The organism is Photorhabdus viridis, assembly GCF_040256935.1.
GTDB classification, from domain to species: domain Bacteria; phylum Pseudomonadota; class Gammaproteobacteria; order Enterobacterales; family Enterobacteriaceae; genus Photorhabdus; species Photorhabdus viridis.
This window is the reverse complement of record NZ_JBEJZY010000036.1, coordinates 1-57,671: the sequence shown is the minus strand read 5'-3', so window position 1 is coordinate 57,671 and position 57,671 is coordinate 1. Positions and strand designations below refer to the sequence as shown.

General features: G+C 43.9%; 50 protein-coding genes, 1 tRNA gene, 2 pseudogenes and 1 CRISPR repeat array (1 of these 54 running past the window's edge). Of the genes and pseudogenes, 33 read left to right on the top strand and 20 right to left on the bottom strand.

All coding sequences use genetic code 11. From position 1 onward, the window contains the following. The 3 genes from ABR397_RS15910 to ABR397_RS15900 form a co-directional block, all read right to left on the bottom strand. Nucleotides 1-1,847: part of a PAAR domain-containing protein coding region (locus ABR397_RS15910; protein ID WP_350306612.1), annotated on the bottom strand (this coding region is incomplete at its 3' end). The annotated region extends 392 nt beyond the left edge of the window; the window shows 1,847 of its 2,239 annotated nt. 21 nt (nucleotides 1,848-1,868) lie between these two features. Further along, nucleotides 1,869-2,315, bottom strand: coding sequence for a DcrB-related protein (locus ABR397_RS15905; RefSeq protein WP_350306611.1), 447 nt, complete (start codon nucleotides 2,313-2,315; stop codon nucleotides 1,869-1,871). A gap of 43 nt (nucleotides 2,316-2,358) precedes the next feature. Further along, nucleotides 2,359-4,281: a type VI secretion system Vgr family protein gene (locus tag ABR397_RS15900; RefSeq protein ID WP_350306610.1), complete on the bottom strand. Its 1,923-nt coding sequence runs from the start codon at nucleotides 4,279-4,281 to the stop codon at nucleotides 2,359-2,361. 465 nt (nucleotides 4,282-4,746) lie between these two features. Between ABR397_RS15900 and ABR397_RS15895 the strand changes: the two are divergent. Further along, nucleotides 4,747-5,243 (top strand): annotated as a pseudogene (locus tag ABR397_RS15895) (RNA-guided endonuclease TnpB family protein); the annotation flags it as partial. Between the two features lie 339 nt (nucleotides 5,244-5,582). Continuing rightward, nucleotides 5,583-5,798 (top strand): helix-turn-helix transcriptional regulator, encoded by a 216-nt coding sequence (locus ABR397_RS15890; protein ID WP_350306609.1) that lies wholly within the window; start codon nucleotides 5,583-5,585, stop codon nucleotides 5,796-5,798. A gap of 151 nt (nucleotides 5,799-5,949) precedes the next feature. Here ABR397_RS15890 and ABR397_RS15885 read toward each other — a convergent pair whose 3' ends face one another. The 5 genes from ABR397_RS15885 to ABR397_RS15865 form a co-directional block, all read right to left on the bottom strand. Continuing rightward, nucleotides 5,950-6,786 (bottom strand): siderophore-interacting protein, encoded by an 837-nt coding sequence (locus tag ABR397_RS15885; protein WP_350306608.1) that lies wholly within the window; start codon nucleotides 6,784-6,786, stop codon nucleotides 5,950-5,952. Between the two features lie 138 nt (nucleotides 6,787-6,924). Then, nucleotides 6,925-7,974: a histidine kinase gene (locus ABR397_RS15880; RefSeq protein ID WP_350306607.1), complete on the bottom strand. Its 1,050-nt coding sequence runs from the start codon at nucleotides 7,972-7,974 to the stop codon at nucleotides 6,925-6,927. A 247-nt stretch (nucleotides 7,975-8,221) separates the two neighbouring features. Further along, on the bottom strand, nucleotides 8,222-8,380 hold the full coding sequence (locus ABR397_RS15875; protein ID WP_350306606.1) for a DUF2474 domain-containing protein: 159 nt from the start codon (nucleotides 8,378-8,380) through the stop codon (nucleotides 8,222-8,224). After that, the gene (gene cydB / locus ABR397_RS15870) at nucleotides 8,361-9,368 is read right to left on the bottom strand and encodes a cytochrome d ubiquinol oxidase subunit II (RefSeq protein WP_350306605.1); all 1,008 of its coding nucleotides are present in this window, start codon (nucleotides 9,366-9,368) and stop codon (nucleotides 8,361-8,363) included. Before cydB ends, ABR397_RS15875 begins: the two co-directional genes overlap by 20 nt. Next, nucleotides 9,358-10,695 carry a cytochrome ubiquinol oxidase subunit I gene (locus ABR397_RS15865; RefSeq protein WP_350306604.1) on the bottom strand — a complete coding sequence of 446 codons (1,338 nt, stop codon included), beginning with the start codon at nucleotides 10,693-10,695 and terminating at the stop codon, nucleotides 9,358-9,360. Before ABR397_RS15865 ends, cydB begins: the two co-directional genes overlap by 11 nt. Before the next feature lie 131 nt (nucleotides 10,696-10,826). Here ABR397_RS15865 and ABR397_RS15860 point away from each other — a divergent pair, with 131 nt between their 5' ends. From ABR397_RS15860 to vapC, 3 genes are all read left to right on the top strand, one after another. Next, nucleotides 10,827-12,248 carry an aminotransferase-like domain-containing protein gene (locus tag ABR397_RS15860; RefSeq protein WP_350306603.1) on the top strand — a complete coding sequence of 474 codons (1,422 nt, stop codon included), beginning with the start codon at nucleotides 10,827-10,829 and terminating at the stop codon, nucleotides 12,246-12,248. A 66-nt stretch (nucleotides 12,249-12,314) separates the two neighbouring features. Next, nucleotides 12,315-12,545 (top strand): type II toxin-antitoxin system VapB family antitoxin, encoded by a 231-nt coding sequence (vapB, locus tag ABR397_RS15855; RefSeq protein ID WP_350306602.1) that lies wholly within the window; start codon nucleotides 12,315-12,317, stop codon nucleotides 12,543-12,545. Further along, nucleotides 12,545-12,946, top strand: coding sequence for a type II toxin-antitoxin system tRNA(fMet)-specific endonuclease VapC (gene vapC, locus ABR397_RS15850; protein ID WP_350306601.1), 402 nt, complete (start codon nucleotides 12,545-12,547; stop codon nucleotides 12,944-12,946). Before vapB ends, vapC begins: the two co-directional genes overlap by 1 nt. Before the next feature lie 143 nt (nucleotides 12,947-13,089). Here vapC and ABR397_RS15845 read toward each other — a convergent pair whose 3' ends face one another. Both ABR397_RS15845 and ABR397_RS15840 read right to left on the bottom strand, forming a co-directional pair. Continuing rightward, a complete protein-coding gene (locus ABR397_RS15845) occupies nucleotides 13,090-13,905 on the bottom strand; it encodes a hypothetical protein (RefSeq protein ID WP_350306600.1) in 816 nt (271 codons plus the stop codon). A gap of 124 nt (nucleotides 13,906-14,029) precedes the next feature. Beyond that, complete coding sequence (locus ABR397_RS15840) at nucleotides 14,030-14,836, bottom strand: hypothetical protein (protein WP_350306599.1); 807 nt, start codon at nucleotides 14,834-14,836, stop codon at nucleotides 14,030-14,032. A gap of 842 nt (nucleotides 14,837-15,678) precedes the next feature. Between ABR397_RS15840 and darT the strand changes: the two genes are divergently transcribed. Both darT and darG read left to right on the top strand, forming a co-directional pair. Further along, a complete protein-coding gene (darT, locus tag ABR397_RS15835; protein WP_350306598.1) occupies nucleotides 15,679-16,335 on the top strand; it encodes a type II toxin-antitoxin system toxin DNA ADP-ribosyl transferase DarT in 657 nt (218 codons plus the stop codon). After that, on the top strand, nucleotides 16,332-17,399 hold the full coding sequence (gene darG, locus ABR397_RS15830) for a type II toxin-antitoxin system antitoxin DNA ADP-ribosyl glycohydrolase DarG (RefSeq protein WP_350306597.1): 1,068 nt from the start codon (nucleotides 16,332-16,334) through the stop codon (nucleotides 17,397-17,399). The genes darT and darG overlap by 4 nt, the downstream gene beginning before the upstream one ends. A gap of 196 nt (nucleotides 17,400-17,595) precedes the next feature. Here the strand turns inward: darG and ychF are convergent, their stop codons facing one another. Both ychF and pth read right to left on the bottom strand, forming a co-directional pair. Beyond that, nucleotides 17,596-18,687 carry a redox-regulated ATPase YchF gene (gene ychF, locus ABR397_RS15825; protein ID WP_046976378.1) on the bottom strand — a complete coding sequence of 364 codons (1,092 nt, stop codon included), beginning with the start codon at nucleotides 18,685-18,687 and terminating at the stop codon, nucleotides 17,596-17,598. Nucleotides 18,688-18,824: 137 nt separating this feature from the next. Beyond that, nucleotides 18,825-19,415, bottom strand: a complete 591-nt coding sequence (gene pth, locus ABR397_RS15820) for an aminoacyl-tRNA hydrolase (protein ID WP_350306596.1) — start codon at nucleotides 19,413-19,415, stop codon at nucleotides 18,825-18,827. A 440-nt stretch (nucleotides 19,416-19,855) separates the two neighbouring features. Here pth and ABR397_RS15815 point away from each other — a divergent pair, with 440 nt between their 5' ends. Together ABR397_RS15815 and ychH are read left to right on the top strand one after the other, a co-directional pair. Continuing rightward, nucleotides 19,856-21,544, top strand: coding sequence for a phage tail protein (locus ABR397_RS15815; RefSeq protein ID WP_350306595.1), 1,689 nt, complete (start codon nucleotides 19,856-19,858; stop codon nucleotides 21,542-21,544). Between the two features lie 605 nt (nucleotides 21,545-22,149). Then, nucleotides 22,150-22,425 (top strand): stress-induced protein YchH, encoded by a 276-nt coding sequence (ychH, locus tag ABR397_RS15810; RefSeq protein ID WP_350306594.1) that lies wholly within the window; start codon nucleotides 22,150-22,152, stop codon nucleotides 22,423-22,425. A 124-nt stretch (nucleotides 22,426-22,549) separates the two neighbouring features. Here ychH and prs read toward each other — a convergent pair whose 3' ends face one another. The 3 genes from prs to lolB all read right to left on the bottom strand — a co-directional run bounded on the left by prs (nucleotide 22,550) and on the right by lolB (nucleotide 25,061). After that, a complete protein-coding gene (gene prs, locus ABR397_RS15805; RefSeq protein WP_021325123.1) occupies nucleotides 22,550-23,497 on the bottom strand; it encodes a ribose-phosphate diphosphokinase in 948 nt (315 codons plus the stop codon). Nucleotides 23,498-23,571: 74 nt separating this feature from the next. Further along, a complete protein-coding gene (gene ispE, locus ABR397_RS15800; protein WP_350306593.1) occupies nucleotides 23,572-24,438 on the bottom strand; it encodes a 4-(cytidine 5'-diphospho)-2-C-methyl-D-erythritol kinase in 867 nt (288 codons plus the stop codon). Continuing rightward, nucleotides 24,438-25,061: a lipoprotein insertase outer membrane protein LolB gene (lolB, locus tag ABR397_RS15795; RefSeq protein ID WP_350306592.1), complete on the bottom strand. Its 624-nt coding sequence runs from the start codon at nucleotides 25,059-25,061 to the stop codon at nucleotides 24,438-24,440. Before lolB ends, ispE begins: the two co-directional genes overlap by 1 nt. A gap of 242 nt (nucleotides 25,062-25,303) precedes the next feature. On the opposite strand from lolB, the gene hemA reads away from it, so the two are divergent. Genes hemA through kdsA form a run of 5 tightly spaced genes read left to right on the top strand, consistent with a single transcriptional unit; the run spans nucleotide 25,304 to nucleotide 30,234 of the window. Next, nucleotides 25,304-26,566 carry a glutamyl-tRNA reductase gene (gene hemA, locus ABR397_RS15790; RefSeq protein ID WP_350306591.1) on the top strand — a complete coding sequence of 421 codons (1,263 nt, stop codon included), beginning with the start codon at nucleotides 25,304-25,306 and terminating at the stop codon, nucleotides 26,564-26,566. A 31-nt stretch (nucleotides 26,567-26,597) separates the two neighbouring features. Next, nucleotides 26,598-27,680 carry a peptide chain release factor 1 gene (gene prfA / locus ABR397_RS15785; RefSeq protein ID WP_350306590.1) on the top strand — a complete coding sequence of 361 codons (1,083 nt, stop codon included), beginning with the start codon at nucleotides 26,598-26,600 and terminating at the stop codon, nucleotides 27,678-27,680. Beyond that, on the top strand, nucleotides 27,680-28,528 hold the full coding sequence (gene prmC, locus ABR397_RS15780; RefSeq protein WP_350306589.1) for a peptide chain release factor N(5)-glutamine methyltransferase: 849 nt from the start codon (nucleotides 27,680-27,682) through the stop codon (nucleotides 28,526-28,528). The genes prfA and prmC overlap by 1 nt, the downstream gene beginning before the upstream one ends. Then, nucleotides 28,512-29,321, top strand: coding sequence for an invasion regulator SirB1 (sirB1, locus tag ABR397_RS15775; protein WP_350306588.1), 810 nt, complete (start codon nucleotides 28,512-28,514; stop codon nucleotides 29,319-29,321). The genes prmC and sirB1 overlap by 17 nt, the downstream gene beginning before the upstream one ends. 58 nt (nucleotides 29,322-29,379) lie before the next feature. Then, a complete protein-coding gene (gene kdsA / locus ABR397_RS15770; protein ID WP_350306587.1) occupies nucleotides 29,380-30,234 on the top strand; it encodes a 3-deoxy-8-phosphooctulonate synthase in 855 nt (284 codons plus the stop codon). 87 nt (nucleotides 30,235-30,321) lie between these two features. Here the strand turns inward: kdsA and dauA are convergent, their stop codons facing one another. Further along, nucleotides 30,322-32,037, bottom strand: coding sequence for a C4-dicarboxylic acid transporter DauA (gene dauA / locus ABR397_RS15765; protein WP_350306586.1), 1,716 nt, complete (start codon nucleotides 32,035-32,037; stop codon nucleotides 30,322-30,324). A 495-nt stretch (nucleotides 32,038-32,532) separates the two neighbouring features. Here dauA and ABR397_RS15760 point away from each other — a divergent pair, with 495 nt between their 5' ends. The 9 genes from ABR397_RS15760 to luxE all read left to right on the top strand — a co-directional run bounded on the left by ABR397_RS15760 (nucleotide 32,533) and on the right by luxE (nucleotide 42,072). Then, a complete protein-coding gene (locus ABR397_RS15760; RefSeq protein WP_350306585.1) occupies nucleotides 32,533-34,221 on the top strand; it encodes an S-type pyocin domain-containing protein in 1,689 nt (562 codons plus the stop codon). Next, nucleotides 34,218-34,475 (top strand): bacteriocin immunity protein, encoded by a 258-nt coding sequence (locus tag ABR397_RS15755; RefSeq protein WP_350306584.1) that lies wholly within the window; start codon nucleotides 34,218-34,220, stop codon nucleotides 34,473-34,475. The genes ABR397_RS15760 and ABR397_RS15755 overlap by 4 nt, the downstream gene beginning before the upstream one ends. A gap of 85 nt (nucleotides 34,476-34,560) precedes the next feature. Further along, nucleotides 34,561-34,968 carry a hypothetical protein gene (locus ABR397_RS15750; RefSeq protein ID WP_350306583.1) on the top strand — a complete coding sequence of 136 codons (408 nt, stop codon included), beginning with the start codon at nucleotides 34,561-34,563 and terminating at the stop codon, nucleotides 34,966-34,968. Further along, nucleotides 34,965-35,432, top strand: a complete 468-nt coding sequence (locus tag ABR397_RS15745) for a DUF6392 family protein (RefSeq protein ID WP_350306582.1) — start codon at nucleotides 34,965-34,967, stop codon at nucleotides 35,430-35,432. The genes ABR397_RS15750 and ABR397_RS15745 overlap by 4 nt, the downstream gene beginning before the upstream one ends. A 955-nt stretch (nucleotides 35,433-36,387) precedes the next feature. Further along, nucleotides 36,388-37,830, top strand: a complete 1,443-nt coding sequence (gene luxC, locus ABR397_RS15740) for a long-chain-fatty-acyl-CoA reductase LuxC (protein WP_350306581.1) — start codon at nucleotides 36,388-36,390, stop codon at nucleotides 37,828-37,830. Between the two features lie 12 nt (nucleotides 37,831-37,842). Then, nucleotides 37,843-38,766, top strand: coding sequence for an acyl transferase (locus ABR397_RS15735; RefSeq protein ID WP_350306580.1), 924 nt, complete (start codon nucleotides 37,843-37,845; stop codon nucleotides 38,764-38,766). Between the two features lie 57 nt (nucleotides 38,767-38,823). Continuing rightward, a complete protein-coding gene (gene luxA / locus ABR397_RS15730) occupies nucleotides 38,824-39,906 on the top strand; it encodes a luciferase subunit alpha (protein ID WP_350306579.1) in 1,083 nt (360 codons plus the stop codon). Between the two features lie 14 nt (nucleotides 39,907-39,920). Then, nucleotides 39,921-40,895 carry a luciferase subunit beta gene (luxB, locus tag ABR397_RS15725; protein WP_350306578.1) on the top strand — a complete coding sequence of 325 codons (975 nt, stop codon included), beginning with the start codon at nucleotides 39,921-39,923 and terminating at the stop codon, nucleotides 40,893-40,895. Nucleotides 40,896-40,959: 64 nt separating this feature from the next. Continuing rightward, nucleotides 40,960-42,072, top strand: a complete 1,113-nt coding sequence (luxE, locus tag ABR397_RS15720; RefSeq protein ID WP_350306577.1) for a long-chain-fatty-acid--protein ligase LuxE — start codon at nucleotides 40,960-40,962, stop codon at nucleotides 42,070-42,072. A 297-nt stretch (nucleotides 42,073-42,369) separates the two neighbouring features. On the opposite strand, the gene ABR397_RS15715 is transcribed toward luxE, so the two are convergent. Further along, nucleotides 42,370-42,459: transfer RNA gene (locus tag ABR397_RS15715), tRNA-Ser, on the bottom strand. A 323-nt stretch (nucleotides 42,460-42,782) separates the two neighbouring features. Between ABR397_RS15715 and ghrA the strand changes: the two genes are divergently transcribed. Next, a complete protein-coding gene (gene ghrA, locus ABR397_RS15710) occupies nucleotides 42,783-43,724 on the top strand; it encodes a glyoxylate/hydroxypyruvate reductase GhrA (protein WP_350306576.1) in 942 nt (313 codons plus the stop codon). A 71-nt stretch (nucleotides 43,725-43,795) separates the two neighbouring features. After that, a complete protein-coding gene (locus tag ABR397_RS15705; RefSeq protein WP_350306575.1) occupies nucleotides 43,796-44,332 on the top strand; it encodes a TorD/DmsD family molecular chaperone in 537 nt (178 codons plus the stop codon). Nucleotides 44,333-44,398: 66 nt separating this feature from the next. Here the strand turns inward: ABR397_RS15705 and ABR397_RS15700 are convergent, their stop codons facing one another. Next, nucleotides 44,399-44,962 carry a lipoprotein gene (locus ABR397_RS15700; RefSeq protein WP_350306574.1) on the bottom strand — a complete coding sequence of 188 codons (564 nt, stop codon included), beginning with the start codon at nucleotides 44,960-44,962 and terminating at the stop codon, nucleotides 44,399-44,401. Nucleotides 44,963-44,999: 37 nt separating this feature from the next. Continuing rightward, nucleotides 45,000-46,205, bottom strand: a complete 1,206-nt coding sequence (gene mdtH, locus ABR397_RS15695) for a multidrug efflux MFS transporter MdtH (protein ID WP_350306573.1) — start codon at nucleotides 46,203-46,205, stop codon at nucleotides 45,000-45,002. A gap of 189 nt (nucleotides 46,206-46,394) precedes the next feature. Between mdtH and rimJ the strand changes: the two genes are divergently transcribed. The 4 genes from rimJ to ABR397_RS15675 all read left to right on the top strand — a co-directional run bounded on the left by rimJ (nucleotide 46,395) and on the right by ABR397_RS15675 (nucleotide 50,995). Then, entirely contained in the window at nucleotides 46,395-46,979 is a 585-nt protein-coding gene (gene rimJ, locus ABR397_RS15690) for a ribosomal protein S5-alanine N-acetyltransferase (RefSeq protein ID WP_350306572.1), read from the top strand. A gap of 230 nt (nucleotides 46,980-47,209) precedes the next feature. Continuing rightward, nucleotides 47,210-47,537: direct repeats of the CRISPR family, unit length 28 nt; unit sequence GTTCACTGCCGTACAGGCAGCTTAGAAA. A 183-nt stretch (nucleotides 47,538-47,720) separates the two neighbouring features. Beyond that, the gene (locus tag ABR397_RS15685; protein WP_350306571.1) at nucleotides 47,721-48,155 is read left to right on the top strand and encodes a DUF29 domain-containing protein; all 435 of its coding nucleotides are present in this window, start codon (nucleotides 47,721-47,723) and stop codon (nucleotides 48,153-48,155) included. An 83-nt stretch (nucleotides 48,156-48,238) separates the two neighbouring features. Beyond that, nucleotides 48,239-49,774 (top strand): murein biosynthesis integral membrane protein MurJ, encoded by a 1,536-nt coding sequence (murJ, locus tag ABR397_RS15680; RefSeq protein ID WP_350306570.1) that lies wholly within the window; start codon nucleotides 48,239-48,241, stop codon nucleotides 49,772-49,774. 453 nt (nucleotides 49,775-50,227) lie between these two features. Then, a complete protein-coding gene (locus ABR397_RS15675) occupies nucleotides 50,228-50,995 on the top strand; it encodes a thioesterase II family protein (protein ID WP_350306569.1) in 768 nt (255 codons plus the stop codon). Nucleotides 50,996-51,072: 77 nt separating this feature from the next. Here ABR397_RS15675 and argS read toward each other — a convergent pair whose 3' ends face one another. Beyond that, the gene (gene argS, locus ABR397_RS15670; protein ID WP_350306568.1) at nucleotides 51,073-52,803 is read right to left on the bottom strand and encodes an arginine--tRNA ligase; all 1,731 of its coding nucleotides are present in this window, start codon (nucleotides 52,801-52,803) and stop codon (nucleotides 51,073-51,075) included. A gap of 958 nt (nucleotides 52,804-53,761) precedes the next feature. Here argS and ABR397_RS15665 point away from each other — a divergent pair. The 4 genes and pseudogenes from ABR397_RS15665 to ABR397_RS15650 all read left to right on the top strand — a co-directional run. Further along, complete coding sequence (locus ABR397_RS15665; RefSeq protein WP_350306567.1) at nucleotides 53,762-55,645, top strand: lipase family protein; 1,884 nt, start codon at nucleotides 53,762-53,764, stop codon at nucleotides 55,643-55,645. Nucleotides 55,646-55,647: 2 nt separating this feature from the next. Then, nucleotides 55,648-56,379 (top strand): hypothetical protein, encoded by a 732-nt coding sequence (locus ABR397_RS15660; RefSeq protein WP_350306566.1) that lies wholly within the window; start codon nucleotides 55,648-55,650, stop codon nucleotides 56,377-56,379. A gap of 115 nt (nucleotides 56,380-56,494) precedes the next feature. Next, nucleotides 56,495-57,195, top strand: a pseudogene (locus ABR397_RS15655) (hypothetical protein). Nucleotides 57,196-57,255: 60 nt separating this feature from the next. Then, nucleotides 57,256-57,671 (top strand): contractile injection system protein, VgrG/Pvc8 family (locus ABR397_RS15650; protein WP_350306565.1); only part of this gene is annotated, 416 nt, incomplete at its 3' end.

The following is a 57,671-nucleotide window of genomic DNA, read 5'->3' as shown; positions in this document are numbered from 1 at the left end:
TGGGTCAGGGTTTCATGGCCGAGCGGGTTAATTTCCCGGGTGACCAGACCGTCGGCATTATATTCGTAGCGGGTACACCCGCCTTCGGCATCGAAATAGGTGGTTACCCGATGTTCGTCATCATAGTCAAAACGGTCCTGCCAGTAGCCTTGCGGGGTGGTGAGCGCAGTTATCCGGCCCCGGTTGTCATAATGCAGGGCGACATCGGTTTTATCGGTGTCATGCCAGCGGGTCATGTAGCCCGGCGGGCTGTATTCATGCCACAAATGATTAAACTGAAATGACTCACATTCTGCCAGGTAACCCTGGCTGTCATAGCGACAAGTGACCAGTCGCTGACGCTGCCCCTGATGCAGCCAGTCAATGGCGGTCAGTTGCCGGTGTTCATAGTGCAGCACCAGTTCAGCGCTGTCGGCATGGACGATATCCGCCAGGCGCCCGGTCTCATCGTAACGAAACACGGTCCGGTTGCCGTTGCGGTCTTCTGTCGCCGACAGGCAACGTTTGTCGCCCTGTCGCTGCGCAAAACTCAGGATGTGCTGAGTGCGGCGGTTAAACAGGCGCAGTTCACCGTTCAGGTGCCCGTACAGCAGATAATGACCGGCATACAGGTTGACCGAGAAAACGTGTTCTGTCGGGGTGTGGAAGGTGTAAATCACGCCTTCCGCGTCGGTGAAGTGGGTCTCCTCGCCGTCCCGTCTCAGGTGTTGTGACCAGTCGTCCGCCCATTTGAGGCCGAACAGCCCGGAAAAGTTTGCAGTCGAGCGATACACCCGGTTCAGCGCCAGCGGCAACAACCCCGGCAGGGCAAGCACCGGCCAGACTTGTAAGAAGTCGCCGGTCGCCACATCCACCGGGTCACTGGCGCTGGGCGTTGTCTCGGTTGCTTTGCCGGTTTTTTTCACCGAGGGGGTGGGTTCGGCGCCGGATTTGACTTTCTCGGCGTGGCCTTTTCGGCCAAGCGGTAGCGGCAGTGCGCCGGCAATGGCAATCAGCCAGCGCAGGTCTTTGTTGCTTTCGGTCAGGATAGTCAGGGCATTACCGGTTTCGGTGGTCACGGCAAGGGAGGCGGCGCCGCTGTTGATATTGGCGTCACAGGTGGTGCGGTGGCCTAAGCGGGCAATCGGTTTGCCGTTGGCAAATACGGTTTTTGCCCCTTCCGCAATCACGAGCGGGCCGGGGTGGTCGCTGCACACAATTTCGTCACCCTGACGGGCCACCGGCTGGCCGGCAAAAAAGACATTCGGTGAGCCCCCGATAATGGCGCCCTTATTGGCGCCGTACTGTCCGAGCGCCGCCCCCACACTGCTTATCACCCCGCCAACGTAGCCCCCGACAAGTCCCGCAGCCGCGCCGGCCACGACCGCTAACGCCAGCCCGCCGGTCGCCACCGTTAACGCACCGATTGCCACAGCGGCCAGCGCTCCTAGTAAAACCCCGCCCAGCGCGCCCCACAATGCGGCGCTTTTGTTCTGATGGGCAATCGCATCCCCTGTCCGGGCCGGCGCATAGCCTTCGGTGGCAACGGTGTGCTGGCCGAATAAGGACATGACTCCGTGGGTCACCGTCGTGCCGACTTCATTGCCAATTTGAGCGCCCAGTTTTCCGCCCGCCACTCCGGCTGCCAGCGGGAGTAAGGCGGGCGCACCGCCGATAGCGACGGTATACATGCCCGCCACCGCCAGCGAATGGTGTTGAAAATCCTCACTTTCCAGATAGTTGAGCACAGTATCGGCGGGCGAAGTGCCTTCTGTTGGCGGCGGGGCGTTGTCCTGTTTGCGGGCCCCGGCGTGGTGGGCGCGTTGCGCTGCTCCGGCCCCCAGCCAGGCCATCATCAATAAACTCATGGCGATTCACTCCGGCGGGGATTAGCTGTCATGGAGACGGGGCTGAAATGAGGTCATCATGGTCATCATCTGTTCCCGCTGGGCCTGCGTCATGGCGCCGGAGCAGGTGCCAGTCAGGATTAATATCTGTGCCGGCAGATGAAGCAGCCGCATCAGTTGATGAAGCGGGCCCTGCGGCGAAGTCCAGGTGAATTCGGCGGTGACGGTGGTCATGCCGTTCAGCTCCCCGGTTTCCTGAGCGATGGCCTGATAGTTTTTCAGTTTCTGGCTGAGTGAGCGGATTTCCCGTTCAGCAAACGGGATAAAATCGAGTCCCCAGGGCAGGGTATCGCGGGAGAGGGTGAAACTGCTGCCGTGGTGGTCATCGGGGCTATTGAGCACTAACAGGCTGACATCTTGCCAGTCGTGGGGCACGTTCACCGTGCCGGCATTGAAGTGAAACGGGATGAAGCGAGTTTCCTGGGTCATGATGGGGTCCTGATCATTATTTTAAGGTGTTTGGGTATTTGGGTTACTTGTTCATATTGATGTTGCCGCCCAGCACCATGACGCCGCTGGCGTTAATTTCAATACTGTTAGCCTCCCCGCCAAAGGAGAGTGTGAGGCTGTCTTGGGTCATCACGATTTTTCCCGCGCCGACCGTCAGCGTGATATTGTCGCTGGCTTCATACAGTTGAGTTCCGTCGCCCGCTTTACCGGCGCTGGCCTTGACCTGTACCTGATTGGCTTCGGTGCTGCGAAGCTGGCAGATGGTTTCCATCAGGTTACCTTGTTTAATGGCTGTTTTTTCATCGCCGGCCTGAACCGTAATCTCGCGGTCGTTGGTTTCTACGGTGAGTGTCTGGCGATGTTTCACCCGGGTATGCATATCCCGTTGCGCGTGCAGCGACAGCGCTTCACTGCCTTTGGCATCCTCAAAACGCAGTTCGTTATAGCCTTCGCCCTTGTGGGTTTTCGAGCGGAAGGCCATCTGGGTTTTGCTGCCCGGCAAGGTGCCCGGCGGGAGGTTGCTGGCGTGATACGTTCGCCCGATGACAATCGGCTGGTCTGGGTCGCCGTTGAGAAAATCCACCACCACCTCCTGACCGACCCGTGGGATAGCCAGCATGCCCCAGCCCTGGCCGGCCCACGGCTGTGTTACCCGTATCCAGCAGGAGCTGTGGTCGTCACTCTGGCCGTAACGGTCCCACAGGAATTGCAGCCGGATACGGCCGTATGAGTCGCAGAAGATTTCTTCGCCCGCCGGGCCAACCACTTTGGCTATTTGTGGGCCATCTATTACCGGTTTGAGCGCCGGCATCGGACGCCAGTGCTGATGCGCCGGGATAAAGGTGAACTGGTTGCTCATGACGGTGCCGGTCTCACCGGTGGTTTGCGCCAGCGCCTGCGGCTGGCTGCCGTTGTGGGAGACGCTGACCAGCTGCCAGAGCTGGTTGAGGTCATCGCGGGGATGGTCGGTGAGGGTGAACAGCACGCCCGGCTGCATCGCGGCGTGGTTACTTTCACCGGAGCCGGTCAGGGCGTCATTGCGCAGGGCTTCGAGCCGATAGCGGGTGAAATCGGCGCCGTGCTGTTCGTCTTTAAAGCGGCCGGGGAAATCGAAGTGTTCATAGCCGGTGTGCTGGAGGTTTTGTTCCCGCATATGGTGGCGAAACTCGGCGGCCCAGACTGGATTCTTGAAGGTGTAATCTTTGAGCTCCACGGTGGCCGGGCGCACCTGAGCCTGTCGGGTCAGGGTAGTGACGCATAATTGCTGGGCCTGGGCGGCCTCATCGGGGTGGTAGGGCAATACCGGGCCTGTGGCGAGGGCGCCCGCCACGTCGGCGAACACCAGGGTGTTTTTATTTTCGTTGAACTCAAAGAAATAAAACAGGCCTTCTTCGGCGGTCAGCCGGTGCAGAAAGTCAAAATCGGTTTCCCGGTACTGAACGCAGAATTCCCGTTCCGGGTGGGCGTAACGCAGGCGGAAGGCCACATCGCGGACGCCGCTCTCTTTGAGCAGGGTGGTGAGAATGGTTTTGATATCCTGCCGCTGAAAAATTCGTGAATTCTGGCGCAGGGTGGTGCGCCACATATCGGGGCGGAGGGTCATCTCATAGCGGGTCTGATGTTTGCCGGTGTTGCCCTGAACAAAGCGGGCGACCATGCCGGTGACGGTGCGCTCGATTTTGCCTGCGCGCAGGATGGTGAGGGTGGCGCGGTTATCGAGGACCGCGGCGAAATCAATGGCCGGGTCGGCACTGGCTAAACTGACCGCCAGATTAAATGGGGTGGACAGGGCTTCTTTGAGTGAAAAGCCGGCGACGACAAAGGTTTCAGGCGGTAATCCACCGGCCGTGAGGGTGAAGAGTAAGCCGCTGGCGCTTTGCGTCTTTAGCCGGTCGGCAAGGTGTTTGGCACCCGATGGCCTGGGTGGATTTTTCTGGAATGACATCACGTCCCCTTAATTTTTCATGAGGATATTCAACGCACAGACCTTCGGTCCGGCGCTTTTTTGCGTGTAGTCATTAATAATCAAGGGGTTAAAGAGACCGCCTTGAGGAAGAACATTTAAGACAATGAGGCTGCTAGCAGTCTGTTGCTGTTAGTCTTGTATTGATAACCTGCATTGAACAGGTAACCTGGGCTGTTATGCCATCGGTGACCTAAGAGAGAGTAAAATATAACAAAAAATTTACGGTGTCTCGTTTGTTTGGTTGGCTAATTTCCGATCAATCTTGAAAATGTGATATATGTCACGAATTTCTTTGTGCAGTGCAGCTGTAACGGGATCAGCGCTGTTTTGTTAAAAATGATCAAGTCCCTTACCGTGTTGCCATTTTTGCACTATTCCAATCCTGAAATGATTCAAGCTCTTTTAAATGTACGTCTTCACAACGACAGATCAACGTATCGGGTGAAAGCCTTATCCCGAAAGGAAAAAGGAAGTGCTAACCGGGCGAAAGCGCGGTTACAGGTAGCCAGGTGCCATGAACACGTAGTCAACGCCAGAGCCGATTTTCAGCATAAGCTTTCCCGTACGCTGATTGACGAAAACCAAGCGATCATTGTGGAGACGCTGAAAACGGCAAACATGATGAAAAATCACAGACTTGTCCGTGCTATTGGGGATGCAGGCTGGAATACAAAGCGGAACAAAAAGGCGTTTATGTGGTGAAACTCGATCAGTGGTATGCGAGTTCCAGAAGGTGTCATTGTTGTGGTGGCAAGATGTCGGAAATGCCGCTGCATAAACGGCACTGGCAATGCCCTGAATGCGCGGTAGAACATGACCGTGACATCAATGCGGCGATCAACATCCGGCAAAAAGGGATAGTTGAATGACAGGCGGCGGGACACGTCGTCTCTGCTCATGGAGGCCTGCGTAAATCCGTTGCACCAACGGTTGCGGCCTGAGAAGTGGGAAGCCTCGCCGTTTTTTACGGCGGGGAGCAGTCACCGCTAATGGAGCAATCAAAGGTATTTATCCAAATCTACGTCCACTATTAATCAAAATCAGTGTTGTAAAAACGGGGGTGATCATAGAGTTATGTTCTCCTTATTTCAGTTCCTACCGTTAATCCAAGCCAAATCAACATGATTTATAATGTTCTATTTATAGGACATTATAATCATAATAGCGCATAATATTCGATTAAAGTGACATTAAAAAATCATGTTACAGTTATGTTATAATGTGCTAATAAATATCCATTATAGCTATTAATAATTTTAATGTGCCATTTTGGGGATGTTATGATTTCACATGAAAGAACAGCTTCAGCAATTGCAGAAGAATTGGGAGGACGCTTGAAACAAGCTCGACTAAACAATGATCTGACTCAAGCTGAAGTTGCTGAACTTTTAGGCGTCACAAGAAAAACTGTACTGAATGCTGAAAAAGGGAAAGTCCAATTAGAGATTTTTGTTGCCATTATGGCCGCGTTAAACTTAACCGGACAATTTCATTGATTGACCTGATAGGTACAAATTTGAGATTAACTATCTAATATCCTAATGGTTGTAGATCATTCTCGTGATATAGATCACACCGTCAAGATTCCTGAAAAAATTTCCCGGCGTGATCTTCTGCCTATTATGACTGGCTGAAATTATGCGCTAATCATAGCGCAAAGCTATCCATCACTTCATGGCGCAGCTCGTGATAACCTTCCTCATTAAAGCCATGTCGCCAGTAAGGGATAGCATATAACTGGTGGCGTTCATAACCTTTTTCACGGCGAACGTAGCGACGAATCGCTTTTACCATCTTATCTTCACCGGCAAGCCAGAAAGTGACATCTTCTGTTGGTAATGACCAGGATTTGAACGTGGATACCATCTTGTCAGTCACTTCAACACCGCCGGTAATCCAGTGGATTGTTATTCCCTCTGGTTTTTTCAACTCCTGAATATCCTGTTCACTTTCGACGCGGATAATCACCTGCCCGGCAGCGTCTGGTTTTATTGTTTCCAATAGCGCCGCAATTGCAGGCAGGGAACTTGGGTCGCCAGCCATATAATAGTTGCTGGCTTTTGGCAGTAATGGATCAGGACCTCCAGGGTTAGTGATACCGATCCAGTCACCGATTTTGGCTCTGTGAGCAAATTCCACCGCTGGACCACCATGGTCATGCAGTGCGAACTCAATATCGATCTCTTTTTGTTCGGAACGCAGAGCCCGAACGGTGTAAGCACGGGTAACCGGGCGCAGCTCTTTTGTCGGCCATATTGGGCCTTCTGGGGATAAAGTGGGTAAGATCGGTTTGATCTGTCCCGGAAGAGGTAAGAATATTTTTACCAGCCCACCTTCGCATTCGGTGGGATAAGTGTCCAGGTTTTCACTTTCGAAAGTAATGCTGCGCATATTGGGGGTGACGTCGAAAATTTTTTTTACCTGAACAAGTCTCGGTGGTGCAGGGCGGTAAATATTTTTCTCTTCAATTGTTTTATTAGCCACGTAAAATTCCTCTGGAAAATTTATCGAAGGTAATGATCTGATAAAGCAAAATGCAGTGTAACAGTAATTAACACAAATGCTAATCATTATCATTCAATAAGTTGCTCTGATGCCAGTAATTTGATTTATCTGTCTTTTTCAGTCCGGTGATAATTGAATTTCTATTTCTGTACCACCATTTTTACGGTTTTTTATCTGTAATTGTCCACCGATGAGCTTGACTCTGTCTTGCATAATAGCCAGTCCAAATCTGTTTTTATCAATTGCATTTAGATTGATGCCCCGACCATTGTCACTGACAACAGCAATGATTTTGTCATCAATAGGATAGATACGGATACTGATCCAGTTTGCATTGGAATGCTTGTAGCAATTGTTTAGACACTCCCGGATGATTTGTATTAAATGTTTACAGTAACTGTCAGGGATGTGCTGATGTGTCAGACGGTAATTGAATTCAATATTGAAGCCCAGACGGTGGTTAAACTCATTAACCAACATCTGTAAAGATTCTTGCAGATTACATTGAGGCTGCTCGTTCCTAAAAGTTGCCAATAATTCTCTTAGCTGGCGGTAAGCGATATTCAACTCATCTTTAATCATATTGAGCGAAGTTAAACTTTGCTTGGATAAGTTATCACTACTGATATACAGGCAATTAACCTGAATTTTAAGGAAAGAGAGCGATTGGGCAATTGAATCATGGAGTTCACGGGAAATAGCTGCCCTTTCTGCTGCTAAAATACTTTGATGGCGGCACTGGATTTGGTTTTCCCCTAACAGTTTATTCGTCATTAAGGCAACCACATTCTGAACCAGGCTTTTTTCATCGGGGGTTAAGTCACTATTTCTGTGTGTTTTTATCCAGAGTGTCCCATAGTTATCAATATTATCATTCAGATTCCATCTCATAATCAGAGGCATATCGAAATAGGGGCATTGGTGGGGATTGCGGAAGCAATATTCTTGTTGTGATGGATAAAAGATGATTTTGGCTTCACAGAAAGGGATCAGGCGATTGAGATGAGAAAAAATCTCCTGTAGTTTTTCAGGAAGAAGTTTACAGTTTTGTAGTTTGAAATGGCTTTGACAGAGGAAATCCAAATAGCTATTTTTTTGTTTCAGTGCGTTAATCTCTGCTTTGTATCTTGAGTGTTGCCACTCTTTGACAGGAACAGAGTTATGCACTACTTTTATCAGGAAATATATATTTGTAATGCTTAACATTATCAGCAACGGTAGAATTAAATCTTGAATAGACGGTTTATTGATCAATAACAGTATAAGAAGTAAAAATAAATTTATAATAGAGTTGATTACAAACAACTTTTGGTTTGTGAAGAGAGAGTTATTTGAACTTGTTTTCATCAGGTTAAGATTCCGTTCTACAATACTGATGAAAACTTTAGCTCAATTTATTAAATAGTGTTAATAATTACTTTAATTTCATTCCTGCTGCTGTCATTAGAAGGCGAAATAGTGTGGAGACAGCAAAAAGAGCCATCACACTGCAAAGCCAGATTCCCGCCATCCAGCCTATCCGTTTCCATACGGAAGGGCGTTGGATATTTTGATCAGTGGTAGCCTTGTTCATGGTTCACTTTCCCCCGGAAAACGTAGTAGCTCCAATAGGTATAAACTAGGATCACTGGGATGATCAGCAGAGCGCCGACCAGCATAAAACCTAAACTTTGTGGTGGTGCTGCGGCTGCTTCATAACTGATAGCCGGTGGGATCAGGTTAGGCCAGATACTGATACCTAATCCACTGTAGCCAAGGAAAACCAGCAATAGCGCTAACAGAAACGGTGTGTAATGGGTTTTGCGTTTGATGGAACGCAATAGTTTCCAGCCCGACCATGCCACTAACAGTGGTACAGGAAGGAAGAACCATAAATTAGGTAAACTGAACCAACGTTCCGCAATTGCCGGATGGATTAATGGTGTCCACAAACTGATAATGACGATGATAGCCAGCATCAGAAGAATGAGTGGGCGGGCTACACGGTACATTGTCTGTTGCAGATGGCCTTCGGTTTTCATAATCAGCCAGCCACAGCCTAACAAGGCGTAAGCAACGACAAGCCCAAAGCCACAGAACAGCGGGAAAGGTGAGAACCAATCAAAATAGCCACCCGCATAAGCCCGGTTTTCAACAGGGAACCCCTGAATAAAGGCGCCGACCACCACCCCCTGAACGAATGTGGCAATCACAGAACCGCCGATAAAGGCTTTGTCCCAGATATGACGATGTTCAGGCGCGGATTTGAAACGAAACTCAAAAGCGACGCCACGGAATATCAGGCCAAATAACATTAATGTCAGGGGGATCGTCAGTGCATCAAGTATAACGGCATAAGCCAGAGGAAAGGCACCGAATAAACCTGCGCCTCCAAGCACTAGCCAGGTTTCGTTACCATCCCAGACGGGGGCGACACTGTTCATCATTAAATCACGGTCGCTGTCGCTTTTAATCGTGGGATAGAGCAGCCCAATCCCCAGATCAAAACCATCCATGACAATGTACATCATGGTGCTGAATACAATGATGATGAACCAGATTAACGGCAGATCAATACCCATTTTTTAACTCCTTTTTGGGGCCTTTACGGATAAGTTTCATCATATAGGCGTAACCCACGCCAAATACCGAGCCATAAACCACGATAAACAGCAACAGGCTGAGGCTCATATGTATCTCACCGTGTGCGGATACAGCATCTTTGGTGCGTAACAGACCGTAAACCACCCACGGTTGACGGCCTATCTCGGTGGTAAACCAGCCGGCAAGAATGGCGATCAGGCCGGAAGGCGCCATCAAGAACATAAAACGCAGGAAGGGTTTTGATTGGTAAAGCTGTTGCTTATAGCGTAGCCAGAGTCCCCAGCAGCCGGCAATTATCATCAGCATACCCAAGCCAACCATCACTCGGAATGACCAGAAAACCATCAGGGCATTTGGTCTATCTTCCGGTGGAAACTCTTTAAGAGCAGGAACCTGTTTATCGATGCTGTGCGTCAAAATTAGACTGGCGAGATAAGGAATCTCCACGGCATAACGCGTCTCTTCCCGTTCCATATCAGGAATACCAAACAGGATTAGCGGAGTTGCTTCGCCGGGACGATTTTCCCAATGGCCTTCCATTGCCGCGATTTTGGCGGGTTGATGCTTGAGTGTGTTAAGACCGTGGGCATCACCAATCAACGCCTGTAAAGGCGCAATAATCAGGATCATCCACATCGACATGGATAGCATTTTTTTCATTGCTGTCGAGTCATTGCCTTTTAATAAATGCCATGCCGCTGAAGCTGCAACAAAGAATGCTGAGGCAAGGAATGCCGCAGTACACATATGAGCCAGGCGGTATGGAAAGGAGGGATTAAATATAACTGCCAGCCAGTCGATGGGAACGACCTGATTATTGATAATTTCATGGCCTTGTGGGGTTTGCATCCAGCTATTTGAGGCCAATATCCAAAAGGTGGATATCAGAGTACCCAGCGCAACCATACAGGTGGCGAAAAAATGTAACTTTTCACCCACACGGCTCCAGCCAAATAACATCACGCCAAGAAAGCCCGCTTCAAGAAAGAACGCGGTCAGCACTTCGTAAGTCAGCAAGGAGCCGGTGATCGAACCGGCAAACTCGGAGAAAAAACTCCAGTTGGTGCCGAACTGATAAGCCATAACCAGGCCGGAAACCACGCCCATGCCGAAGTTAACTGCAAAAATTTTCGACCAGAAGTGATATAACTCTTTGTAATCGGTATGACGGGTTTTCAGCCATAATCCTTCCAGTACCGCTAAAAAACTTGCCAGCCCAATCGTGATTGCTGGAAAGATAATGTGAAAGGAGACAGTAAAAGCGAACTGAATTCTAGCCAGTTCCAGAGCACTTAAGCCAAACATAGTGACCTCTTATTTTTAGTTTGAACAAAGGCAGGAAATGTGTGTGGGTAAGTAGAGCATGAAAAAAATAACTATAATAGTGACAATTTTCTGTATATTGACTATAACAGTTTTCACGGAGGTCTGAACTTATGAAGCGTTATGAACAATTTGCCAAGCAAATTCTGCAACATATTGAAGATGGTACCTGGCTGGTAGGAGATAGACTACCTTCTTTGAGAGAGTCAGTGAAATTATCGGGTTTGAGTTTGATGACAGTTGTTCAGTCGTATCAGTTATTGGAAAGTCAGGGATGGATCACTTCCCGGCCTCAGTCTGGTTATTATGTCACCAAGCGTTTACAACCATTTGCGGCGGCGAAAGGGGGAAAGCGATTACATCTGAGCGAAAGCGTGGAAATAAGCGCTTCTATTTTTGATGTATTACAAGCGTGCAAAGATCCTTCGATTATTCCTTTTGGTTCAGCATTCCCGGATCCATCCTTATTGATTCAGCCTAAACTTACCAAAGCGTTAGCGGCAGTCGCCAGGCGAATAGCGCCACACAGCGCTTTAGCCAACTTACCTCCGGGTAACGATAAGTTACGCCGTAACATATCGCGCCGCTATGCGATGCATGGTATTCATGTTTCTCCTGATGAAATTGTGATTACCGCCGGTGCGATGGAATCATTGAGTTTCAGTTTGCAGTCAGTGACTGAGCCGGGTGATTGGGTGGTTATTGAATCGCCGGCTTTCTATGGTGCTTTGCAGGCAATTGAGCGTTTACGCTTAAAAGCGGTGGCAATAAAAACCGATCCGCAAAACGGTATTGATTTAGATGCGTTGGAGGAGGTGCTGCAAAAATATCCGGTAAAAGCCTGCTGGTTAATGACTCACTTCCAGAATCCATTAGGCGGAACGATGTCCGCCGAAAATAAATCACGGTTGGTGAATATCCTTAGCAGTAACCAAGTGGTACTGATTGAAGATGATGTGTATGGTGAACTCTACTTCGATCAGCAACGGCCTGTACCGGCGAAAGCGCTGGACAGTGAAAGCAACTTTATGCACTGTGCTTCATTTTCCAAATGCCTGGCGCCGGGGTTCCGGGTGGGTTGGGTCGCGGCAGGAAAGCACGCCAGAAAAATCCAGCAGTTACAAATGATGAGTACCGTTTCTGCCAGCATACCGACGCAGCTGGCTATTGCCGATTATCTTGCTGAAGGGGGATACGATAAACATTTACGCCGTCTTCGCCGTATATTGGAGCAACGTCAACATCAAATGCTACGGGCGATTGGTGACTATATGCCTGAGTCAGTCAAAGTGAATCGCCCGAAAGGCGGATATTTCCTCTGGCTGGAATTTGAGCCGCTGTTCAATGCCGAGCGGCTTTATCAACTGGCATTAGCGGAAGGGATCAGTATTGCGCCTGGCAGTATGTTTTGTACCAGCGAACAGTTTAATCATGCTTTTCGTCTTAATATCTCTTTTGATTGGAATGAGGAAATGGAACGTGCTATGCAGACTTTAGGTCATCTTTGCCATACTTTATTGGCTGAATGTGGGTAATAACGATAACGTATTGGCCGGATGGCTAGGGTGAAATTTAGTTCGAGCCCTATAGAGGAGAATCTTATGGAGCAAACAACCGTATTTAAAAGTAACCGTTCTCAAGCAGTCAGACTTCCCAAAGCTGTAGCCTTGCCGGAAGAAGTGAAACGCGTTGATGTGATCGCCGTGGGTCGTACTCGTATCATTACACCCGCGGGTGAGTCTTGGAATAGCTGGTTTGATGGTCCAGGTGTGACTGCCGATTTCATGGCAGAACGTGAACAGCCGCCAGTGCAAGAGCGTGAGGGGCTCTGATGCTGAAATACATGCTTGATACTTGTATCTGTATCTACACTCTTAAGAACCGGCCCCAGAAGGTGCGTGAAGCTTTTCTGCGCCATCATGGTCAATTGTGTATCAGCACTGTGACATTAATAGAACTGGTGAAAGGGGCGGAGAAATCAGGAAATCCAGAGGCTAATATGAAGGTAATTGAGGAATTCGTTGCCAGGTTGGAGGTGTTGAATTTTGATAATAGGGCGGCTATGCACTCTGGCCAAGTCATTGCAGAGCTTGAGCGGAACGGTTTGCGTATTGGGGCTTATGATAACCAGATAGCAGGACATGCTAGAAGTCAAGGACTGATTATCGTTACCAACAATGTGCGTGAATTTGAGCGAGTTTCTGGTCTTCGCGTGGAGAACTGGGCCAACTAAGGGGTAATTACTGTATTTATGACTTTTTTTAACGAAGTATTTTACATCGGAGATATTCATCATGGTGTCCACGATGAATTTGTGGACACCATTTTGTCAATTATTTCACCATATCAACTTATTCTATACAAAGTACCCTTACTTTATTTCTTTTCTCTCTTCCTGGTTGTCATATTGTTAATCCAATCTTCTAATGTTTCCTTCTGTACTTTCTCGAATGCGGGCCGCGAATTTCTCCATGCTTCGTAACTCAAGTTATATTCTGCTTGCGGTAGAAGGTAAGTAGATTGGAATTCGATAGTACCTCTATTATCTTCTAAAGCGATTATTGAAAACTCAGACCAATATAAGAAGCATGATACACCTCTTGACGATGTGGCAAGCACGTTTTGTACGAAATTAGATCGAGTCTGCTTTTTACCCGCATAGGATAACGCAGCGAGAGCCAGTTGCCTCAAGGGGCTTCTCATCTGGTCTCTCTCCTGATAAGTTAAACCTTGGAAGTTGTCCAGGAAAGAGTTGATCAAAACATCCATATTACGGCTTTTTTGAACAACATTTTGTACGCTTTTTGATATTAAGGAAAGGATCGGCACACCTGATAATTCTTTTGTAAATGCAAAGAAGTGTTCTTTATTGCCTTTGCCTTCAGGATCTAACGCATTATAATCTGAAACTGCACGACATATATTCACTATAGTTTGCAGGCCTTCGGTAACGCTTACCGGATATTTATATGATGTAGCAGACTGTTTTGCAAGTAGTACATAATTTTCTGTAGCTGCGGCGTTAGCTGGACTTTGTACTGTGGAGTAATCTTCAAGATCGGAAATATCAGTGAAAATGTTATCTGAGCGTTGCCAATCTTTCAGCAACCTTGTTCCTCCTTTCTCAATATGTTCCATCCATTCTTGGGCTTTTTTTACTGCGTAATCAGGATTGCTTAAGATATTTTCCATGATTTTTGTCCTTTATAAATTTATTAAACTGGATATTGAATGTTAAAATATTGTTGAAAATAGGGAGCGATATTGAATCCTATTTGCAACAATGCCTATAATCTATTTATAAAAACATTTTAATTTATGTTTTTAGTCTGGTTGTCATACAGTCAATTAAATATTCGGTTGATATTTTATTTTCTTTCTCGAATGCCGGTTTTACATTTTCCCATGATTCTTGACTGAGATTATATTCTGCCTGTGAAAGTTTATAGCTGGATTTGAATTTTATAGTACCTTTATTATTCACTCTCTTTATTGTCAACACAGAGGAGTATAATATAAGTGAAGCGCCATTTGGGGATTTAGTAAGAACGTATTGTACGAAATTAGATTGTCTTTCTTTATCATCAGCATATGATAAAGCCGTATTAGCCAACGCTTTTAGATAGATTTTGATTGTAATTTTATCCTGAGGAGAGAGTCCTCTAAAGGCTTGAACAAAAGAATCGATTAAGATATCGGTATTATGGCTTTGTTGAGTCACAATACTGGAGTTTGCCCACAGTAAAGAGAGAAATGGAACATTAGCTATTTCTTTTGTGAATGCAATGAACTTTTTCGCATTGCCATTACCTTCTGGTTTTAAAGGATCATAGCCTGAAGCTATTCGGCATAAGTTGATGATAGTTTGCAAACCTTCAGTGACGCTTACCGGGTATTTACATGATGTAGCAGATTTCTTTGTAAATATTGAGTATTCATTTGTTGCTGCTAGACTGGCTGGGCTTTGCATGTCAGAAAGATTTTCAGGTTCCGGGGAAGAAGAAAAAATGTTATCGGGATATTCCTGTGTTTTCAGGTATCTTGGTTTTCCTTGTTTAATATACTCTATCCACTCTTGAGCTTTTTTAAATTCATAGTCAGAGCTGGTGAATATATTCTTCATAATTATTTTCCTTATAAGTTTATATAATTAACTATTGAATGTTTATTTTTAATTCAGGTTAATTATGTCTCCAGGAAATATAATTTATTTTAGATCAATAAGATATGATTTTATTTTGTGTGGTAAATATATTTTCTGAAAACCGGTAATGTCTATGTCAATTGATGGAAATTGCATCCATGATATTTCCATAATAGTTTAAAAATACAATATGTAAAGTCTATTATCATAAAATTTGTTTTTAGGGTGTTTTATAAAAATAACCCTTTATTATACAGTTTGATAATGTGTTTATATCTGCTAATAATTTGTTTTATTATCAATGATATATTGATTTGTTTTTTGTTTATATTTATTTTAAATGAATAATTACAATAAAGGATTGTTGTTGATTATATTAGCTTCTTGGTTGAAATGTTTGCATGATATAATTTCTCTTATTTCTACAACCATATAGTGGATGGTTTTATTTAAATCTCAAAAAAGACATAGGATAATAATGAAATATAAATTTGATGTGTGAATGTTATTTTTTTATTATGAAATGGAGTTTTATTCTGCATTAATTGAATTTTATCTGTGTTATAATAAATTTTTGTAATTCACTTAATTAGAATAGGTTTCAGTTGTTATTTACGTTTCGCGATTTTTTAATATGTTTTTTACTGATATGATTGACGATAAATTCGCAAACATATGTTAGATCTCAGTAAGCCATGATGGTCATTCTCGATTTTTGCCCATTACTATTATCCGCTAACCTGGCATTATAACCTTACGAAAGAGATATCAATTAGATATGCAGGTTAATAGCAATCCGCATATGTTTCCAGGAGTTTGAAATGGTATATGACTACAGCGACAAACTTAACCCTGAAAAAGCCCTGATCTGGCGTGTTGTCCACCGGGATAATATCCCATGGATTTTGGATAACGGTTTGCACTGTGGTAACAGTCCTGTTCAGGCCGAAAACTGGGTCAACATTGGTAACCCAGAATTGATTAGTAAGCGCGCCAGTCATCCGGTTCTTGTTGGTACGGGGGGAGTTTTGCATGATTATGTTCCATTTTATTTTACCCCCTTTTCACCCATGTTGATGAATATACTCAGTGGTCGTGGAGGCATTAAACAACGGCCAAATGATGAAATAGTGATTCTGGTCAGTAGCTTGCACAAGGTTGCTGCACAAAATGTGCGTTTTGTTTTTACCGATAGTCACGCTTATTACAACTGGTCGAATTTTTATACCGATCTGACTGATTTAAATCATGTTGACTGGCGCATTCTGCAAGAGCGGGATTTCAAACGTGACCCGGAAGATCCGGCAAAGTTTGAACGTTATCAGGCAGAGGCGCTTATTCATCAGCATTGTCCGATTGCGTTGCTGAAAGGGATGGTTTGTTATACCGATGCTGTCAAGTTACAATTAGAAGGCTGGCTGACTCAACGCAACATAACTATGCCCGTTTATGCCCGGGAAAGATGGTACTTCTCATGATTAGATATACAAAAGGCAATTTACTGGATGCCCCTGTAGAAGCATTGGTGAATACGGTCAATACTGTGGGTGTCATGGGGAAAGGCATTGCCCTGATGTTCAAAGAGCGTTTTCCTCTCAATATGCAGGCCTATGCCAAAGCTTGTAAGCAGAAGCAGGTCGTGACTGGAAAGATGTTCGTCACTGAAACCGGTGAGTTGATGGGGCCGCGCTGGATAGTTAATTTCCCTACCAAACAACACTGGCGTGTTGACTCTAAAATGGAATGGATTGAAACCGGATTGCAGGATTTACGTCTGTTTCTGATTGAAAATCAGGTGCGTTCCATTGCTATTCCACCGCTGGGGGCCGGTAACGGTGGATTGAACTGGCCTGAGGTGAAAATTCGGATTGAGAAAACCTTGTCTGATCTTCACGACACAGAAATCCTGATCTATGAGCCAACGGATAAATATCAAAATGTTGCCAAAAATATTGGGGTAAAAAATCTAACGCCAGCCAGAGCGATGATCGCAGAACTTGTGCGGCGCTATTGGGTGTTAGGTATGGAGTGCAGCCTGCTGGAAATTCAAAAGCTGGGGTGGTTGCTACAACGCGCTATTGACCAGCATCATTTGGAAGATGTGTTAACGCTACGATTTGAGGCAAATTATTATGGCCCGTATGCCGCTAATCTGAATCACCTGCTAAATGCGCTGGATGGTAGTTATCTCAAAGCAGAAAAACGTATCCCAGACAGTCAGCCATTGGATGTAATCTGGTTTAACGATAGGGAAAAAGGTTATGTGAGCGCTTACCTGCACAGTGAAGCCAAAAGCTGGCTACCTGCACTTGAACAGGTGAGCCAGTTAATTGATGGCTTTGAATCACCGTTTGGTATGGAGTTACTGGCTACGGTTGATTGGTTACTGGCCCGCGAAAATTGCCAGCCAACACTGATATCTGTGAAAGAGGGATTACATCACTGGCCTGCCGGTGAAAGGTGGGCGAATCGAAAATTGAAATTATTCGATGATGATAGCCTGCAATTTGCTATTGATCGGATAGTTAAGTTTCATTCCTGAAACGTAGCGTCAGTAATGGCCCCATTACCCGGACGATTCGGCCGTTAGATTTTGCCGCCTCTGGCTGAAAAGGTGGTATTGATGCCTTGGTGAGTCGTTGTCAAAGATTGAAAATCATAGCCACCCGCTATGCGGGTGGTTATGATTCATTCAGCCTCTGAAACACCATGTGATGTCACGGGACATGAGTAATAGTTTAGACATTAAACAAGAAATTCATCACATCGCCATCTTTAACGATATACTCCTTACCTTCTGAACGCATTTTACCGGCCTCTTTTGCGCCTTGTTCGCCTTTATAAGTGATGAAATCTGCAAAAGCGATAGTTTGCGCACGGATAAAACCTTTTTCGAAATCAGTGTGGATCTTACCGGCAGCTTGCGGTGCGGTTGCGCCTACAGGGATTGTCCATGCCCGGACTTCTTTCACGCCGGCGGTGAAGTAAGTTTGCAGATTCAGTAACTGATAGCCAGCCCGGATAACGCGGTTTAAACCGGGTTCTTCCAGACCAAGTTCAGCCATAAACTCTTCACGCTCATCATCTTCCAGCTCTGCGATATCGGCTTCTACCGCAGCACAAACAGGTACGACAACCGATCCCTCTTTTTCTGCGATTGCACGAACAATATCCAGATGAGGATTGTTTTCAAAACCATCTTCGTTGACGTTAGCAATGTACATCGTGGGTTTCAGCGTCAGAAAACTCAAGTAGCGGATAGCGGCTTTCTCTTCAGCACTGAGATCCAATGCTCGTAACATACCGGCTTGTTCCAGATGCGGCAGGCATTTTTCCAGCGCTTCTAGCTCAGCTTTGGCATCTTTATCGCCACCTTTGGCTTTTTTCTGGACGCGATGAATGGCTCGCTCACAAGTGTCCAGATCGGAAAGGGCCAGTTCTGTATTGATGATCTCAATATCAGCGGCAGGGTCAACCTGACCGGAAACGTGAATGATATTGTCGTTGACAAAGCAACGCACAACATGGCCGATAGCTTCCGTTTCACGAATATTAGTCAGAAACTGGTTGCCCAGACCTTCACCTTTTGATGCGCCTTTCACCAGACCGGCAATATCGACGAATTCCATTGTGGTAGGCAGGATACGTTGAGGTTTTACAATTTGCGCCAGTTGCTCAAGTCGTGGGTCGGGCATCGGTACTACACCGGTATTTGGTTCAATGGTGCAGAACGGGAAGTTTGCCGCTTCGATACCTGCTTTGGTCAGCGCATTGAATAATGTTGATTTCCCGACATTAGGCAAGCCAACGATACCGCATTTGAATCCCATAAATTTTCACCTTAAATTACTTATAAATCAAAAGACTAGTGTGGCCTTTGTGATGAATCAGAAAAAAATTGGCGCCATTATACACGGAATGGCGAGCTATCACGATCCCGCAAATAGGATTTATCCATTCTGTGTCGTCAGGCACTGGCTTTGAAGCTGTGCAAGCGGTTGATCGCTTTATCCATACCTTGTTTCATCAGAATATCAGTGCAGCGCAGAGCTTCATCAATCGCGTCATTAATCAGTTTTTGTTCACTGGTTGGTGGTTTTCCCAGCACAAAGCCAATCACTTTATTTTTATCGCCCGGATGACCGATACCAATACGTAAGCGATAGAAGTTAGGATTATTACCAAATTTGTTTTGGATATCTTTCAAACCATTATGGCCGCCATGACTTCCGCCCAGCTTCATTTTTGCCACTCCCGGCGGTAAATCGAGTTCATCATGGGCCACCAGAATTTCATCCGGTTGAATACGGTAAAAGGAGGCGAGGGCCGCGACAGACTTCCCGCTGAGGTTCATAAATGTTGTCGGGACTAACAGACGAACATCATGGCCGCACATATTAATCCGGGCGGTGTAACCGAAAAATTTACTCTCTTCTTTCAATGGCTGATTGTGGCTCTGCGCCAGCAGGTCTAGGTACCAGGCCCCGGCGTTGTGCCGGGTTTGGGCATATTCAGCGCCAGGATTAGCCAGACCGACAATTAATTTTATGTTACTCACTATTTTTCTTCACTTTTAACAGTAAAAACAATAAAGAGGGGTAGTTTACCTGTCAGGTGCGACGAGTACAAAGTTCAGTTTGATTACTCTTCCCTTTACGTGATTACTGATGGTTATCGATCGATAAGTCATTTTCATTATATAAAATTGTAAAAAATAATTTAATAAATTTCGCAATTATAATAGCAAGTGAGAAAATGGATGGAAAAGAATAATTTCCATATATTGGATGAAAGTGCATTTGACATATATCTGGTTTCAAGGTGTTTGGTTTTTCATTGCTATCAATTATAAAAAATAGTTGGTCGTTTAGGTTGTAACCATGTGCCATTATTATTTTTTTAAGCTAGACTATAATTGAAATAAATTATTGCGAACTATTTTTAAAATAATTAAACATATTGCTTATAAAACAATGTTATTTAATTTAAGGAGGATATATGAGTCCCAAGAATGACTTTAAAGCTTTTTCTATTAGTAACAATGCGAATGTAGTGAGTCAGGAAGGATATGAAGAAAGTCAGAGTTTAAAGACTGGTTTTCCGCCAGAAAATATTACTACTCATTTACTCAATAAGGCATTACGTCAGTCTTCGACAATATCATCTGTTGTGGCTAATTTTATTGCGACATATTCCGGCAATGATGTTCTGGATGATGGGGATACGGCTAAACTCGTTGTCCAATTAAATAGAGCGTTAGAACAAAAAATCGCAACCGAAGTGCCAAATGCCTCATTAACACAAAAAGGTGTTACTCAGCTCACAGATAAAACCGGTAACAGTAATACCCTTGCGGTGACGCAGAAGCTTGTTTCTGATGTAAATGATAACGCTAATAACCGATTGGCAAAAAATCAAAATGGCGCAGATATTCCTGATAAAAATGCGTTTGTAAAAAACCTCGGCTTATCGGAAACGGTGGCGTTGGCGAAAAATGCGGTATCGGCCGATGGCGGCAATTATTCAGGGTATTTTAGGTTTAAACAGGTTGAAACACTGCCCACTGAACGTAATGCGACTATGTTAGTTTCTTTACAGGACGCCAAACCGACGAATGAGATAGTCGGGTTTACGCTTTATAATTGGTATGACAATTATATTAAAACAGGTATTGTGCGTGGCGGTAGTGTAGATATCTACGGGTATACAGTCGAGATTAATGGTAAACGGGTTTTTTCTATTTCTCCTACGGGGCAGATTGCAGCCGCGTCAGCGAATATAAAGGGGAATGCGGGAGTTTTTAATATCACCCATGATATTGGTAGGCATGCATATTTTCAGTTTATTGAGGGAGCGACAAGGACGGCTTACGTTGGATTTCCAAGTGACGGGTCACCGAATTTTGATATTTGTAATGAAAAAAAATCTAGCAAATTAACAATTGGTGGAGAGTTGGCGGCATATATTAATAACAATCTGGTTTTCTCTGTTTCTCCTGCGGGTCGGATTGATGCCAGGGCGGCAAATTTAAAGGGAGCTGGGGGTATTTTTAACGTAACATACGATACAGGCGGACATGCATATTTACAGTTTTATGAAGGGGCGACAAGAACGGCATTCGTTGGATTTCCAGGTGACGGATCATCGGATTTTGATATTTGCAATGAAAAAAAATATGGCAGGCTGACAGTTGGCGATAAGTTGAAATATAACGGTAATCCTATTGCAGTTTTTAATGATAACTGTATCGCTGATACTAACGGCAATCTTAAAGTATCCAGCCCCGTAGTGAATATTCATCCAGACGGAACTTACGAGCTAACTCGCGAAGCGGAAGGGGTGACTGTTGAGCGGATAGAGACCGGGAAATATCGCATCAGCGGTTGCAATGGTTTTGCTAAAGATGGAGCATGGGGAGTTCACGGTGGTACCATCGTCCCGGCAGACAGCAACGGGTTAAATCTGATTTGGGTTTATGAATCGGTAGACACATCCAGTGGTAATATAATCATCGAATGTTATCATCGTCAAAATACCGATGCGCCGATATTTGCTCAAAATAAGCGCGTCAAAAGTATTAACAGTGATGGGGAAGCCATTTATTACAATGATGGTGAATTATGCGACATCCCTGATGGACGAGTACTTAATGTTCGGGTACAACTGCTGGAAAAACCACAAGAATAATGTAATTGGCGATAAATAGCCCTTTGTTATTCGTACTCTCTGTCTCCATTATTTCAACAGCCTTAAAAAGCTGAGTGATTTGCCGGATTCACAGAGAGTCGGTTTTACCTGTCAGTATACAAATGGATATCTTAGCTTTAGAGTTTATTCTAGTTACATTGGATCTTCGTATCGTTATGAACCGCTTAAAATAAAATTTTTATCAATTGGTATAGGTTGTCTGGATGATCGGATACATCGTGGAATATCGATATTGTTAAACTCATAACTATATTAGACTCTGGATATTTACGAGATATTGATTGCGTAGTTTATTATTGAATAAAAATATATAACCTAAATGGAATCTCATAACTATCATTGTTGTATATCAAGATTACAGCTAAAACTTGAATTTCTTTTTAAATAGGGTTCAGGTTATCTAAGTTATTATTTTTATCATATTATTTCTCACTATAAATAGGGAATTGCGATTAAATCTTTGTTAGTTGTGATCGTGTCCGCAATGACCTTTTAGCAAATAGAGCTATACTCTATAGTGTAAGTAAACATAAGTTTCTTGACTTTAGGTTCTTAGTGAGCACGGAGAGTGTTGGAGGTAACATATGAAACGTCAGAGTGCCTTCATAGTTGGTAATGTATTGATGGGTGTTGGTATGTTGACCATTGTTAGCAGCCTGGCTTATACATTACTGCCCCATATCTTCGGTTTTGGCTGGCCTGAGTTTTTATCTGAAGCAGCGCTATTGGGAGTTTTTATTGGTGCTCTTGTTTGGTTAGCTGGTGCCGGTGTGGGAGGCCGGGAAGGTGTGGCAGATCGTTACTGGTGGTTGAAACATTACGATGAGCGTTATCGTCGTGGTGATCATCGGTATCCATAACAAAAACAGTGTTTAGTCAGAATTTTTGCTCATGGAGGAATATTATTATGACTCCGGATAAGCAGAAAACCCGTTGAAGTTCTTGACAACGGGTTTTTTCTTAAGCGCGATTTATGGATGAAACTTAGTGTTCAAACATCGCAGAGATTGACTCTTCATTACTGATGCGGCGGATCGCTTCAGCTAACATACCGGATAAAGTCAGAGTACGAACCTTATTCAGCGCCTTGATTTCAGCAGACAATGGGATGGTGTCGCAGACAACCACTTCATCAATAACCGAGTTTTTGATGTTGTCCACTGCGTTGCCGGAGAAAATCGGGTGAGTTGCATAGGCGAATACACGTTTAGCTCCACGCTCTTTTAATGCTTCAGCCGCTTTGCATAATGTACCGCCGGTATCAATCATGTCATCAACCAGTACGCAATCGCGACCAGCAACATCACCAATAATGTGCATCACCTGAGAAACGTTAGCCCGTGGCCGGCGTTTATCAATGATAGCCATATCCGTGTCATTCAGCAGTTTAGCGATAGCGCGGGCGCGGACAACCCCGCCAATATCCGGGGAAACAACGATAGGGTTTTCCAATTCTTGCTGTAACATATCTTCCAGCAGGATCGGGCTACCAAATACGTTATCAACCGGAACGTCAAAGAAACCCTGGATCTGTTCAGCATGCAGATCAACTGTCAGTACGCGGTCTACGCCGACACTGGACAGGAAGTCTGCGACAACTTTTGCGGTAATCGGCACACGGGCTGAACGGACCCGGCGGTCCTGACGGGCATAACCGAAGTAAGGGATTACTGCGGTAATACGTCCGGCGGAGGCACGGCGCAGTGCATCAACCATAACGACTAATTCCATCAAGTTGTCGTTAGTCGGTGCACAAGTGGACTGGATGATGAAAATATCACCACCGCGTACATTTTCATTAATTTGTACGCTAACTTCACCGTCGCTGAAACGACCGACAGCAGCGTCTCCAAGATTGGTGTACAGGCGGTTGGCAACACGTTGTGCTAGTTCAGGAATGGCGTTACCAGCAAAAAGCTTCATATCGGGCACGAGAAAAACCTCAGGCTTGCGTCCAGAGAGATATTGTTGACCAATGCTCAAATGAACGATATCTGTTCATTGGTTCAATAACCGGGTATCCCAGAGCGGAAATTGTGCAACGGTGAATTGTTGACGCCACGCGCAACAAAACCATGCAACCACTCAGGGGCTTGATTTAACACCTTACGGGCCGATGCTGCTGATTCGAATTCGCCGAATACACATGCACCGGTCCCTGTCAGGCGTGACGGCGCGTATTCTAGCAGCCATGAAAGAAGCTGTTCAACCTTACGAAAACGTTTTCTTACAAGAGATTCACAATCATTTGCGTACGGAGCCTGTAATAATGCGGCCAGAGAGCGAATTGGCGTATCACGTTTTAATTCCGGATCTGTGAAGATGCGCAGAGTTGGGATCTCAATCCCAGGGTGAGCAACCAGATACCATTTCTCTTCCGGCTCTGCTATGTGCAGGATTTCACCAATACCTTCGGCAAATGCGGCGTGGCCTTTGACAAAGACCGGCACATCAGCGCCAAGACTGACGCCGAGGGTTGCCAGCGTCTCGTCTGTGAGGCCGGTTTGCCAGTGGTAATTCAGGGCGATCAATACCGTAGCGGCATTCGAAGAACCGCCTCCTAACCCGCCGCCCATAGGCAGACGCTTGTTGATATGGATATCTGCGCCTTGATGAACAATGCCTGTGCCGTGTTGATGGCTGTAGGATTGCAACAGACGCGCTGCGCGAACAATCAGGTTATTATTGTGCTCTACGCCTTCTACCGGTGTCAGTAAACGAATTTCATTATCCTGACGTGGGGTGATGGTAATTTCATCACCATAATCCAGAAACTGAAACAAGGTTTGCAGCTGGTGATAACCATCAGCGCGGCGACCGGTGATATAGAGAAACAAGTTAAGTTTTGCCGGTGAAGGCCAGGTCAGCGTCATTATTTTGTGGTCCAGTTATCCATTTTCAGCTTAATGCGGCGGTCGCCCTGAGTCAGTTCAAGGCGGGCAGGAAGAGGAGGGGTTATGGCGGTATCGTAGGATTGATAATTAACCTGCCATGTTGCGCCATGTTGTTGATAGTTTAAGGTTTTCAACAGATAGTTAGCATCCAGCTTGAAGTCTTTTGCGTCACCGGGCAGACCGGTTATCCAATGTCGCAGATTATCCAGTGGAATATCCATATCGGTGAGTTGATAAATGATCTCTTCAGGATTATCACTGAAATATTTTTTACCCTGGCTATCGGTTAATTGTGTCATGCCGGGTTGAACGACCAGTTCTAATTCAGTGCTGCCCAGAGGATTCGTTAATAATAAACGGTAGCGCTCAGGGTTATATTGTTGCCAGAAAAAGCGGGCATAAACTTTCTTTTCATTAGCCAGATAGGCAAAAGATCCACGGGTCTGGTATTGGTTCAGTTGCTGTAGTTGTTGTATGTGTGCTTGCCACTGAGGGGAGTCTGCCGAACCGGAGCCGCCAGGTTGCGTTAATGTACAGGCGGTCAACAGCACGCAAGAGAGTGGCAGCAGACGGAATAGTGATAATTTTTGCATTGGCTTCATCGGCAATCTCTGATTAATAACGTAAAAATTCTTACACCACTTAATAATGAAGAATGGTGCATTAATCCAGTTAAATCTCAAAAAATATCCTGAATAATGAGATTAGACGTGGTTGATCGTCTTTTATTGAACGGAGGTATCAAGTAGAATGCACAGCTAATTAAGAGTCCTTATTAAGGGTGATGATTTCATCAAAACAAGATGTTTTTTACGATGAACTGCCTTCCTGCTGATAATTCAATATGACTTTGTTAGCACTTGGTATCAACCATAAAACCGCTCCTGTATCCCTGCGTGAACGAGTGACTTTTTCACCGGACACTATCAGTGAAGCACTCGGCAACCTTCTCCAGCAACCCCTGGTGAGGGGGGGAGTTGTATTGTCAACGTGTAACCGTACAGAGCTTTATCTCAGTGTAGAACAGCAGGATAATCTGTATGAGCAATTAATTAACTGGTTATGTGAATATCACCAGCTTAATCCTAGGGATCTAAAATCCAGTATTTACTGGCATTATGATAATGAAGCCGTCAGCCACTTGATGAGAGTGGCGAGTGGGCTGGATTCGTTGGTACTTGGAGAACCTCAGATCCTTGGGCAAGTGAAGAGAGCATTTGCCGAGTCGCAGGACTGCCGTTCTTTATCGAGTGAGTTGGAGCGCTTGTTTCAAAAATCATTTTCTGTTGCCAAGCGCGTCAGGACTGAAACAGAGATTGGTTCAAATGCGGTTTCCGTCGCTTTTGCGGCTTGTACCTTGGCGCGGCAGATTTTTGAAACACTTTCTGAACTGAATATTTTGCTGGTTGGTGCAGGGGAAACCATTGAGCTGGTTGCCCGCCATCTGAAAGAGCATCGGGTGCACCATATGATGATTGCTAACAGAACGAGAGAGAAGGCGCAGGTATTGGCTGACGAAGTTCAGGCGGAAGTGATCACTTTACCTGAAATTGATACACGTTTAGCTGAAGCTGATATTGTCATCAGCTCAACCGCCAGCCCTTTGCCTATTATTGGTAAAGGCATGGTTGAACGTGCATTAAAGTTACGCCGTAACCAACCCATGTTGCTCGTTGATATCGCGGTTCCCCGCGATGTAGAGCCTGATGTGGAAAAATTAAATAACGTCTATCTTTACAGTGTTGATGATTTGCAGGCAATTATTCAGCGCAACCTTGCACAGCGCAAAGCGGCGGCTGTTCAGGCTGAATATATTGTTCAGCAGGAAAGCGGTTATTTTATGGACTGGCTGCGTTCACAAGGTGCAGTCAACTCAATCCGTGAATATCGCGCTCAGGCAGAACAGATGCGGGCTGAAATGACAGCCAAAGCGCTGGCGGCTATCAACCAGGGGGCTGACCTAGAACAGACAATAAACCAATTGACTCATCAATTGACGAATCGTCTGATGCATGCTCCTACCAAATCACTCCAGCAGGCTGCCAGCAATGGTGACTTGGAGCGTCTTAATTTATTACGTGACAGCCTGGGGCTGAAACATAATTAACCATATCTCGGAATAGGGTCTGAAATCACGAATGAAGCCTTCTATTGTTGCTAAATTGGAAGCATTACAAGAACGTCACGAAGAAGTTTTGGCTCACCTCAGCGATGCTGATGTGATTGCTGATCAGGAACGTTTCCGTGCTTTGTCACGGGAATATGCTCAACTGACGGATGTGACGAATTGCTTTAAGGTCTGGCGCACGGTGCAGGATGACCTTAAGGCCGCTGAAATAATGCTTGATGACCTTGAAATGCGGGAAATGGCACAGGAAGAGATCAAGGACGCCAAGGTTCGTAATGAGGAGTTAGAGCAACAGCTACAATTGTTGTTGCTACCGAAAGATCCTGATGATGAACGCAACTGCTTTCTTGAAGTTCGCGCTGGAACCGGGGGGGATGAAGCGGCTATTTTCGCTGGGGATCTGTTTCGTATGTACAGCCGTTATGCTGAATCCCGTCGTTGGAAAGTCGAGGTGATGAGCGCCAATGACGGTGAGCATGGGGGTTATAAAGAAATTATCGCTAAAGTTTCCGGCGAACAGGTTTATGGTCATCTGAAATTTGAATCTGGTGGTCACCGTGTTCAGCGTGTACCGGAAACTGAATCGCAAGGGCGGATTCACACTTCTGCCTGTACCGTTGCGGTTTTGCCGGAGATTCCGGAAGCAGAATTGCCGGAAATCAGCCCAAGTGATTTGCGTATTGATACGTTCCGTTCGTCTGGCGCTGGTGGTCAGCACGTCAACACCACGGATTCCGCTATCCGTATCACGCATATTCCAACCGGCATTGTGGTTGAGTGTCAGGATGAGCGTTCTCAGCATAAAAACAAAGCGAAAGCGATGTCGGTATTGGCCGCGCGTATTCGTGCCGCTGAAGTGCGTAAGCGCCAGGAAGCAGAAGCCTCGGAGCGCCGTAACTTGCTGGGTTCCGGTGATCGTTCAGATCGCAATCGTACTTACAACTTCCCGCAAGGGCGGGTGACGGATCACCGTATTAACCTGACTTTGTATCGCCTCGATGAAGTGATGGAAGGCAAACTGGATATGCTTGTTCAGCCGATCGTTAATGAATATCAGGCCGATCAATTATCAGCGTTGTCAGAGCAGGATTGATGGATTATCAATCCTGGCTTAAACAAGCCGCAACACAGTTATCAGCCAGTGACAGCCCTAAACGGGATGCGGAGATTTTGTTGGGGCTCGTCACTCACCATTCCCGAACTTACCTATTGGCATTCGGGGAAACGCAACTCTGTTCAGAGCAGTTCAGCCAGCTTGAAACGTTACTGGCTCGTCGGGCAAAAGGTGAACCCATTGCTTACATTACTGGCGAACGCGAATTCTGGTCGTTGCCATTAAATGTTTCGCCAGCCACATTGATCCCGCGGCCTGACACGGAGTGTCTGGTTGAAAAAGCGCTTGAACGGCTTTCACCGGTGCCTTGCCACATTCTGGATTTGGGAACCGGCACAGGGGCGATTGCGCTGGCGATTGCCAGTGAGCGCCCTGATTGCCGGGTTACCGGGGTTGATATCAATCCTGATGCGGTCATTCTGGCGCAGGGTAACGCTGAAAAACTGAAAATACAAAATGTGGATTTTCTGCAAAGCAGTTGGTTCTCTTCGTTGAATAATCAACAAGTTGCAATGATTGTGAGTAATCCGCCTTACATTGATGAAGCCGATCCACATCTGTTTCAAGGTGATGTGCGGTTTGAGCCAGAGAGTGCATTAATTGCGGCGGAGCAGGGAACGGCTGATCTAAAAACAATTATTAATTTGTCACGTCATTTTCTGTTACCTGATGGATGGTTGCTGCTGGAGCATGGTTGGAAACAGGGAGACGTTGTAAGAAGCCTGTTTTCTGAGAGTGGTTATCAGCTGGTGGCTACTTTTCAGGATTATGGCGGTAATGAGCGAATAACACTGGGTCAGTGGAAAAGTGATGAAAGCCATAGCTGATTATGAATTTAATAACGCCTCTTTAAGTAGCGGTATTCTGTTAATATCTGGAGCCATTCGCTCCGATTTTCCTCAGCATTCAGTGGAGAAGCAGCTTCAGGTATTGATTGATGAAGCCAGACGTGAAATATCTCCACAGATGAACAGAGAGAAACAGCTGGAAAAATTACTCAAGCTGTTTTATCAGAACTGGAAATTCGGCGGCGCTAGTGGTGTTTACTGTCTGTCAGATACATTGTGGTTAGATAAAGTATTGCAAACCCGTCAAGGTTCTCCTGTGGTTTTAGGGATCATTCTTATTCATATTGCTCAGGCTTTAGAACTGCCCTTTATGCCGGTTGTTTTTCCGACACAGTTGATTCTGCGTGTTGATTACCCGGATAAACCGGTGAGATTTATTAATCCAACCAATGGCGAAGCGCTGAGTGAACATATGCTTGATGTGTGGCTAAAAGGTAATATTAGCCAGACAGCCAAATTGACGGCGGATGATTTGCAGGAAGCCGATAATATCAGCATCATATATAAAGTGCTGGAGACCATAAAAGTCGTGTTAATGGAAGAAGGGCAGTTGGAGCTAGCGCTGAAAGCCAGTGAAGCCGTTCTGATGTTTGATCCCGATGACCCATATGAAATACGTGATAGAGGGCTTATTTACGCTGAGCTTGATTGTCATCATATTGCGGTTTCTGATTTGAATTATTTTATCGAGCATTGCCCGGAAGATCCGGTCGCAGAAATGATCAGAATGCAGATATACTCCATTGAGCAGCAATATATCGTGTTGCACTGATATTGCTCTGTACTGATTTATTTGGTTAATTTATTTGTCCTTAACAGAAGGTATAAGTATGCAACAGAAAGTGGTTAATATTGGTGATATCAAGGTCGCTAACGATCTGCCGTTTGTTCTCTTTGGTGGTATGAATGTCCTTGAGTCACGGGATTTGGCCATGAGTATTTGTGAGCACTATGTGACAGTGACACAAAAACTGGGCATTCCTTATGTTTTCAAAGCTTCCTTTGATAAAGCAAACCGATCATCAATTCACTCTTACCGTGGCCCTGGGCTGGAAGAGGGAATGAAGATTTTTCAGGAGCTAAAACAAACTTTTGGTGTGAAAATTATTACTGACGTGCATGAGTCAGCACAGGCGCAGGCGGTAGCGGAAGTGGTTGATGTGATCCAACTTCCGGCATTTCTGGCGCGTCAGACTGATTTAGTTGAGGCAATGGCCCGCACCGGCGCGGTGATTAACGTTAAAAAGCCACAGTTTATCAGCCCAGCCCAGATGGGGAATATTGTTGAAAAATTCAAAGAAGGCGGCAACGATCAGGTGATCTTGTGTGATCGCGGCAGCAACTTTGGTTATGACAATTTGGTTGTGGATATGCTGGGTTTCAATGTCATGGTTCAGGCCACGGGGGGGCATCCTGTGATTTTTGATGTCACTCATTCACTGCAATGCCGTGATCCGTTTGGTGCCGCGTCGGGTGGTCGTCGTGCTCAGGTGGTTGAATTGGCGCGTGCGGGAATGGCAGTTGGTATTGCCGGTCTGTTCCTTGAAGCTCATCCCGATCCGGTAAATGCGATGTGTGATGGCCCATCAGCGTTGCCGTTGGCAAAACTTGAGCCATTCCTGATCCAGATGAAAGCGATTGATGACACAGTAAAAAGCTTCCCTCAACTGGATACCAGTAAATAATTTGGTTATCAAATGATGAATGTGTTTGGCGCTGGTTTACAGCGCCATTATTGGGAAAAGGCTGACCAAGCTCTTTTTTTAATGGTTTCAGTTATCCATTTTGCAATTGAAATTCAATTCTTCCATTGCCCGTGGCAATGTTGCATGGAAACTGAGATGGTTTTCAACTAATTGAACTCTGGCTCTGGCCAGTGTTTTTAACGGCTGAAATGGAATATCGCAAACAGCAATATATTTATCCTTACCCACTTCATCAATAAAGCGCTGAAAAGCGTGCAGCCCACCGGCATCCAGCACAGGAACGGCATCCCATTGCATGAGGATCGTCTGATAACCTGTGCTTTCTTCCTTTAATTCTGTAAAGATACGTTCAGCCGCAGCGAAGAATAACGGGCCATTGATACGAACAACCAGCAGACTTTTATCCCCATTTGTTTGTGGCAATTGGCTGATACGGGTCATATTGGCTATCCGACGCATAAACAGCAGTGAGGCTAACACAATACCAATCGTAATAGCGATCACCATATCAAACAGTACTGTGAACGACATACAAAGAATCAGCACAATAATGTCATCCCTTGGCGCGCGACGGATCAGATCGATAACTTTATGTATCTCGCTCATATTCCAGGCGACCATGAGCAACAGGGCGGACATGGCGGCCAACGGAAGATAGGAGAGCATTGGCGCCAACGCCAGTAAAGTTAATAACACCAGCAGAGAGTGAACAATTGCCGAAACAGGTGATGTTGCGCCGGCTCTGATGTTTGCTGCTGATCGGGCAATAGCCGCGGTAGCGGTAATACCCCCGAAGAACGGTACAGCGATATTTCCCAACCCCTGACCAATTAACTCACTGTTTGAATGGTGCTTTTTACCTGTCATACCATCCAAAACAACGGCGCAAAGCAGTGATTCAATAGCGCCCAACATGGCCATTGAAAAGGCCGCGGGCAATAAAGCTGAAACTGTCGCCCAACTGATATCAACGTTATGAGAACCCATATCGGGTAAACGCCATGGTAAAACGAACTGAGGAAGGATGGGTGGGATACCTTGGCCTTGTGTGCCGTCATTCAATAGGTAACTGAATTCAGAACCGATAGTAATAACATCCTGACCAAATAAATTCATTATCCCCATTACTGCGGTCCCCGCGATCAAGGCTGGAAGATGCCCGGGTAATTTCAGCCCAAGCTTAGGCCAGTAAATCAGAACTGAAAGTGTCGCCAGCCCAATCAGCGTATCACTTAAATGCAGCGTTGGCAGCGCCTGAAACAGCGCGGTAATCTTATCAATATAACTCTCTGGTACATGTTCTAATTGCAGACCAAAAAAATCTTTTACCTGCATGGTGGCGATAGTGATGGCGATCCCCGAAGTGAAACCCAGTGTCACCGGTAGAGGAATATACTCTATCAATTTGCCAAAGCGGGCTAACCCCATTACCAGCAGGATAATCCCCGACATTAACGTGGCAATGAGCAAACCACTCAGACCAAATTGCTGAGATACCGGATAGAGAATGACAACGAAAGCGGCTGTAGGGCCGGAAACACTATAGCGTGAGCCGCCGGTTACCGCGATAACAATACCGGCGATAGCGGCGGTGTAAAGCCCGTATTGTGGCGCGACGCCACTGCCAATAGCCAGTGCCATAGCGAGTGGGATAGCGATAATACCGACAGTAATACCGGCAATGATATCTTTAATTAACCGGGTAAAAGAGTAGGGTTCTTTCCAACAAGCATCAATAACAGCACTAAACGGCCGTATACCGTTCATTCTACGAGTTTTCATCTGTGCATAAGCCAAAAAAATAATAAAAAAAGCAATAAGGGAATCAAAACCCAAATTGCGGTAATAATGCTTTGAGTTCAAAACGAGAGTACTAAGTGCTATACATCAAATTCAGGGTTAATAGCTTAGCGACAGTGAAATAAAAAGCAAAAGGGGAAGGTAATAATTTGTATTAATTTTTGATTAAAAATTGCATTGATTGCTGACTAATTGGCAACTTAATACTACAGCCGTATTTCCCTTTTCAACAGAAGCGCCACGATAGTTTTGTAAGTTTGAATGTTATCAATATGTTTTTATTTTGTTATAAATCGTGAGTTTTTGCATGTATTTGAGGCGATAAAATCAGTAATTTTCAGAATATTCCTATATTTTCTTCAAGTAAAATATGATGAATTATTCATCATCTATATTAACGAATATAATGGTAAGAACATGATGATGATTTCAGCCAGATTGACTCTTCATATGGTCAGCCAATGGAGAAGCGAATAAATGGCAATCGGATATTTCCTGCTTGTTGGTGATAAAACAACCTGTGGCGGCCAGATTATTACCGGTGACCCCACGATGACATTTAATGGGCGGTCAACCGCGCGTGAAGGAGATAAGGTTACCTGCGGTAAACATCCCGGTACTTACGTAATTGTCGGTGGTATCTCAAATGTTTTTGACATGGGGCGCAAGCTGGCTGGCACGCTGGATAGCGTAAGTACGTGTCCCTGTCGGGCTAGATTTATTAATTCGGAGATGGACAGTTATGAAAAACAGGAGCAGCCCAGTCATCCGGCCCCCGTGCCGGTTAATATGGCGGCTCAGAATTTCTCGTCGTCGGTCAGGGAAACGCAAAGCGTTCAGTCCGGGCCGCCTCCGGTGATAGAAGCGCCGCCTCCAACACCGGTGTTTACCAAGTCTTGCCTGCGAGGTAAAGGCTGTACCGATGCCGGAACCGAAGCTGAACCTGCGAATAATTTTGGGCGAATGGGGATATATCAGGTTCTGTCATCTCCCGCTCCGGTGACGACGCCGAAACCAGAACCGCCCCCGCAAAGTAAGAAACACCCGCCTGAACCGGAGAAACCGCAGGATAAAAAATTGCCGTGGTATAAACGGTGGTTTAGCGGTGGCAAAGATAAAGCCGAAGCCGCCGCGACTGCTGTAGCTGCGACGGCCCGCAGCGCGACAGCGGAAGGGGAAGCGCTGGTGATGCGTTACATTGGGGGCAGTGCGGGCAGTGCCGGGCGCTGGCTGGCGGCACCGAACCCGGTAACGGTTGGGATAATGGGGCTGTTTTATTCGCCGGAGCTGAATCAGGGCGAAGAGGATTACTTAAGTCAGTATCAACTCGGGCAAATAGCGGAACAGTTTGGTAAAGCCCCGACTCGTGTACGTTTTCGCTGGATCAGAGATGAAAAAAGCGGCAGGATGACAGTTCAGGGGTATCACGTCAGCCCGGAAAGCGGGCTGGATAAAGTGCCGGTTCATGTGATGAGATTGAACCGGACTACGGGGAATTACGAGTTCTGGGAGCCGGGAGAAAACAGGCCGACGATTTTATGGACGCCGAACGAACAGGAATTTAAAGTTCCGGCCCATACCGGGAATGAAGAACCGCCGTTTATTCCGTCGCAAATAACTGTGTTGCCGATCCCGGATAAAGAGGGCAGCGATATTGAATCGTTACCGATGCCGGAAGAAAAGGATTTTCGTGATTATATTCTGGTTTTTCCTGCCGGTTCAGGCATGAAGCCGATCTATGTGATGTTTAATACTCCTCGGAATCAACCGGGAGTGGTAACTGGTCGGGGACAAAAAATCGAAGGAAACTGGTTAAGTCGCGCAGGGCAAGGTATGGGAGCACCAATTCCCAGCCAGATAGCAGATAAGTTGCGTGGGAGGAAGTTTAATAACTTTGATAATTTCAGAAATGCGTTTTGGAAAGAAGTTGGTAATGATCCGGAATTGTCTAAACAATTCACAAGAGCAAATGCGATAAACGTACCTAAAGGTTATTCTCCATATACAATTCCTGAAGAGCAGGTTGGAGGTAGGGAAGTATTTGAGATTCATCATGTTAAACCAATTAATGAAGGTGGTGAGGTTTATAACATGGATAATCTGCGCATATTGACACCAAAGCGGCATATAAAAATACATGCTAATAAAGGGGGTAAAGTGGGATGAATTTGAAAAATAAGTTGGAAGATTATACAGAAGCTGAATTTTTAGTTCTGCTGAATAAAATCTTCGATGGTGAATGTAAAACTGAGAACGAATATCACAGTTTAGTAAAACATATTGAGATAATTACCGAGCATCCCAGCCGAAATGGACTAATTTTTTACCCAGAAAATGGAGTTGAAGATAGTCCTGGAGGTGTGCTTAAAGTTATAAAAGAATGGCGAGCTAAAAACGGCAAACCTGGCTTCAAAAAATAAAAGGGATTCGGTAAATTAGGAAAAGGATTTCCGCGATTATATTCTGGTACTTCCCATCCCGAATATGCCGCCGGTGTATGTGTATTTGAGTAAACCACCGGTGAAATTGTTTGAAGTGGATTTGTACAGGAATTTTGTGGGTAGGCCAAGAAATGGGATGCATGCTGATCATATGCCTTCGGCTGCTGCGGTTAAGGCAAGGTTGAAAGCGTTATATCCTAAATTATTACCTTCCGAATTAAATTCTGATTCTAAAAATGTATCTGCAATTATTATTCCGGAAGAAGTACATCAAAAACTCAGTCAAACTTATGGAGGACGAAATTCGTCAGAACAGATTGAAAGAGATTCTCAAGATTTACGTGCGGCATTAGATAGGAACTTTGATGCCATAAAACCGAGCTTGAAAAGTTATGGTGCAACAGAAGTACAGCTTGAAAATGCTCGCCAGAGGATGCATAAACTAAACGAGGAACAGGGGTTGTATAAATGACAGTCAATGTAGAGGTACTAATAAACAATCTAGGAAGAACTTATCAGGAAATTTTTAATGAAGGGTTAATCCCTTATAAAACCAAACCTACAGGGTTTGCTGGAGATCCTGATATATCTTTAAATATGGCTAAAGAAGGTGTTTACTTGTCCTTTAGAAGAATTAGTAAAGTTTTATTTGCTATAGAGCTTACTTTAGTTGACGAGAAGAAACCACAATACCGGTTTCCAAATGAGCTACCTTCACCATTAGTTTCGATAATGTCTCGGCAATGGGTTCATGAGCATTTTGGAAATCCTGAAAAATCACTTCCTCCACAGAAAATATTAAAGAGAGATACTGGCTGGACAGAGTTATATACGCTGCTAGATTTTCGTATTCCAACTAGTATGCAAATTAATTACGATTTACTAGAACGTGTTAAAGTAGTGGCATTCTTACCCACATCAGAAGTACGTTGGTAATCAATATAAAGAAAGGTTTTTTGGGGAACTAATTCATTTGCGGACGCTTGAAAAACAAAATCGCAGATGAATTAATTTAACCAAGAACAGAGGTTATATATCCGTCATCTTTCAGGTTGTCTCTTTGTTGGCTGCACTCACTCACCCCGGTCACATAGTTAGCTATGCTCCCGGGGATTCGCTCTCTTGCTGTCGCGATCCATCTTGAAATCCATAGGGTATAAATAATGGCGATCAATGTTAATGCATTGTTTTTACCACTTTTAACGCCTGCTTTTTATCAAATTTAATCATCATGGCATATTATGGTTTTACGTTTAATGAACGTTAATCATAGCTGATTTTAGCTTTACTGACGCTGTTTTACCGGTAATTTTGAATAGTTTTAATGAGGTATTATCTTTATGTTTTTACGGATAATCAACCTTTTTTCAGAGCTTAAATCCTGCCAGATTAACCATTTTATCTATGTTTTTTGCGCTTAAATGGATTTGTTTTCAAGTACAATATCCATGTTAAAAATATGGTATTTCACCCTGAATAAGGTAAGTTTTTACGGCAATCTTTAAAGGACTAAGTTTTAAGGAAAATTGGGTAAATATCGGGTAAAAAGCCTTGGATTTTCCTTTATATTATTGATAATCATAGAAAATTTTATTATTTATATATAACTTAACTTATAAGTCAGATAATAATTTCCATAAATATTATCACATATAAAAAAATTGCGATTCTTTTAATTTGAAATATTTCTATTTGATTTAAACTTTTTATTAACAAATCTTGTTGATGTGAAAATTTTCGTTTGCTATTTTAACAGATACTGTCAAACGGGGCAGTATGTTGATGGTTCACTCAGTCACACTGATAGTTTTAAGCAGAAAGTTGTAGCGTGTTTGCAAGATAGTCAAACAGCAACTTAAGCTGAAATTACCCTACTAAATGGATGGTAAATATGACTAAAAAAATTTCATTCATTATTAACGGTCGAGTCGAAATATTTCCTGAAAGTGATGACTTAGTTCAATTGATTAATTTTGGTGATAATAATGTTCATTTGCCAATATTGAATGATTCTCAAGTAGAAAACATTATTGATTATAATGAAAATAATGAATTGCAGTTGCATAACATCATCAACTTTCTCTATACGGTAGGGCAAAGATGGAAAAATGAAGAATATTCAAGACGTAGGACATATATTCGTGATCTAAAAAAATATATGGGATATTCAGCAGAAATGGCTAAGCTAGAGGCCAACTGGATATCTATGATTTTGTGCTCTAAAGGTAGTCTTTATGATATTGTAAAAAATGAACTTGGTTCTCGCCATATTATGGATGAATGGCTACCTCAGGATGAAAGTTATATTAGAGCTTTTCCGAAAGGAAAGTCCATACACCTGTTGACGGGTAATGTGCCATTATCCGGTGTGTTGTCTATATTACGTGCAATTTTAACAAAGAATCAATGCATTATAAAAACCTCATCAACCGATCCTTTTACCGCTAATGCATTAGCGCTAAGTTTTATCGATGTGGACCCTCATCATCCGGTAACGCGTTCTTTGTCAGTCGTATATTGGCAACATCAAGGTGATATATCACTCGCAAAAGAGATTATGCAACATGCGGATGTCATTGTCGCCTGGGGAGGAGAAGATGCGATTAATTGGGCTGTAAAGCATGCACCACCCGATATTGATGTCATTAAGTTTGGTCCTAAGAAGAGTTTTTGCATTATTGATAACCCCGTTGACTTAATATCCGCAGCTACAGGGGCGGCTCATGGTGTTTGTTTTTACGATCAGCAAGCTTGTTTTTCCACCCAAAACATATACTACATGGGAAGTCATTATGAAGAGTTTAAGTTAACGTTGATAGAAAAACTGAACTTATATGCGCATATATTACCAAACATCAAAAAAGATTTTGATGAAAAGGCGGCCTATTCCTTAGTTCAAAAAGAATGTTTATTTGCTGGATTAAAAGTAGAGGTTGATGTTCATCAGCGCTGGATGGTTATTGAGTCAAATGCGGGTGTGGAACTTAATCAACCACTTGGCAGATGTGTGTACCTTCATCACGTCGATAATATTGAGCAAATATTGCCTTATGTGCGAAAAAATAAAACACAAACCATATCTGTTTTTCCCTGGGAGGCCGCGCTTAAGTATCGAGACTTATTAGCATTAAAAGGTGCAGAAAGGATTGTAGAAGCAGGAATGAATAACATATTGCGAGTTGGTGGCGCCCATGACGGAATGAGACCGTTACAACGATTAGTGACATATATTTCTCATGAAAGACCATCCCACTATACTTCTAAGGATGTTGCGGTTGAAATAGAACAGACTCGATTCCTGGAAGAAGATAAGTTCCTGGTATTTGTCCCATAATAGGTAAAAAATATGGAAAATAAATCCAGATATAAAACCATCGACCATGTTATTTACGTTGAAGGAAATAAAAAAATTCATGTCTGGGAAACGCTGCCGGAAGAAAACAGTCTAAAAAGAAAGAATGCAATTATCATTGCATCTGGCTTTGCCCGGAGAATGGATCATTTTGCTGGTCTGGCGGAGTATTTGTCACGGAATGGGTTTCATGTGATCCGCTATGATTCACTTCACCATGTTGGATTGAGTTCAGGGACAATTGATGAATTTACAATGTCCATCGGAAAACAGAGTTTATTAGCAGTAGTTGATTGGTTAAATACGCGAAAAATAAATAACCTTGGTATGCTGGCTTCGAGCTTATCTGCGCGGATAGCTTATGCAAGTCTATCTGAAATCCATGTTTCATTTTTAATCACTGCGGTCGGTGTGGTTAACTTAAGATATACTCTTGAAAGAGCTTTAGGATTTGATTATCTCAGCTTACCCACTGATGAATTGCCAGATAATTTAGATTTTGAAGGCCATAAATTGGGTGCTGAGGTTTTTGCGAGAGATTGCTTTGATTCTGGCTGGGAGGATTTAACTTCTACAATTAATAGCATGATGCATCTTGATGTACCATTTATTGCTTTTACTGCAAATAATGACGATTGGGTAAAGCAAGATGAAGTTATTACATTACTATCAAGTATTGGTAGTCAGCAATGCAAGATATATTCTTTACTAGGAAGCTCACATGATTTGGGTGAGAACTTAGTGGTCCTGCGCAATTTTTATCAATCGGTTACGAAAGCTGCTATCGCAATGGATAATGGTCGTTTGGATATTGATGTCGATATTATTGAACCGTCATTCGAACATTTAACTATTGCGGCAGTCAATGAACGCCGAATGAAAATTGAAATTGAAAATCAAGCAATTGCGCTGTCTTAAAACCTATTGAGATAGATGGTTAATTCTATCACTCAAATAGAAATACAAGGACTCTCTATGAAATTTGGAAACTTTTTGCTTACATACCAACCCCCCCAATTTTCTCAAACAGAGGTAATGAAACGGTTGGTTAAATTAGGTCGTGTCTCTGAGGAATGCGGTTTTGATACCGTATGGTTGCTGGAGCATCATTTCACGGAGTTTGGTTTGCTTGGCAACCCTTATGTGGCTGCTGCCTATTTACTTGGTGCAACCAAGAAATTGAATGTAGGGACTGCGGCTATTGTTCTCCCCACCGCTCATCCAGCACGCCAACTTGAAGATGTGAATTTGTTGGATCAAATGTCAAAAGGACGATTTCGGTTTGGTATTTGTCGGGGGCTTTACAATAAAGATTTTCGCGTATTTGGTACAGATATGAATAACAGTCGCGCCTTAATGGAGTGCTGGTATCGGTTGATACGAAATGGAATGACAGAGGGATATATGGAAGCCGACAACGAACATATCAAGTTCCATAAGGTAAAAGTACTGCCGACGGCATATAGTCAAGGTGGCGCACCTATTTATGTCGTTGCTGAATCTGCCTCCACGACTGAATGGGCTGCTCAACATGGTTTACCCATGATTTTAAGTTGGATTATCAATACTAACGAAAAGAAAGCGCAACTTGAGCTCTATAACGAAGTGGCTCAAGAATATGGGCACGATATTCATAATATCGACCATTGCTTATCATATATAACATCTGTAGACCATGATTCAATAAAAGCGAAAGAAATTTGCCGGAATTTTCTGGGGTATTGGTATGATTCCTATGTTAATGCCACGACCATTTTTGATGATTCAGACAAAACAAAAGGTTATGATTTCAATAAAGGGCAGTGGCGCGACTTTGTCTTAAAAGGACATAAAAATACTAATCGCCGCATTGATTACAGTTACGAAATCAATCCCGTAGGAACGCCGAAGGAGTGCATTGACATCATCCAAAAAGACATTGACGCCACAGGAATATCAAATATTTGTTGTGGGTTTGAAGCTAATGGAACAGTCGATGAAATTATTGCTTCCATGAGGCTTTTCCAGTCTGATGTCATGCCATTTCTCAAAGAAAAACAACGTTCGCTATTATACTAGCTAAGGAAAATGAAATGAAATTTGGATTGTGCTTCCTTAACTTCATCAATTCAACAATTGTTCAAGAACAAAGTATAGCCCGCATGCAGGAAATAACGGAGTATGTTGATAAACTGAATTTTGAACAGATTTTGGTGTATGAAAATCATTTTTCAGGTAATGGCATTGTCGGCGCTCCTTTGACTGTTTCTGGTTTTTTGCTCGGTTTAACTGAAAAAATTAAAATTGGTTCATTAAACCACATCATTACAACTCATCACCCTGTCCGAATAGCGGAGGAAGCTTGCTTATTGGATCAATTAAGCGAAGGGAGATTTATTTTAGGGTTTAGTGATTGCGAAAAAAAAGATGAAATGCATTTTTTTAATCGCCCTGATGAATACCAACAGCAACTATTTGAACAGTGTTATGAAATTATTAACGATGCTTTAACAACAGGCTATTGTAATCCAGATAACGATTTTTATAGTTTTCCCAAAATATCCGTAAACCCTCATGCTTATACGCAAGGCGGGCCTCGGAAATATGTAACCGCAACGAGTCATTATGTCGTTGAGTGGGCAGCCCAAAAAGGCATTCCTCTGATCTTTAAGTGGGATGATTCCAATGATGTCAGACATGAATATGCGGAAAGGTATAAAGTTATTGCTGATAAACAGGGTATTGACCTATCAGCTCTAGATCATCAGTTAATGATATTGGTTAACTTTAACGAAGATAGTCAGAAAGCTAAAGAGGAGACACGTGCATTTATAAGCGATTATGTTTCTGAAATGCACCCTGATGAAAATCTCGAAAAGAAACTTGAAGAGATAATCACAGAAAATGCCGTCGGAGATTATAAGGAATGTATAGCTTCGGCTAAATTGGCGATTGAAAAGTGTGGTGCAAAAAGCGTATTACTGTCCTTTGAACCAATGAATGACTTGATGAGCCAGAAAAACACAATCGATATTGTTAATGATAATATTAAGAAGTATCACATGTAATAAAAGAGTATGGCAGCTGTGCTGCCATCATTCCTAATATTATCTGTAGAGGGTAAAAACAGGTATGACTTCATATGTTAATAAACAAGAAATCACAGCAAGTTCTGAGATTGATGATTTGATTTTTTCGAGCGATCCATTAGTTTGGTCTTATGATGAACAGGAACAAATCAGAAAAAAACTTGTGCTTGGCGCATTTCGTAATCACTATAAACATTGTCAAGAATACCGTCGTTATTGTCAGGCACATGAAGTAGATGACAATATTACGGAAATTGATGAAATACCTGTATTCCCAACATCAGTTTTTAAGTTTACTCGCTTATTAACTTGTAAGGAAAACGAGATTGAAAATTGGTTTACCAGTAGTGGTACGAATGGTTTAAAAAGTCTGGTGGCGCGTGACAGACTAAGCATTGAGAGGCTCTTAGGTTCTGTAAGTTATGGCATGAAATATATTGGTAGTTGGTTTGATCATCAAATGGAATTAGTCAACTTGGGGCCTGACAGATTTAATGCTCATAACATTTGGTTTAAATATGTGATGAGCCTGGTGGAATTGCTATATCCTACAACATTCACCGTAACAGAAGAACGGATAGATTTTATTAAAACATTAAATAGTCTTGAACGAATAAAAAATCAAGGGAAAGATATTTGTCTTATCGGTTCGCCATACTTTATCTATTTGCTCTGCAATTATATGAAAGATAAAAATATCTCATTTTCTGGAGATGAAAGCCTTTATATCATAACGGGGGGAGGCTGGAAAATTTACGAAAAAGAATCCCTGAAACGCGACGATTTCAATCAGCTTCTATTCGATACCTTTAACCTTAGTAATATGAGTCAGATCCGCGATATATTTAATCAAGTTGAACTTAACACCTGTTTCTTTGAGGATGAAATGCAACGTAAACATGTTCCGCCGTGGGTATATGCGCGAGCACTTGATCCTGAAACGTTGAAACCTGTGCCTGATGGAATGCCGGGTTTGATGAGTTATATGGATGCGTCATCAACGAGTTACCCGGCATTTCTTGTCACCGATGATATCGGGATAATTAGAAGAGAATATGGTAAATATCCTGGTGTGCTCGTTGAAATTTTACGTCGTGTTAATACGAGGAAACAGAAAGGGTGTGCTTTAAGCTTAACTCAAGCATTTGACAATTGACATCCTCATTTTGATAATTAAGTCAAACAACGTCGCTAATGATTTTCGATGCCCATATGTTAACATGATGAGAAATTTATTAAGAGGATAATTTGGTTTTTAACCTCAGTACTGATTTTATGTTGCTATTCGCCTGATAAAGCTGGCCGAATATGCTCGCCCTGCGGGCCGCCTTTGGCGGTCCAAAACGGCGTTGCCGTTTTGTCGAACCCTGTTCGAGGGTTCTCACCCCTCCCTGCATCGAGGAATATATAAGCAAAAAGCCCAGGTGGTTAACCTGAGCTCTTCTTCAAATTCTGGCGGTGAGGGAGGGATTCGAACCCTCGATACGTTTTCACGTATACACACTTTCCAGGCGTGCTCCTTAAGCCTCTCGGACACCTCACCCTATTTTTTCGTCGCAGTAACTTTGTTTGATATCGTCGCTGCAACGGGGCGCTACTATAGGGAAAAGCATTACAAGCGTCAACACTCTTCTAATACTTTTCTTTGGTTTTTCGATTGATTAGCTAAATAACCGTCAATTCGATGAATTGACGCCCATATGACGTTGTTGAAGTAAACAGATGCAAGCTTTTTGATAAGAAAAAAATGAATTCGTTAACTACTTAACATTCTCAACATTTTCATAAAGATGATTAACAAAGAGGCTTGCAACCTGCTATTAATCAGATAACCCTGTGTAAAAAAATAAAATAGGATAAATAATCATGGATATTATCTTTTACCACCCTTTTTTTGATGCCGCTCAGTGGATTCAAGGCATGCAACAGCGACTGCCGAATATTAATATCCGTCAATGGAAACGAGGCGATAATGCCCATGCAGATTATGCAATGGTTTGGGCCCCTCCCTATGAGATGTTGGCAAATCGCTCCGGATTGAAGGGGATTTTTACCCTGGGAGCAGGCGTCGAGGCCATTTTGAAGCAGGAACAACAAAGACCAGGGATGTTGCCCGCCGGTGTACCATTAATGCGTCTCCAAGATGCAGGGATGGGATTACAAATGCGGGAGTATGCGGTAGCAATGGTTTTACATTACTTACGCCGCATGGATGAATATAAGTTGCAGCAAGGGCAGAGAATGTGGAAACAACTCGAATCACATGATCGCCGCGATTTTGTAATTGGTGTGTTGGGCGCTGGGGTTTTGGGACGTAGTGTAGCCGAGACGCTGGTTGAGTTTGGTTTTACTGTACGTTGCTGGAGTCGTACTCCAAAGCAGATTAATAAGGTAGACAGTTTTTACGGTCAAGATCAGTTGGGCGATTTTCTCTCTGGCAGTAAAGTGCTTATTAATCTATTGCCCGATACACCGCATACCCGCGGCATTCTGAATTTATCGCTGTTTAGTCAGTTAAAACCGAAATCTTATTTGATTAATCTCGCACGAGGCTCCCATTTGATAGAACATGATCTATTGGTAGCGATCAATAAAGGCTATATCGCAGCGGCTTCATTGGATGTATTTACTGAGGAACCATTGCCGAACATGCATCCATTCTGGACGCATCCCCGTATAACGGTTACTCCACATATTGCTGCTATTACTATTCCCAATATCGCTATGGATAAGGTCAGTGAAAATATTCGGCGGATTGAGAAGGGTGAATTACCAACGGGTGTTGTGGATATCAAACAGGGATATTAATAGTTCTCTTTACAGTCAGGTCGGTTATTGGGGACAATAGCGGCAAAATAGCTGTTTATTTGGAAAATGAGATGAATGAATTTTCAATAGTCTGCCGCATCTTAGGGACTTTATTTAATCGCCAGCCACAAGATCCAGTTCTGCAACCCCTTCTGACAATGATTGCGGAAGGTAAATTGAAGCAATCCTGGCCATTAGAGCAGGATGCGTTGCTGGATCGTCTGCAACAGAGTTGTGAACTGCCGGCAATGGCAACGGATTATACCGCGCTGTTTGGTGATGATGCCAGTGTGCCGGGTTGTCGTTCTGACTATACCGGGGAGAGTGAAAACGATATTCGTCAGTTTCTGACCGAACGCGGTATGCCATTGTCAGATGGGCCGGTTGATCAGTTTGGCTCTCTGTTATTAGCGGCTTCATGGCTGGAAGATCAGGCCGCAGAAGATGAAGTTCAGGGGCAAATTGTGTTGTTTGATGAGTATCTTCTGCCGTGGTGTGGGCAATTGCTGGGAAAGGTAGAAGCCCACGCAACAACCGGCTTTTACCGGACATTGACAATGATCACCCGTGAAGCGTTGCAGGCGTTACGGGAAGAGTTGGATTCTTAGTTCGAGGCGGATGAAAAGGCAAATAATTGACGATTATTTGCCTTTTCTGCGATATCTCGATAAAAATTATTTATCGGTCAGCATGATAACAAATTTGCCAGGTTTGACTTCTAACCCTTTTGCCAATTTTTTGGCGGCGGCTTCAGCTTTACTGTGATCCGGTTTCAATACATAAACGGGGTGAATATCAAAGAAAGCGCTGAGTGATTTATTCAGATAAGGAAGCAACGCGTTAATTGGCTTTTCCATTTTTTCCGGTGTGATTTGATAATCAACGATTTCTAATTCTTTCAGAAAAATAGCGCCTTTTTCTGGATCAAACACAGGTTGCGCTTTTAGTGTCAGCTTCATATCCGCTTTAGCCGGGCCAAGCAGGGAGGCAATATTAACCTTTGCCTGGCCGGTTAATGCGATTTTATCGGGTTCTGTCCGGCCAATTTGGCTGGACAATTCTGTCAGTTCTATATCCGCGTTGGCGATACCATGTAATTCAATCTGTTTCTGGTAATGGATATGTTTCGCCAGATAGCCATTAATCAGCTCTTCGCTGATACTGAAATCTTTGAATTGATCGCAACCGCTGACCAACCCAGCCAGCAGCAAGACTGCCCCCAAGAAAAATTTTCTCATATTAACTCCTTTATTTTGAAGGGCAGATTTTACATCATTAATTGCCACTAAGCATGGCGGATTCAATTTTACGCTGGTTAAACTGGCGGTGCAGTGCATACAACGTAATAAAGCCAATAACTCCTAACAGGATCCAGGGCAGTTGCGGCATGTTTAGCCTATGACCGGTATCATACAACCAACCGCCGCCGGTATAACCTAAAGCGCCGCCCAGCGCCAGGCCGAGGCGGCTAAAGCCCATATAACTGCCACGGGCGCGGGGATCAGCTAGTGAAGCGCTTAATGTCTCACGGGCAGGTTCTGCGGTGATGGTACCAAGGTAGAACAGGCAGATAATGCCAAACAGCGTATTGATTTCACCAATCAAACCGATTGGGAACATGCTCAGGCTCATCAGGAAAAGCCCTGCCATTAGGCGCTGTTCCAGCCGGAAGCGTTTTTCGCTCCAGCGGGCAATGGGATAAAGTAAAGTCAACGAAAGTGTCGCTTCAATGGCGTACATCCACTTCACCGCAGCTGGCGTTCCGGCGATTTCATTGACGATAATTGGGAACATCAGCATGACCTGTACAGACAGCATAAAGTAGCCGGTCAGTGTCAACACATAAGTGAAGAAGCGGCGGTCTTTAATGACGCGTCCCATACCTTCCCAAATTGGCGTACGGGTAGTGGAAATCCGGTATGCAGGGAGTTGCCAGGCATTCCAGAGGGCTGCCAGAACGAAAATAACAGCGCCTGTCCAACAAACGAGATGGAAATCATATTGCAGCAGCCAGCTACCAATCAGCGCACCGACAACAGCACCGGCGCTATCTTGCATTAACAGCAGGGAATAAAAACGGCCACGCTCGTGAGGGCGGGTGAGTTTGATAACCAGTGCGGTCCGTGGTGGATCAAATAAAGTGCCGCCTAAAGCGGATAATATGCAGGCAAGCCATAAGATCCACGGCTCAGTGGCTAATGCGATTAAAGCAAAACCAAGGGCGCGCAACAGCATCCCGGTGACGATCATTGGTTTCGCGCCGAAGCGGTCGGCAATTGCGCCACCGAAAATGCCCAAGCCTTGTTGTACAAACTGCCGCAAACCAAGAGCAAAACCGACAACCAGCGCAGCCCAACCCAGTTGTTCAACAAAATGTATTGATATTAAGGGAAAAACGACGAAGAAGCCCAGAACGACCAGCAAGTTATCAAATAACAAGAAGTACTTGCCCAAGCTACGTGCTTGCGAAACCAGTGACATTGCTCACCATTGGAATATTAAGAAGAGGAGAATAATATAATTCTCCTATATTCTGTACTTAATTTAATCTTTAGAGTAGTGATTTATAGATAATATTTTTTTATCGTAAGCGGGTGGCTGGAAGATGTATTTTACAGATGAAAAGCTTAAGTTTTTAACGGACAAATTAGGCCTAGTTAGGGAGAAATAATGTTTGGTTATCGTTCCACTTTACCGAAGGTTCGTCTGATAACAGAACGAATGGTGGTGCGTTTGGTGTACGAGCGGGATGCTTATCGTTTAGCTGAATATTATTCAGAAAATCACGAATTTCTTAAACCTTGGGAGCCGACCCGGGATAACAGCCATTGTCAGCCTTCTGGTTGGACAAACCGATTGAATTTAATTACGGAAATGCAAAGACAAAGTACAGCTTTTCATTTCTTGCTGCTTGATCCGAATGAGAATGAAGTTATTGGTGTTGCGAATTTCAGTAATATTTTGCGGGGTGCTTTTCATGCCTGTTATTTGGGATATTCTCTTGGTGAAAAATGGCAGGGAAAAGGGCTGATGTATGAGGCGTTGCAGCCAGCCATTCGCTATATGCAGCGTCAGCAGGGTATGCATCGGATTATGGCTAATTATATGCCTGATAATCATCGAAGTGGTAATTTGTTGGAACGCTTGGGCTTTGAGCGTGAAGGATATGCAAAGAAATATCTGATGATAAATGGGATTTGGCAGGATCATGTATTAACCGCACTGACAGATGAAAAATGGAATGGAAAAAGTTAATTATCAGATTGTACTGCCAGATAAACCAGGAACAAACAGATGTAGAGAGAAGGAAGGAAATGTAACTTGAAAGATGGTGTTTCCTCATACCTTACTTTTGACCCTTTTTTCTTAGTTAATTTTAATACATTGTTTTTTAAAGGAATGTTATTTACCTCGTAAAAAAGGGTTTTTTTACTTTTTATCACTCTACTCTTTAAAAGTCAGCAGGTTAAGGTTAGTATCTAACAGTTCACTGCCGTACAGGCAGCTTAGAAAATCATGAAAAAATATTTGGTAAAGCACACAGTGTTCACTGCCGTACAGGCAGCTTAGAAATTTCCAAGGCTCATCAGTCTTAGAAGCATCTAGTTCACTGCCGTACAGGCAGCTTAGAAAAACGCGTTAATGCTGCCTTCCAAACCGTATTGGTTCACTGCCGTACAGGCAGCTTAGAAAATTGATATGAACGCCGGTAATTTCAACATGCAGTTCACTGCCGTACAGGCAGCTTAGAAAAATGCGACCAACCTTGCGTTTAAGTTTTCGGCGTTCACTGCCGTACAGGCAGCTTAGCAATTGCCCCGTAAACCGTCGCCCAATCGGGCGGCGATATAAGGGGAGCTAACCGTTTTTTACGGCGGGGAGCAGTCACAAACAGAAAGATCGATTTATAATACTCTTTTGACGCAAGTGATATTCTCTGACAGACTGCAATGCATAGGAGCTATCTGTATAGCGGACTTCTCAACGGAGGCAACCATGGGTCATACCCGTTACGAAACTGATGTGGTCGCTTGGGCGAATGAGCAAGCTGCATTATTGCGTGCAGGTAAATTCTCTGAGATCGATATAGCTAATATTGCCGAGGAGATTGAGGACGTGGGCAAGAGTGAAAAACGTGAACTGGCAAGTCGTATGGCGGTTTTGTTGGCCCATCTTCTGAAATGGCAATTCCAGCCTGGCCGTCGTGGTTCAAGCTGGCAACGAACTATCAGGGAACAGAGAAAAGCACTGGAATTGCATATAAAAGAGACACCTAGCCTGAAAAGTACGATTGCTGATGAAAACTGGTTTGCTAAAGTTTGGGCTGATGCCGTTTCTTCCGCTGCCGACGAAACAGGACTGGATATGTTCCCGGATGAATGTCTCTGGAATATAAATCAGATCTTTTCCCAAGAGTTCTATCCTGATTAAATATAAGCTTTAATGAGTTGATTTATTTGACGCACTGACTTCGGTTGGTGCGTTTTTTTGAGCATGATTTTGAGATAAATACGATGAATTTATTGAAATCGCTGGCTGCGGTCAGTTCTATGACCCTGTTTTCCCGGGTTCTGGGCTTTATCCGTGATGCCATTATTGCCCGTATATTTGGCGCAGGCGCAACAACGGATGCCTTTTTTGTTGCCTTTAAATTACCTAATCTGTTGCGCCGTATTTTTGCAGAAGGCGCATTTTCTCAGGCATTTGTGCCGATTCTGGCTGAATATAAAAATCAGCAGGGAGATGAAGCGACTCGGACGTTTATTGCCTATGTTTCCGGTATGCTGACGTTAATTCTGGCGGTTGTTACGGTGCTGGGTATTTTTGCTGCACCGTGGGTGATTTATATTACTGCGCCGGGTTTTACCGATACCGCGGATAAATTTGCTCTGACGACAAGTCTGTTAAGAATTACGTTTCCCTATATTTTTCTGATATCGCTGGCCTCGTTGGCAGGGGCGATATTAAATACCTGGAATCGGTTTTCTGTACCGGCTTTCGCCCCGACGTTGCTTAATATCAGCATGATTGTGTTTGCACTGTTCGTCTCTCCGTATTGTAATCCACCGGTGATGGCGTTGGGTTGGGCAGTTGTTGCCGGCGGTATTTTGCAACTTGTCTATCAGCTTCCTCACCTGAAAAAAATTGGCATGCTAGTATTACCGCGCATCGCTTTCCGTGACAGTGGCGTATGGCGGGTTATCCGACAGATGGGGCCGGCGATCCTTGGGGTTTCAGTCAGCCAGATTTCATTAATTATTAATACGATTTTCGCCTCATTTCTGATATCCGGTTCGGTGTCCTGGATGTATTACGCTGACCGTTTGATGGAATTACCTTCCGGTGTATTGGGCGTTGCTCTTGGAACTATTCTTTTGCCTTCGCTGGCGAAAAGTTTTTCCAGTGGCAATCATGAGGAATACACTAAACTGATGGATTGGGGGCTTCGGCTCTGTTTCCTATTGGCGCTGCCTTGTGCTATCGCGTTGGGTATTCTGGCAGAACCTTTGACGGTTTCTCTTTTCCAGTATGGTAATTTCACTGCATTTGATGCGGCAATGACTCAGAAGGCATTAATTGCTTATTGTTTCGGGCTGATGGGGATAATTATTGTTAAAGTACTGGCGCCCGGTTTTTATTCCCGTGGCGATATCAAAACCCCGGTGAAAATTGCGATTGCGACTTTAATTCTGACTCAACTAATGAATCTGGCTTTTGTTGGTTCACTGAAACATGCCGGGTTGGCGCTTTCTATCGGTTTGGCTGCTTGTTTCAATGCCGGTATGCTTTACTGGCAATTACGGAAGAAAAATATTTTTAAGCCGCTGGCGGGGTGGGGTGTTTTCTTATTTAAATTGATTGTGGCAGTTGCAGTAATGGTTGCCGTGTTAGCGGTTACTTTATGGTTGATGCCAGTATGGGAACAGGGAAATATGGCTATGCGTCTGTTGCGGTTAATGATGGTGGTTATCGCTGGAGCTGGCGGTTATTTTGCGGCATTGATGCTGATGGGTTTCCGGTTGAAAGATTTTGCCCACCGCGGTTTATAATAAATTCAGGTATCCCGGCGGTTATTCTTGGATCAAGCCGTGTTTGAGCTTTCAGAGACTGTCGGGATATCAATTTTCATAGAATTGATGTAACCAATTAATTGATTTATAACTAATTTCCCATAAAATGCCTCAGGTGTTATAGTCACTCAGTTTAACAATGTTTGAATAACAAGTTCATTGTGCGTGCCAGGTCGTGTTTTTTCATGAAAATATAAGAGATCCTGTTATAAATTACAATTATAATATGGCGATATTTGTTATGCTAACTAACTGATCCGAATGCGATTTGGAGCAGCTATTGAATTAAATTTAGCAGATAAATAATACCGGGATGAATATTTAATCATCTTAAAAATAAATAATTGGTATTATCCTGTGTTCAGTGGGTTATTCAGAAGTCATAGATTAACTTGCTGGCCTTGATAGATTTAACTGAGTGGGGAAGAATTTATGTGGTTTGAAAAGTTAAGTCATACTCAGTCAGGTAAAACTGATCATATCTTATTTTGTTTCCCTTATGCGGGTGGCTCGGCAGAGGTTTTTCGTGGCCTGAGCATTTGTCTGGCGAAAAATATTGCGGTATATGCATTACAATTGCCGGGTGGCGGTAGTCGTTTTGGTGAAGCGTTAAGCCGGGATATGGAAAAGATTTTGCAAGCAGTACATGGAGAAATGAGACATCTGATCAACGGTAGCCGGTTCTCTTTATTTGGGCACAGTAACGGCGGTTTGTTTGCTTATGAATTGGCTAACCGGTTAAATAATGAGAACCAATCTCCGGCAAACGTATTTATTTCCGCAGAAGCCGCTCCGCATATTACCAATTTTAAGGAAGATCCATTTTATTTTTCTGATGCGCAATTGAGTGAGCTGTTGGTAAAATATGGTGGAACGCATGATGAAGTCATTAGTAATGAAGATTTCAAAGCGATATTCTTTCCTATTATTCGTAATGATTTATCGCTTAATTACCATATGAAACATTATTTGCGGCAAAAGCATAGTGTATCTGAACTCGTTTTGATTCATGGGCAAAAGGATAAAACGATGTCAAAAGAGGATATGCTGGCGTGGGAAAACTATACTTGTGGCGGTGTTGATATTCACCTCGTCGATTCTGATCACTTCTTTATTCAGCATATACCGCAAGTGGTTGCTGATATCATTCATACCAGAATTGCATTGAGCACCAAACAGGAACGGCCGATGATTGTATAATACAAACCTTGGCAGGCGTGATAAGGCAATATATGCTGTATCACGCCAATTTTTCAGAGAAAACCGTGATGTTACGGTTACATCCGCTCTACCGTCTCAATGCCCAAGGTATTCAGACCTTGTTTCAACGTCTTAGCGGTCAGCAAAGCCAGTTTCAGGCGGCTTTGGCGCAATTCTTCGCTTTCAGCATTCAGGATCTGACAGTGTTCATAGAAACCAGAGAACAGACCGGCTAGATCGTACAGGTAAGCACACATAACATGTGGCGTACCTTCACGGGCGACGGTGGTGATAGTCTCTTCAAATTGTAACAAACGGGTTGCCAGAGCTTGCTCACGATCCTCATTCAGAATAACCGGTAACGTCAGGCTGCTTCCATCAATATCGGCACGTTTGAAGATCGAGACAACCCGGGTATAGGCATATTGCATATAAGGCGCGGTGTTACCTTCAAAGGCGAGCATATTATCCCAATCGAAGATGTAATCTGTCGTACGGCTCTTGGAGAGATCGGCATATTTCACTGCGCCAATACCCACAGCGGCGACCACTTTTTTCAGTTCATTTTCTGGCATATCCGGGTTTTTCTCACGGATAAGTTTATCGGCACGTTCAATGGCTTCATCCAGCAGATCGGTCAACCTGACAGTGCCGCCGGCACGGGTTTTGAACGGTTTGCCATCTTTACCCAGCATCATGCCGAACATGTGGTGTTCCAGTGACATGGTTTCCGGTATATAGGCCGCTTTACGAACAATGGCCCATGCTTGCATCAAATGCTGATGTTGACGGCTGTCGATATAATAAAGAACACGTTCAGCGCGTAGGGTTTCATGACGATATTTTGCACAGGCGATATCCGTTGTGGTGTAAAGATAGCCGCCATCCTTTTTCTGGATAATCACGCCCATCGGCTCACCTTCTTTGTTTTTAAACTCATCAAGGTAAACCACGGTTGCGCCATCACTTTCTACCGCCAGACCTTTCTGTTTCAGATCAGCGATAATACCGGGCAGCAAATCGTTGTACAGACTTTCCCCCATCACGGCATCTTGCGTCAAAGTGACATTCAGACGGTCATAGGTTTGCTGATTCTGGGCCATAGTGATATTCACCAGCTTGCGCCACATAGTACGGCAATACTCATCACCGCCTTGCAGCTTCACCACATAGCCACGGGCGCGGGCTGCAAATTCTTCATCTTCATCATAGTTCTTTTTTGCTTCACGATAGAAAACTTCCAGATCGGCCAGTGCCATATCGCCGGCATTTTCGTTCTGCACTTTCTCCAGATAGGCGATCAGCATACCGAACTGGGTCCCCCAATCACCAACATGGTTAGCGCGGATAACCTTATGGCCTAGGAATTCAAGGGTACGCACCGCAGCATCGCCAATAATGGTGGAACGCAGATGACCAACGTGCATCTGTTTAGCGACATTGGGTGCGGAATAATCGACAACGATAGTTTGTGGTTCGACTGGCGTAACGCCCAATTTCTCATCGTTCAGTGCAGTTTCGATATTCGCTGCAATCCAGGTTTTATCAAGAAAAATATTGATAAAACCGGGGCCGGCGATTTCAACTTTACTGGCGATACCTTGCAGATCCAGCAGGCTAACAACTTTTTCTGCCAGTTGTCGGGGCGGCATGCCCACTTTTTTCGCGGCGGCCATCACACCATTGGCCTGATAGTCACCAAATTGCGCTTTCGCGGATTGACGGACGTGAGCTTCGCTGTCGGCTGGAGCACCTGCTGCAATCAGCGCCTGGCTGACTTTTTCTGAAAGAATCGCCTGAATATTCACCTGGTTACCTTAAATTACGAACAAGAATAGGTATATTGTAGCAAACAATACCCTTTGCAAAATGATTCATAAGAAAAAACGGCAGGTTTTATACCATATTCAGTACACGGCATGCTACAACCTGCCGTTTTATGTCAAGGCCGCTGGACCATGAACACCGACAAAAACTGCTGGATAATTGGAGTCGGGCAGAACATATTTCGATATTGGAAGTTTGAGTTGACTAAAGGGAAAGCCTGAGTGGGTTTTGTTTTTATTTAACCCGTTCAAGCAAAACCAGTTTGATTTCCTAATGGATTTTTTCCAATATAATAAAGAGCAAATCATTATTTGAGTGTTTTGGGGTGTTCCCTGTGTTTCATAGGGATGAACCATACAATATGGATTTGGCTGTTAAATAGGGAATATGTTCCTCGTATTAGCGGGGATAAACCGATGATATTTGCTGTGATTAGAGTTAATCGAATCGTTAATAAATAATGGTAAAATGGATTTTAAATTGTCATGTTTTGAAAAGAAATGTCAGTATAAATGCAATAATAATTTGGTGGCAGATGGGTGAATTAGCGGATTTTTTGTTTATAAGATTGTTTTTTTGAACAGTTGGTCGATTTAAAGATATCTATTCTTCGCTTAATATAAACCTGAATCCTTTTTGTATTTACAGAAAATTGTTATCAATTTTCTTTTTGTAAATTTTCAAAGAAGTTCTTGCACTTTGATGATGATTTGATAATTATTGTCTAAACTTTGTCATATGGCCGATATGAAAGAATATCCTCAGATACCCTTTGTCGTTATCAACAGGGATTAACTGATTGGTGTTTGTTGCTTTTGTTTTCCGCTTATCCAGCTTCTTGTGTGGGGTATATTTCACGATTAGCAATGAGATATACACTTTATTTACTTGATATGAGCATTCGTCAGTTATTCATATTAAAAGAAGGAAATAAAACCAATGGGTATATCAGATCCGCGTCTGTGTTTCGATTGTAAGCGGTTTTTGAAAAACTGGGTAGAATTTCAGTTGGTGGATGAACAGGGGAAGCCGGTGGTTAACCTGCCTTATCGCCTGATCAGTTACGGAACGCCAGGTTATGTGCGCCAGGGGGTAACCGATGGTTTTGGTGTGCTTAGGGAAGAGATGCTGTTACCCCATAAAGTCACGCTGTATATTGATGCTCAAGCGTTGGCTAACGAGATGGAACAGCGCCCGTTGCGGGAAATACGCGGTGAAGCGGCGTCGGTGGTGAAGCCCAAAGCAGAAACCGAAGGCCACCAATATCATTATGTGACTATCGGGCAGATTAGTGATGGGTTACCGGTGATTAAGGATTGGAAAGACCCTAAAGACATTCCACCGCCCTATCATTTCCCAGACCCGGAGCCAAATGGCTACACGGTTCATCCATTAAATCAACGGTATGTCTTGGAAATATGCCCGTTTCGGGCCTGGGTCTTACAGCTACATCATCAAAAAGAGTATTCCATTGTCAATGCGTATAACCAGTGTTTGATGAGTGTGCTGGCTTATGCCGGTGGGGATGTTGATACTGAAGGCTCTGTGACTCACTTTTTTAATCGGCAGATGGTGGATGTTTCAACGTTGCCCTATAAGGTGGAAGAATTGCTTGCGACTCCGGTGGTTTATGATGTGCCGTTTAGTGGACGTTATACTAAAGTGGAGTTTATTGATTCAGCAAATGTTGATGGTGTGGGAGGTAATACTCAGTTGTTTTATGTGGTCAGCCAGTGTGATGTAGTTGTTAGCTGGAAGGGCACGGCCAGTATGGCGGATGCCATTACGGATGCGACGTACCAACCTTTGGGATTAAGTTGTGATGAGAAAGCATTGTGCAGTGGGTTTATTCACAGCGGTAAAGTGCATAAAGGGTTCTGGAAAGCGTTTAGTTTGATTGCAATGTTGACAATTCCCAATGATGAAACTACAGCAGTATTCCTTGATATAGCCAGATTGGTTAGAAATAAACGGTTATTCATTTGTGGTCATAGTTTAGGCGGTGCGTTGGCATTATTGCATAGTGCACAACTGAGAGAACATGATCCTTGTCTCTATAGCTACGGAATGCCACGAGTGTTAACGGTCAGTGCGGTACGGGAATTGGCAGATATCACCCATTATCGCCATGTCAATGAAGATGATCCGGTTCCTGCTGTGCCCCCAGAAAAAAATCTGGATAACTGGCTTTATAATTGTTGGGGACCACTGGGTTATCTATTCAGTCCTGTTGAATTGTTGGACTTTACCAGCAGCGGTGAAGTTTTTCTGCATCATGGAAAAATAGTACATTTCTGTAAAATCAATCTGGTTATTGAATGGCTAGAAGAACGCAACCCAAGCAATCATGTGCGACTCAGAACAACTTTGCCCACTAAAGCAAAGTTGTATTTAGTTCCGTCATTAAACAGTGAAACAGAAAATAATCTGAAACATGCTGGGAACGTTCAGAAAAAATTCTTTCAACGGATCAGTGATGCCGATAAGGTTAAATGGTTTCCGTTGAATGAGAACCCAACCTTAAAAGATGCTTTGGGTTTTCCTGATCATAGTTCACTGAAATATGCTCGTTATATTGGCGCACGATTGGCAGAGTTAATCGCGCCGGAGAAATATCATTTTTTCTGGGATCAGAAACAATTATTTGAAAAAACTCTGAATGATAGGAGCGATATTGTTTCCGATATTCGACAACGCGATACCTTGTTTTTACAGATTGATCACCAGTTAAAACAAGCTCTGATTTGCACCCAACAGGATAAACAGGGCAATCTGGCTTTAACGCGCTATACAGATAACGCGGTAGGGGTCGAGGAAAACTGACCATGATAAATATAAGAAAATACTTACCGGTATTGTTAGCGATATTCATATCAGGTTGCGTTGACCCAAATGAACCACTTTCCCCTCCTAAAAAGAATCAGTGGATCACAGTAGAAGGGGAGGTGCCGAAATACACAAAACCGTATGTGTCCGCTGTGTATAAATCAGAAGAATGCCTTAAATATCAACTTCATGCGGATATGTCGCCTTATAAAGTGCCGACCTATCACGGATTGCGTCTAGATGTAAAAGCTGATCCACAAACAGGTTATTTTCGGGCAAAGTTGCCTTTTAATGGTGGAGGTTGGTGTAAATGGAAAATTGACCGGGCTTTTGTATCGGTGAGTTATACCGATGTTAGTCATTTGATGAAAGATGCTGTTAATGAGGGAGGAAAAGGAACAGGTTTAACTGCGTTTATCAATGATGCAAAACAAAACTATGGTACTGAGATTAATGCATTGAATATAATAGATTTCAGACCTGTTATTTACCCTATTCTGGAAATGGTTGAGGGACTTCCTAAACGCCTATTCTTAAGGGGTGAAGTAGGTACACGTTTCTTTCGATTGAAATTATCTCCTGGAGCTGAATGGAAAATCACATTTAGGCCTAATCTAGATGAAACTAAAATTCCGAAGGTCACTGTGACCAGACAAGGGGAATGGGTTGAATATCCTGATGGACGCATTGAAACCAATACTCAAGAAATCGATTACCGATATATAAAGTAATCTCATCAGGAAAACTGACCGTGATAAATGTGAAATGCGACGGTAAGGGATTCACAGTATGAAAATAGTAAAAGTCACGCTGTTGTTGTTATTTTCGTATTTTATTTACTGGTGGATGGGGGATACCTTTTTTAACTGGTTTTTTCCCTTTTCATCTGTCGGAAAGGGGCCGTTAATTACCGTGGAGGGTGTCGCGCCGAAATATACAAAACCGTATGTGTCCGCGCAGTATATATCAAAAGATTGTCTTAGATATCAGTTTCATTCTGATATGTCACCTTATAAGGTACCGACTTACCATGTTTTAAGTCTGGATGTAAAAGCTGATCCACAAACCGGTTATTTTCAGGCAAAGTTACCCTTTAATGGCGGGGGCTGGTGCAAATGGAAAATCAATCAAGCCTCTTTGACAGTCGGTTATACTGATGTCACCCGCTTGGTAAAAAAGATGCTGTTCAGGATGAAGGCGCTGAAGGGACAGGTTTAACGGCATTTATTAACGATGCGGCCCGGACATATCTTGACGAAACTGCAACATTGAATGTTATAGATTACCACCCGGTTATTTACCCTGTTTTGGAAATGGTTAACAAATTTCCAAAAAGACTCTACTTGCTAGGTGAGAAACCAATGCGTCCATTTAGATTGATGTTAACTCCAGGAGCGGAATGGAAAATTATCTATAAGCCTAAACTGGATGAGACTAAGATGCTGAAAGTGATTATCCCGCCGGGTAAAGCGCCTGCGAGGGTTGAATATCCGGATGGAAGCATTGATTGGAATAATGATCGAATAGAATACTGGAAAATAAAGTAACGTCACTAAGGCCATATTATTCATTTACCTAAACACTAACACCAGAAATAAGGAGTTCCTATGAACGATGGATTACATTTTCTCTGTCAGGTTACCGATTTGCCGGAGAAAACATTTGCGGTAGCGGAGTTCTCTTTACAGGAGGAATTATCCGAACTGTTTACCCTCTCTTTAACTCTGGTCAGTAAACGGGCGGATATTGATCTGGAGTCACTGTTATTACAGTCGGTGAAGTTCCGGGTGGTTTTCAACGACGTTGAACAACGTCAGGTCAGCGGCATTATCGCACAGGCTGTACTGGGTGATACCCATACTCACCGCACGATTTATTATCTCACCGTCCGGCCTGCGCTCTGGCGGATGAACCTGAATCAGGACAGCCGGATTTATCATCGGCAAAGCGTCCCGGAAATCCTAAAAAGCTTGCTGAAAAAACACTATATTCTGGCCGACTCCCAACTGAATGAGTTTCATTA

Bases quoted from the DNA above. Each gene is read 5' to 3' on its own strand.
- hemA (WP_350306591.1), top strand. From the start codon at position 25,304: ATGACTTTGTTAGCACTTGGTATCAACCATAAAACCGCTCCTGTATCC.
- luxC (WP_350306581.1), top strand. From the start codon at position 36,388: ATGACTAAAAAAATTTCATTCATTATTAACGGTCGAGTCGAAATATTT.
- dauA (WP_350306586.1), bottom strand. From the start codon at position 32,037: ATGAAAACTCGTAGAATGAACGGTATACGGCCGTTTAGTGCTGTTATT.
- prfA (WP_350306590.1), top strand. From the start codon at position 26,598: ATGAAGCCTTCTATTGTTGCTAAATTGGAAGCATTACAAGAACGTCAC.
- ABR397_RS15900 (WP_350306610.1), bottom strand. From the start codon at position 4,281: ATGTCATTCCAGAAAAATCCACCCAGGCCATCGGGTGCCAAACACCTT.
- mdtH (WP_350306573.1), bottom strand. From the start codon at position 46,205: ATGTCACTGGTTTCGCAAGCACGTAGCTTGGGCAAGTACTTCTTGTTA.
- ABR397_RS15705 (WP_350306575.1), top strand. From the start codon at position 43,796: ATGAATGAATTTTCAATAGTCTGCCGCATCTTAGGGACTTTATTTAAT.
- ABR397_RS15660 (WP_350306566.1), top strand. From the start codon at position 55,648: ATGATAAATATAAGAAAATACTTACCGGTATTGTTAGCGATATTCATA.
- murJ (WP_350306570.1), top strand. From the start codon at position 48,239: ATGAATTTATTGAAATCGCTGGCTGCGGTCAGTTCTATGACCCTGTTT.
- ABR397_RS15745 (WP_350306582.1), top strand. From the start codon at position 34,965: ATGACAGTCAATGTAGAGGTACTAATAAACAATCTAGGAAGAACTTAT.
- ABR397_RS15700 (WP_350306574.1), bottom strand. From the start codon at position 44,962: ATGAGAAAATTTTTCTTGGGGGCAGTCTTGCTGCTGGCTGGGTTGGTC.
- ABR397_RS15815 (WP_350306595.1), top strand. From the start codon at position 19,856: ATGAGTCCCAAGAATGACTTTAAAGCTTTTTCTATTAGTAACAATGCG.
- ABR397_RS15675 (WP_350306569.1), top strand. From the start codon at position 50,228: ATGTGGTTTGAAAAGTTAAGTCATACTCAGTCAGGTAAAACTGATCAT.
- ispE (WP_350306593.1), bottom strand. From the start codon at position 24,438: ATGACGCTGACCTGGCCTTCACCGGCAAAACTTAACTTGTTTCTCTAT.
- ychF (WP_046976378.1), bottom strand. From the start codon at position 18,687: ATGGGATTCAAATGCGGTATCGTTGGCTTGCCTAATGTCGGGAAATCA.
- ABR397_RS15735 (WP_350306580.1), top strand. From the start codon at position 37,843: ATGGAAAATAAATCCAGATATAAAACCATCGACCATGTTATTTACGTT.
- darT (WP_350306598.1), top strand. From the start codon at position 15,679: ATGGTATATGACTACAGCGACAAACTTAACCCTGAAAAAGCCCTGATC.
- luxE (WP_350306577.1), top strand. From the start codon at position 40,960: ATGACTTCATATGTTAATAAACAAGAAATCACAGCAAGTTCTGAGATT.
- vapB (WP_350306602.1), top strand. From the start codon at position 12,315: ATGGAGCAAACAACCGTATTTAAAAGTAACCGTTCTCAAGCAGTCAGA.
- luxB (WP_350306578.1), top strand. From the start codon at position 39,921: ATGAAATTTGGATTGTGCTTCCTTAACTTCATCAATTCAACAATTGTT.
- vapC (WP_350306601.1), top strand. From the start codon at position 12,545: ATGCTGAAATACATGCTTGATACTTGTATCTGTATCTACACTCTTAAG.
- ghrA (WP_350306576.1), top strand. From the start codon at position 42,783: ATGGATATTATCTTTTACCACCCTTTTTTTGATGCCGCTCAGTGGATT.
- cydB (WP_350306605.1), bottom strand. From the start codon at position 9,368: ATGGGTATTGATCTGCCGTTAATCTGGTTCATCATCATTGTATTCAGC.
- rimJ (WP_350306572.1), top strand. From the start codon at position 46,395: ATGTTTGGTTATCGTTCCACTTTACCGAAGGTTCGTCTGATAACAGAA.
- ABR397_RS15845 (WP_350306600.1), bottom strand. From the start codon at position 13,905: ATGGAAAATATCTTAAGCAATCCTGATTACGCAGTAAAAAAAGCCCAA.
- ABR397_RS15875 (WP_350306606.1), bottom strand. From the start codon at position 8,380: ATGAACAAGGCTACCACTGATCAAAATATCCAACGCCCTTCCGTATGG.
- ABR397_RS15760 (WP_350306585.1), top strand. From the start codon at position 32,533: ATGGCAATCGGATATTTCCTGCTTGTTGGTGATAAAACAACCTGTGGC.
- ABR397_RS15860 (WP_350306603.1), top strand. From the start codon at position 10,827: ATGAAGCGTTATGAACAATTTGCCAAGCAAATTCTGCAACATATTGAA.
- ABR397_RS15840 (WP_350306599.1), bottom strand. From the start codon at position 14,836: ATGAAGAATATATTCACCAGCTCTGACTATGAATTTAAAAAAGCTCAA.
- darG (WP_350306597.1), top strand. From the start codon at position 16,332: ATGATTAGATATACAAAAGGCAATTTACTGGATGCCCCTGTAGAAGCA.
- ABR397_RS15865 (WP_350306604.1), bottom strand. From the start codon at position 10,695: ATGTTTGGCTTAAGTGCTCTGGAACTGGCTAGAATTCAGTTCGCTTTT.
- ychH (WP_350306594.1), top strand. From the start codon at position 22,150: ATGAAACGTCAGAGTGCCTTCATAGTTGGTAATGTATTGATGGGTGTT.
- prmC (WP_350306589.1), top strand. From the start codon at position 27,680: ATGGATTATCAATCCTGGCTTAAACAAGCCGCAACACAGTTATCAGCC.
- luxA (WP_350306579.1), top strand. From the start codon at position 38,824: ATGAAATTTGGAAACTTTTTGCTTACATACCAACCCCCCCAATTTTCT.
- ABR397_RS15890 (WP_350306609.1), top strand. From the start codon at position 5,583: ATGATTTCACATGAAAGAACAGCTTCAGCAATTGCAGAAGAATTGGGA.
- lolB (WP_350306592.1), bottom strand. From the start codon at position 25,061: ATGAAGCCAATGCAAAAATTATCACTATTCCGTCTGCTGCCACTCTCT.
- sirB1 (WP_350306588.1), top strand. From the start codon at position 28,512: ATGAAAGCCATAGCTGATTATGAATTTAATAACGCCTCTTTAAGTAGC.
- ABR397_RS15685 (WP_350306571.1), top strand. From the start codon at position 47,721: ATGGGTCATACCCGTTACGAAACTGATGTGGTCGCTTGGGCGAATGAG.
- kdsA (WP_350306587.1), top strand. From the start codon at position 29,380: ATGCAACAGAAAGTGGTTAATATTGGTGATATCAAGGTCGCTAACGAT.
- ABR397_RS15755 (WP_350306584.1), top strand. From the start codon at position 34,218: ATGAATTTGAAAAATAAGTTGGAAGATTATACAGAAGCTGAATTTTTA.
- ABR397_RS15665 (WP_350306567.1), top strand. From the start codon at position 53,762: ATGGGTATATCAGATCCGCGTCTGTGTTTCGATTGTAAGCGGTTTTTG.
- ABR397_RS15905 (WP_350306611.1), bottom strand. From the start codon at position 2,315: ATGACCCAGGAAACTCGCTTCATCCCGTTTCACTTCAATGCCGGCACG.